Annotated in this window: 50 protein-coding genes (1 of these 50 running past the window's edge); 29 read left to right on the top strand and 21 right to left on the bottom strand. The window is 52.4% G+C overall.

Translation table 11 applies throughout. The annotated features are described in order from the left end of the window. On the top strand, window positions 1-1,328 hold the 3' portion of the coding sequence (locus EKM83_RS02145) for an MFS transporter (RefSeq protein ID WP_125574999.1). The gene continues 85 nt to the left of window position 1, outside the view; 1,328 of the gene's 1,413 nt are visible here — the last part of the coding sequence; its start codon lies beyond the left edge, outside the window; its stop codon occupies window positions 1,326-1,328. 69 nt (window positions 1,329-1,397) lie between these two features. Here EKM83_RS02145 and EKM83_RS02140 read toward each other — a convergent pair whose 3' ends face one another. The 4 genes from EKM83_RS02140 to EKM83_RS02125 form a co-directional block, all read right to left on the bottom strand. After that, entirely contained in the window at window positions 1,398-1,838 is a 441-nt protein-coding gene (locus EKM83_RS02140; RefSeq protein WP_125574998.1) for an ASCH domain-containing protein, read from the bottom strand. A gap of 176 nt (window positions 1,839-2,014) precedes the next feature. Continuing rightward, the gene (locus tag EKM83_RS02135; RefSeq protein ID WP_125574997.1) at window positions 2,015-2,833 is read right to left on the bottom strand and encodes an SDR family NAD(P)-dependent oxidoreductase; all 819 of its coding nucleotides are present in this window, start codon (window positions 2,831-2,833) and stop codon (window positions 2,015-2,017) included. 14 nt (window positions 2,834-2,847) lie between these two features. Next, complete coding sequence (locus tag EKM83_RS02130; protein WP_125574996.1) at window positions 2,848-3,699, bottom strand: quinate/shikimate dehydrogenase; 852 nt, start codon at window positions 3,697-3,699, stop codon at window positions 2,848-2,850. Between the two features lie 54 nt (window positions 3,700-3,753). Then, complete coding sequence (locus EKM83_RS02125) at window positions 3,754-4,986, bottom strand: MFS transporter (RefSeq protein WP_125574995.1); 1,233 nt, start codon at window positions 4,984-4,986, stop codon at window positions 3,754-3,756. A 165-nt stretch (window positions 4,987-5,151) separates the two neighbouring features. Between EKM83_RS02125 and EKM83_RS02120 the strand changes: the two genes are divergently transcribed. From EKM83_RS02120 to EKM83_RS02110, 3 genes are all read left to right on the top strand, one after another. Continuing rightward, window positions 5,152-6,039, top strand: a complete 888-nt coding sequence (locus tag EKM83_RS02120; RefSeq protein ID WP_125574994.1) for a LysR family transcriptional regulator — start codon at window positions 5,152-5,154, stop codon at window positions 6,037-6,039. 268 nt (window positions 6,040-6,307) lie between these two features. Then, window positions 6,308-8,026, top strand: a complete 1,719-nt coding sequence (locus EKM83_RS02115; RefSeq protein WP_125574993.1) for a phosphoenolpyruvate carboxykinase (ATP) — start codon at window positions 6,308-6,310, stop codon at window positions 8,024-8,026. 131 nt (window positions 8,027-8,157) lie between these two features. Beyond that, complete coding sequence (locus EKM83_RS02110) at window positions 8,158-8,493, top strand: hypothetical protein (RefSeq protein ID WP_125574992.1); 336 nt, start codon at window positions 8,158-8,160, stop codon at window positions 8,491-8,493. A 607-nt stretch (window positions 8,494-9,100) separates the two neighbouring features. On the opposite strand, the gene EKM83_RS02105 is transcribed toward EKM83_RS02110, so the two are convergent. The 3 genes from EKM83_RS02105 to EKM83_RS02095 are packed head-to-tail and all read right to left on the bottom strand — an operon-like array spanning window position 9,101 to window position 12,003. Then, window positions 9,101-10,066, bottom strand: a complete 966-nt coding sequence (locus EKM83_RS02105) for an electron transfer flavoprotein subunit alpha/FixB family protein (protein ID WP_125574991.1) — start codon at window positions 10,064-10,066, stop codon at window positions 9,101-9,103. 13 nt (window positions 10,067-10,079) lie between these two features. Further along, complete coding sequence (locus tag EKM83_RS02100) at window positions 10,080-10,871, bottom strand: electron transfer flavoprotein subunit beta/FixA family protein (protein ID WP_125574990.1); 792 nt, start codon at window positions 10,869-10,871, stop codon at window positions 10,080-10,082. A 10-nt stretch (window positions 10,872-10,881) separates the two neighbouring features. Continuing rightward, window positions 10,882-12,003, bottom strand: a complete 1,122-nt coding sequence (locus tag EKM83_RS02095) for an acyl-CoA dehydrogenase family protein (protein WP_125574989.1) — start codon at window positions 12,001-12,003, stop codon at window positions 10,882-10,884. 251 nt (window positions 12,004-12,254) lie between these two features. Here EKM83_RS02095 and EKM83_RS02090 point away from each other — a divergent pair, with 251 nt between their 5' ends. The 10 genes from EKM83_RS02090 (at window position 12,255) to EKM83_RS02045 (ending at window position 27,079) form a co-directional block, all read left to right on the top strand. Further along, entirely contained in the window at window positions 12,255-13,277 is a 1,023-nt protein-coding gene (locus tag EKM83_RS02090) for an aldose epimerase family protein (RefSeq protein ID WP_125574988.1), read from the top strand. A gap of 312 nt (window positions 13,278-13,589) precedes the next feature. Further along, window positions 13,590-15,323 (top strand): phospho-sugar mutase, encoded by a 1,734-nt coding sequence (locus EKM83_RS02085; protein ID WP_125574987.1) that lies wholly within the window; start codon window positions 13,590-13,592, stop codon window positions 15,321-15,323. Window positions 15,324-15,944: 621 nt separating this feature from the next. After that, a complete protein-coding gene (locus EKM83_RS02080) occupies window positions 15,945-16,187 on the top strand; it encodes a hypothetical protein (RefSeq protein WP_125574986.1) in 243 nt (80 codons plus the stop codon). Window positions 16,188-16,248: 61 nt separating this feature from the next. Next, window positions 16,249-17,688 (top strand): glycoside-pentoside-hexuronide (GPH):cation symporter, encoded by a 1,440-nt coding sequence (locus EKM83_RS02075; RefSeq protein WP_125574985.1) that lies wholly within the window; start codon window positions 16,249-16,251, stop codon window positions 17,686-17,688. Between the two features lie 172 nt (window positions 17,689-17,860). Continuing rightward, a complete protein-coding gene (locus EKM83_RS02070) occupies window positions 17,861-19,030 on the top strand; it encodes a galactokinase (RefSeq protein WP_125574984.1) in 1,170 nt (389 codons plus the stop codon). A 150-nt stretch (window positions 19,031-19,180) separates the two neighbouring features. After that, entirely contained in the window at window positions 19,181-20,182 is a 1,002-nt protein-coding gene (gene galE / locus EKM83_RS02065) for a UDP-glucose 4-epimerase GalE (RefSeq protein ID WP_125574983.1), read from the top strand. A 2-nt stretch (window positions 20,183-20,184) separates the two neighbouring features. Further along, window positions 20,185-21,648, top strand: coding sequence for a UDP-glucose--hexose-1-phosphate uridylyltransferase (locus EKM83_RS02060; protein ID WP_125574982.1), 1,464 nt, complete (start codon window positions 20,185-20,187; stop codon window positions 21,646-21,648). A 118-nt stretch (window positions 21,649-21,766) separates the two neighbouring features. Continuing rightward, complete coding sequence (locus EKM83_RS02055) at window positions 21,767-22,780, top strand: LacI family DNA-binding transcriptional regulator (protein WP_125574981.1); 1,014 nt, start codon at window positions 21,767-21,769, stop codon at window positions 22,778-22,780. Window positions 22,781-24,129: 1,349 nt separating this feature from the next. Continuing rightward, entirely contained in the window at window positions 24,130-26,379 is a 2,250-nt protein-coding gene (nrdJ, locus tag EKM83_RS02050) for a ribonucleoside-triphosphate reductase, adenosylcobalamin-dependent (RefSeq protein WP_125575127.1), read from the top strand. Window positions 26,380-26,482: 103 nt separating this feature from the next. Beyond that, window positions 26,483-27,079 carry a cob(I)yrinic acid a,c-diamide adenosyltransferase gene (locus EKM83_RS02045; RefSeq protein WP_125574980.1) on the top strand — a complete coding sequence of 199 codons (597 nt, stop codon included), beginning with the start codon at window positions 26,483-26,485 and terminating at the stop codon, window positions 27,077-27,079. Window positions 27,080-27,180: 101 nt separating this feature from the next. Here the strand turns inward: EKM83_RS02045 and EKM83_RS02040 are convergent, their stop codons facing one another. The 3 genes from EKM83_RS02040 to EKM83_RS02030 all read right to left on the bottom strand — a co-directional run bounded on the left by EKM83_RS02040 (window position 27,181) and on the right by EKM83_RS02030 (window position 31,117). Then, on the bottom strand, window positions 27,181-29,097 hold the full coding sequence (locus EKM83_RS02040) for a M13 family metallopeptidase (protein ID WP_191987396.1): 1,917 nt from the start codon (window positions 29,095-29,097) through the stop codon (window positions 27,181-27,183). 334 nt (window positions 29,098-29,431) lie between these two features. Continuing rightward, complete coding sequence (locus EKM83_RS02035; RefSeq protein ID WP_125574978.1) at window positions 29,432-29,935, bottom strand: MarR family transcriptional regulator; 504 nt, start codon at window positions 29,933-29,935, stop codon at window positions 29,432-29,434. A gap of 297 nt (window positions 29,936-30,232) precedes the next feature. Further along, window positions 30,233-31,117 (bottom strand): hypothetical protein, encoded by an 885-nt coding sequence (locus tag EKM83_RS02030; RefSeq protein WP_125574977.1) that lies wholly within the window; start codon window positions 31,115-31,117, stop codon window positions 30,233-30,235. A 251-nt stretch (window positions 31,118-31,368) separates the two neighbouring features. Between EKM83_RS02030 and EKM83_RS02025 the strand changes: the two genes are divergently transcribed. The 3 genes from EKM83_RS02025 (at window position 31,369) to EKM83_RS02015 (ending at window position 34,261) form a co-directional block, all read left to right on the top strand. Then, window positions 31,369-31,794 carry a universal stress protein gene (locus EKM83_RS02025; RefSeq protein ID WP_125574976.1) on the top strand — a complete coding sequence of 142 codons (426 nt, stop codon included), beginning with the start codon at window positions 31,369-31,371 and terminating at the stop codon, window positions 31,792-31,794. A gap of 569 nt (window positions 31,795-32,363) precedes the next feature. Beyond that, a complete protein-coding gene (locus EKM83_RS02020; RefSeq protein ID WP_125574975.1) occupies window positions 32,364-33,479 on the top strand; it encodes a YibE/F family protein in 1,116 nt (371 codons plus the stop codon). Beyond that, window positions 33,476-34,261: a YibE/F family protein gene (locus EKM83_RS02015; RefSeq protein ID WP_125574974.1), complete on the top strand. Its 786-nt coding sequence runs from the start codon at window positions 33,476-33,478 to the stop codon at window positions 34,259-34,261. Before EKM83_RS02020 ends, EKM83_RS02015 begins: the two co-directional genes overlap by 4 nt. Before the next feature lie 530 nt (window positions 34,262-34,791). On the opposite strand, the gene EKM83_RS02010 is transcribed toward EKM83_RS02015, so the two are convergent. After that, window positions 34,792-35,874, bottom strand: coding sequence for a peptidoglycan recognition protein family protein (locus tag EKM83_RS02010; RefSeq protein ID WP_125575126.1), 1,083 nt, complete (start codon window positions 35,872-35,874; stop codon window positions 34,792-34,794). Between the two features lie 409 nt (window positions 35,875-36,283). Then, the gene (locus tag EKM83_RS02005; protein WP_125574973.1) at window positions 36,284-36,781 is read right to left on the bottom strand and encodes a Fur family transcriptional regulator; all 498 of its coding nucleotides are present in this window, start codon (window positions 36,779-36,781) and stop codon (window positions 36,284-36,286) included. A 408-nt stretch (window positions 36,782-37,189) separates the two neighbouring features. Here EKM83_RS02005 and EKM83_RS02000 point away from each other — a divergent pair, with 408 nt between their 5' ends. The 3 genes from EKM83_RS02000 (at window position 37,190) to EKM83_RS01990 (ending at window position 40,382) form a co-directional block, all read left to right on the top strand. After that, a complete protein-coding gene (locus EKM83_RS02000) occupies window positions 37,190-37,876 on the top strand; it encodes a VIT1/CCC1 transporter family protein (RefSeq protein ID WP_125574972.1) in 687 nt (228 codons plus the stop codon). A gap of 14 nt (window positions 37,877-37,890) precedes the next feature. Next, the gene (locus EKM83_RS01995; protein WP_125574971.1) at window positions 37,891-38,598 is read left to right on the top strand and encodes a VIT1/CCC1 transporter family protein; all 708 of its coding nucleotides are present in this window, start codon (window positions 37,891-37,893) and stop codon (window positions 38,596-38,598) included. A 194-nt stretch (window positions 38,599-38,792) separates the two neighbouring features. Next, window positions 38,793-40,382, top strand: a complete 1,590-nt coding sequence (locus tag EKM83_RS01990) for an APC family permease (protein WP_125575125.1) — start codon at window positions 38,793-38,795, stop codon at window positions 40,380-40,382. A 316-nt stretch (window positions 40,383-40,698) separates the two neighbouring features. On the opposite strand, the gene EKM83_RS01985 is transcribed toward EKM83_RS01990, so the two are convergent. Further along, on the bottom strand, window positions 40,699-41,142 hold the full coding sequence (locus EKM83_RS01985) for a GNAT family N-acetyltransferase (protein WP_125574970.1): 444 nt from the start codon (window positions 41,140-41,142) through the stop codon (window positions 40,699-40,701). Between the two features lie 139 nt (window positions 41,143-41,281). Between EKM83_RS01985 and EKM83_RS01980 the strand changes: the two genes are divergently transcribed. Further along, window positions 41,282-42,322 carry a lactonase family protein gene (locus EKM83_RS01980; RefSeq protein WP_125574969.1) on the top strand — a complete coding sequence of 347 codons (1,041 nt, stop codon included), beginning with the start codon at window positions 41,282-41,284 and terminating at the stop codon, window positions 42,320-42,322. 134 nt (window positions 42,323-42,456) lie between these two features. Here the strand turns inward: EKM83_RS01980 and EKM83_RS01975 are convergent, their stop codons facing one another. Genes EKM83_RS01975 through EKM83_RS01965 form a run of 3 tightly spaced genes read right to left on the bottom strand, consistent with a single transcriptional unit; the run spans window position 42,457 to window position 46,423 of the window. Further along, window positions 42,457-43,374, bottom strand: coding sequence for a sce7725 family protein (locus EKM83_RS01975; RefSeq protein WP_125574968.1), 918 nt, complete (start codon window positions 43,372-43,374; stop codon window positions 42,457-42,459). Next, window positions 43,371-44,063 (bottom strand): hypothetical protein, encoded by a 693-nt coding sequence (locus tag EKM83_RS01970; protein WP_125574967.1) that lies wholly within the window; start codon window positions 44,061-44,063, stop codon window positions 43,371-43,373. The genes EKM83_RS01975 and EKM83_RS01970 overlap by 4 nt, the downstream gene beginning before the upstream one ends. Continuing rightward, on the bottom strand, window positions 44,060-46,423 hold the full coding sequence (locus EKM83_RS01965; protein WP_125574966.1) for an ATP-dependent DNA helicase: 2,364 nt from the start codon (window positions 46,421-46,423) through the stop codon (window positions 44,060-44,062). Before EKM83_RS01965 ends, EKM83_RS01970 begins: the two co-directional genes overlap by 4 nt. Window positions 46,424-46,575: 152 nt before the next feature. On the opposite strand from EKM83_RS01965, the gene EKM83_RS01960 reads away from it, so the two are divergent. Both EKM83_RS01960 and EKM83_RS01955 read left to right on the top strand, forming a co-directional pair. Next, window positions 46,576-46,845, top strand: a complete 270-nt coding sequence (locus EKM83_RS01960; protein WP_125574965.1) for a PTS sugar transporter — start codon at window positions 46,576-46,578, stop codon at window positions 46,843-46,845. 521 nt (window positions 46,846-47,366) lie between these two features. Continuing rightward, the gene (locus tag EKM83_RS01955; protein ID WP_125574964.1) at window positions 47,367-47,570 is read left to right on the top strand and encodes a hypothetical protein; all 204 of its coding nucleotides are present in this window, start codon (window positions 47,367-47,369) and stop codon (window positions 47,568-47,570) included. 61 nt (window positions 47,571-47,631) lie between these two features. On the opposite strand, the gene EKM83_RS01950 is transcribed toward EKM83_RS01955, so the two are convergent. Next, window positions 47,632-47,982 (bottom strand): hypothetical protein, encoded by a 351-nt coding sequence (locus EKM83_RS01950; RefSeq protein WP_125574963.1) that lies wholly within the window; start codon window positions 47,980-47,982, stop codon window positions 47,632-47,634. A 286-nt stretch (window positions 47,983-48,268) separates the two neighbouring features. On the opposite strand from EKM83_RS01950, the gene EKM83_RS01945 reads away from it, so the two are divergent. The 5 genes from EKM83_RS01945 to EKM83_RS01925 all read left to right on the top strand — a co-directional run bounded on the left by EKM83_RS01945 (window position 48,269) and on the right by EKM83_RS01925 (window position 52,830). Further along, window positions 48,269-49,162, top strand: a complete 894-nt coding sequence (locus EKM83_RS01945; protein ID WP_125574962.1) for a phosphate ABC transporter substrate-binding protein PstS family protein — start codon at window positions 48,269-48,271, stop codon at window positions 49,160-49,162. Window positions 49,163-49,244: 82 nt separating this feature from the next. Beyond that, a complete protein-coding gene (gene pstC, locus EKM83_RS01940; RefSeq protein ID WP_125574961.1) occupies window positions 49,245-50,198 on the top strand; it encodes a phosphate ABC transporter permease subunit PstC in 954 nt (317 codons plus the stop codon). Beyond that, the gene (gene pstA, locus EKM83_RS01935; protein ID WP_125574960.1) at window positions 50,188-51,075 is read left to right on the top strand and encodes a phosphate ABC transporter permease PstA; all 888 of its coding nucleotides are present in this window, start codon (window positions 50,188-50,190) and stop codon (window positions 51,073-51,075) included. Before pstC ends, pstA begins: the two co-directional genes overlap by 11 nt. 12 nt (window positions 51,076-51,087) lie before the next feature. After that, window positions 51,088-51,891, top strand: coding sequence for a phosphate ABC transporter ATP-binding protein PstB (pstB, locus tag EKM83_RS01930; RefSeq protein ID WP_125574959.1), 804 nt, complete (start codon window positions 51,088-51,090; stop codon window positions 51,889-51,891). Between the two features lie 108 nt (window positions 51,892-51,999). After that, window positions 52,000-52,830 (top strand): hypothetical protein, encoded by an 831-nt coding sequence (locus EKM83_RS01925; RefSeq protein WP_125574958.1) that lies wholly within the window; start codon window positions 52,000-52,002, stop codon window positions 52,828-52,830. 49 nt (window positions 52,831-52,879) lie between these two features. On the opposite strand, the gene EKM83_RS01920 is transcribed toward EKM83_RS01925, so the two are convergent. The 4 genes from EKM83_RS01920 to EKM83_RS01905 are packed head-to-tail and all read right to left on the bottom strand — an operon-like array spanning window position 52,880 to window position 56,658. Next, window positions 52,880-53,950 (bottom strand): ABC transporter substrate-binding protein, encoded by a 1,071-nt coding sequence (locus tag EKM83_RS01920; RefSeq protein WP_125574957.1) that lies wholly within the window; start codon window positions 53,948-53,950, stop codon window positions 52,880-52,882. After that, window positions 53,947-54,750 (bottom strand): ABC transporter permease, encoded by an 804-nt coding sequence (locus EKM83_RS01915; protein ID WP_125574956.1) that lies wholly within the window; start codon window positions 54,748-54,750, stop codon window positions 53,947-53,949. Before EKM83_RS01915 ends, EKM83_RS01920 begins: the two co-directional genes overlap by 4 nt. Continuing rightward, on the bottom strand, window positions 54,747-55,571 hold the full coding sequence (locus EKM83_RS01910) for an ABC transporter permease (RefSeq protein ID WP_125574955.1): 825 nt from the start codon (window positions 55,569-55,571) through the stop codon (window positions 54,747-54,749). The genes EKM83_RS01915 and EKM83_RS01910 overlap by 4 nt, the downstream gene beginning before the upstream one ends. After that, window positions 55,549-56,658, bottom strand: a complete 1,110-nt coding sequence (locus tag EKM83_RS01905) for an ABC transporter ATP-binding protein (RefSeq protein ID WP_125574954.1) — start codon at window positions 56,656-56,658, stop codon at window positions 55,549-55,551. Before EKM83_RS01905 ends, EKM83_RS01910 begins: the two co-directional genes overlap by 23 nt. Before the next feature lie 440 nt (window positions 56,659-57,098). Between EKM83_RS01905 and EKM83_RS13580 the strand changes: the two genes are divergently transcribed. Then, window positions 57,099-57,185 (top strand): type I toxin-antitoxin system Fst family toxin, encoded by an 87-nt coding sequence (locus EKM83_RS13580; RefSeq protein WP_125575124.1) that lies wholly within the window; start codon window positions 57,099-57,101, stop codon window positions 57,183-57,185. Window positions 57,186-57,671 lie beyond the last annotated feature (486 nt).

The raw sequence follows: 57,671 nt of genomic DNA, 5'->3' as shown, positions 1-57,671 counted from the left end.
TGTCCATCAGTCAATCGTCGCTATCGACCGCGTACCCGACGTTAATGAAGTACTTTAACGTGCCGGCGTCGACGGTGCAATGGCTGACCACCGGTTTCATGCTGGTGATGGTGGTCATGATGCCAGTCAGTCCCTGGTTATTAAATAATATCCGCTTTCCGGTCTTGTTCGTGAGTGTCCTGGCATTGTTCGATGTGGGGACGTTCATCATTTACCTGGCGACCAGCTTTCCGTTGATGATGCTGGGACGGGTGATGGAGGCCATGGCGGTCGGCATCATGTTTCCGTCCTACCAAACGGTCATGTTGCGGATCACGCCGGAAGCGCAGCGAGGCGGCGTCATGGGTTTCGCCGGCCTGGTCATGGGGTCGGCGTTAGCGGTCGGTCCCATCATCTCTGGGATCGTCTTGCGTTACACGACTTGGCAAGGGCTGTTCGTGGTCTTCATGGTCATCATCACCGTGGTCTTCGTGATTGCGCTAAAGACCGTCAAAGACGTGATGCCGCAACACAAGGCACACTTGGATTACTGGTCCGTCCTCAGTAGCGTCGGCTTCATCGGCATTCTCTACGTGGTCAACCAAATTGGCAAGACAGCCGTGAACTGGGGGGCCATGAGCGGCTTGCTGGTCATCAGTCTCTTGGCCGTGGCTTACTTCGTTTACCGGCAATTTCATGTGGCGACGCCGTTACTGGATCTGCGGGTCTTGAAGACGTTTAACTTCGATTTGGCTGTCCTGTTGACGGGGGCGTCATACATCGCCTTGATCGTCGTCACCATCATCTTCCCGTTGTACTATCAGGAAGTCTTAGGCATTTCGCCATTTGCTTCCGGGATGGCGCTGGTTCCCGGCGCGGTCGTCTTGAGTCTGTTGAATCCGTTGACTGGAAAATTAGCCGACAAGATTGGCTTTAAGGCCACCATGTTGACGGGGATGACCATGATCGTCTTGGGCTGGTTGTGGCTGACCTTGGTCACTAGTCAACAGTCCTTGGTAGCGATGATTCTCACAGCCGCTTTGATTGAGGGCGGCAACGCCTTCGTCATGATGCCAGCGGTCACGTTGGGGGCCAATTCATTGCCTGACCAACTGATCTCTCACGGGACGGCGGTCATCACGACCGTTCGGCAGATCTTAGGGTCGACCGGGGTCGCCGTCGCTACGTTGATTCTCGCGATGGTCACGGCTGATCACCTCAAGGTCACGGGCCACACCGCCGCTAATTTGGCTGGCTATCACGCCGTCTTCGTCACTTTCTTGGCCGTCGCCGTGGTCGGCTGGATCTTCGCGGCCATGTTGCGTGATGGGCGAAAGCAACAAGCGTAAAGTTTGAAAAAGGTACCAATCAAAAGAAGGAACGAACCTCCAAACGAGATCCGCTCCTTTTTACTTACCCTAATCCACGCGTTCAAAGACCTCGCAAAAACAGGGAATCTGTTCGTTAAACGTCCGGCCCACAGCTTGATATTCTGCGGTGAAAAAGCTACGGTGGCCTTGCCGCCAGCTGGTCAAAGTCCGGTCGCCTTCACCTTCATGATAGGCATGTTCTTGGGTGACCTGATCAAACGAGACGACCTCGGTTACCTTGGTTTGGGTGATGCACACCGGCTGGTCGTGACCATCTAAGATGACGTTGTATTCTCCCACGTAGGGTAGTGGCTCGTCAGCTTCGTACAGCTCGAGGGCCGAGGTGGTAGCTGTCTTGCGACCGATTTTGACCAGGTGAGCCAAGGCGTCAGCGTCACTGTCGCTGCCCAACGCATAGGTGTCGTGATGATTAGTCGTGACTTCTGGGTGAGCGTTTTTAAACTGTTGCCAAAAAATTTCTACGTCCATGAGAGAGCCTCCTCGTATGTATTGAGAATACTATACGCCACTGGGAGGGGGAGGTCCAATATTAAATATGTTGTGACATGATTATTAACCTTCTTTTCTTAATTTTGGGTACAAACAAAAATCCCGCTAATGCTGGCATCGCTACCAACATCAACGGGATTTCGACTGCTATTTGATTAATGGGTTTCCGCAAAGCCACGGCGGCCGCCGGGCTTAGGAATTTGGTTTTGCATCATCACACTGAAGCCACCGTCAATGGCGAGGCCGGTTGCGTTGATGTAGCTGGAGCGGTCGCTGGCCAAGAATAAGATGGCGTTCGCGATGTCATCGGTGGTCCCAATCCGCTTGCTGGCGGTCAGGGACTTGCGGCCATTTTCTACTTCTGGATCCGCGTAGAAGGCCGCTGACATCGGGGTCTTGACCAGGCACGGTTCGAGAACGTTACTGCGAATGCCGAACATTCCCCATTCAGCCGCCACCTGCTTGGAGAGCATGTTGACGCCAGCCTTACTGGTGCTGTAGGCGCCACTGTAGGTTTCGGGGATGTCGCTGGCCACCGTCGAGATGTGGACGAAGGTGCCGTGCTTTTGGGCAATCATGAGCTTACCGAATTCATGGGTAATCAGGTAGTAGCCGTTTAGGTTAACGTCCAGCACTTGTTTCCAAGTGGCGTAGTCCAGGTCTTCCAGTGGGTCGAACTTGAGAATGCCCGCGGTGTTGATGACCACGTCGACGTGACCAAAGGTATCTTTAACTTGATCGACGGCGCGCTGGACGCTGGCTTCCTTAGTCACGTCACAGGTAACGGCCAGTCCGGCAATGTGATAATCATTAATCAGGGTGGTCACCAGTTCCGCCGTTTTGTCTTGATCCATATCCAGGGCGACGACGGTGGCGTGCTGGCCTGCCAGCGCCTCACAAATTTTAGTGCCCATACCACCGACCGCGCCGGTGACGACACAAACTTTTTCTGCTAATCCTAGCCAATCTGCCATGTGTTTTTCCTCCTCTAAAGTACCATATCTTTTAACGGCATCGTTTGCCCGGTCCACAACTTGAAGGCCGCGGCCCCTTGGTTTAAGAGCATACCTTGCCCATTGATGACGTGGGCCACGTGAGCTTGGTTAGCCACGCCCATCAGCTTGGTTACGCTCGGCGCATAGACGGTGTCAAAGACCGTCATGTCGCGGTGGAACCAACTGGGGTCGTCCACCAAGGTTTGGTCGACCAATTTGCCCATCCCCAGGCCAGTCGCGTCGGTGTAGACGTCACTCTCGCTGAGCTTTTGTTTAAATTGGTCCCGGTCCTCCAGTGGATAGAAGGTCGCGTGGCAATCGGTCTGATCATTGATGATCTGCACGATTTTCTTGGCGTTGGCCACGGACGGGTCGTTGATGTTAAAGACGTTGAGCGTCGTTAAGCCGGAGAGGGCCGCTTGAATCGCAATTGGCGTCCCAGCGCCACCGACGCCAGCCAGTGTCATAGTCTGGCCGGTCAAGTGTACGCCGTCGTCTTTCAATGCCTCCACGAAGCCGATACCATCGGTGGTATAGCCGGTCAACTCGCCATCGTGATTGACCACGGTGTTGACGGCACCGACCAGTTCTGCGGTTTTGTCGAGGTGGTCCAGAAGCGGAATGATAGCTTGCTTGAACGGCATGGAGACGCTGGCGCCCAGCATTTTAAAGGCGCGCAGGGCGTTGACGGCAGCGGGGAGTTGGTCTGGTTCAACGTCAAATGCCAGAAAGCGCGCGTTGATATTGTCCAGGTCAAAGGCCGCATTGTGCATGGCAGGAGACTTAGAATGTCCTGCTGGATGGGCGATCAGGCCCACTAATTTGGTATGTCCATCAATTTCCATGAGATTACTTCCTTTTGTGATTATTTTCAACTTAACTTCTCCGCCAACTCACGCTTAATCCGTTGCGGGTTGTGTATGTTTGCCGATGCCTTGGTGAATCAGGTACAGGTCGATCAGAATCCCAATAACGGCTACGCCAATGGCAACTAAGTAAGAGCCGTAGTAGGCGTGAGTCCCAGCGCTGGCATTCATGGAGAGTGTCGCGATTTGCGGGCCAATCAGCGCCCCAATCGCGTAGCCGAAGAACATGATGCCATAGTTAGTGCCAGAGAATTTTTGCCCAAACGTCTTACCAGTCAAGGTTGGGAAGACGACCAGCACACCCCCGAAGGAGGCCCCCAGGATAATCAAGAAGATAGTGAAGACCGCAATGTTGGTGGCCAAACGCAGACCAGCCAGGCCGATGATAGTCAGGCATAAGATGACCAGTAACGTGCGAGTCTCACCTAATTTATCCACGGCCCGCCCCGTGATCATTCGACCGAAGAAGTTTGCCAGGGTGTTGACGACCACGAAGTTTGCCGCCACGATAGGGGTCAGTTGGAGCTGAATCTGCGCGATGGAGGACAACGACCCGATCAACATGATGCCGGCCGTGCAGGCAATCGCAAACAGTAAGAGTAACAGCCAGAAGTTTAATGACCCCATCATTTGCTTAGGGGACTTGCCGGTCGTGGCCGGTGCGGGTTGATCCGTGTCTTGGGTCGGTGTTTCGGGAGAAGCCATTAACCAGCCGACCAACCAAATCAAGGCTAGGTAGGCAATCCCAATCGGCATTAGGCCATTGGCGCCCATGGAATCACAGAGCCAAGCACCAGCCTTCGCTAAGACCAGCGGCCCGAGTGAAGCAGCGCCCAACAACAGGCCGGAAATCGTCCCGCGCTTTTCGGGGAACCATTTCAAGGTTGTCAGTAGTGAAGGGTTGTAGAGTAGGCCGTTGCCACTGCCGGCCAAGATTCCGATAGAGAAGTACAGGAACCAAATATTGTGGGCAAAGGCCCCGAGAAACCAGCCGAGGCCGAAGATAAAGCCGCCGACATACATCAGTCGTTTGGGGGAGGAGTGGTCAATGATGCGACCGGACAGAATTCCGAAGGCTGCCATGAAGAATTGGTAGATGGTCAGGGTCAAAGCAACCTGTGAGGCCGTGGCACTGGTGGCTTTCACCAGGGTGTCGGCGAAGACAGAAAACGCTGCGGATGCAGAACAGCAGAAGATGATGATAAAGGCCGCGGTAAAGATAAGCCGTCGGTGGCCAGAGACTGGAGTTGTGTGAGTTGCTTCCATGATAAAACACCGCCTTGAATAGAATATGGATGAATAAGTTCGAATTAGAAAACGTTTTCTACGCCCTTTATGTTAGAGTGGAAGAGGGAAAAATACCACTACCGATTGGTCAACGATTCATAGTCTATGTCTATAGATTGTGAAAGATAGAACAGAGGGGCGAACATGAACCTAAATCAATTACGTTACTTTGAATGTGTCGGGCGGTTGGAGAACTATACCCAGGCGGCCCAAGAGTTGCGGGTCAGTCAACCGAGTCTGACGACCGCGATTCATAAATTAGAAGACGAGTTAGATTTGCCGTTATTTGTCAAACAGGGGCGCCACATTGTGCTAACGTCCACAGGTGGGCAACTCCTGCAAGTGGTCCAACAAAGCTTACAGACATTGGACGACGGGGTGGCTCGGTTGCAGGCGGCCCATGCCACGCAGCCGGTGACGTTGCGAGTCGGTTGCATCCCCACGGTGATTGGGACCTATTTACCGCGGGTCTTACATCAATTCGAACAGGCCCACACCCAACAGGTCCGTTTTGAACTCCACAGTGTGACGACCGAAAAGATCCAGACGGGGTTGGCCGCTAAGCAATACGACCTGGGCATCGCTGCCACGGACAGTCGGGCGGCCGGGGTGTTGTATCAGCCGTTACTCAAGCAGGCCTTCATCGTCATCGTGGCGCCCGACCATCCGCTCGCCACTAAGCCACGGCTGGACTTGACGGACCTGGCAGCGTATCCGGTGTTGACCTATACGCCAGACCTATTGATTGGGCAAAAGGTTCAGCGCACCTTGCACCGGCAGGGCGTGGCCGACCGGCTACAGGTCGACGCGGCTTATCCCGATGAAATCTCAATCGCCGGGATGGTCCAAGCGGGATCGGCTGTCGGGTTGGTTGCGGACACGCTGTACTTAGAGGCCTTCGATGTCGTCAAGATTCCGGTCAACGTCCCCGAGGATTTGCGGGTCATTTACGCCATGTACCGTGCGGACAATCCGCAACATGAGACCTTGCGTGAGCTGTTCCGGGTCTTTCAATCAGCGGGGCAAAAGTAGACGATGACGGCGGTATGGTGGGCGGCCTTGCCGTTCACAAGAGATGAGCTGGAACGCGGCGGGCGTCAAGATGAGCCACAGAGCGGTCTTGACCGGCCAGTACATTTTAAGGCTAGCCGATTCTTACGAAGTTGCTTCCCACCGAGACGGATTTAGGCTAGAATGATGTATTAAGGTCATCGCCGGTTAGTCTTGGCAGATTTCACGACCGCTGGGTTGCCAGCTGGTCAGCACTGATAGATGTACATAATTTGAAAGGGGTTTTTGCATGCAAACACCGAAACCGATTGATTTAGCCGCGTTTTACGCGAACCCGGACCGGAGTGTGGCGGTGCTCAACTATAACGCCCGCTTCATTACCAGTATTTTTGATTTGGTCAATAGCCAGGAGCTCGCCAGCTTCGTGCGGCTGTTCTTGGATGAACAACGCGATAAGGTGCCCGCCGACGCGGATCCGGCCGCCACGTTCAACCTGGTCTCACCGGAAACGTATTTGAACACAGTCAAGGCGATTTTGACTGATCATCCGGACGCTTACAGTCAGTTTCCGGCGACCGAAATTTTGGCTAGCATCGAAGACCTGTATTCGTACTACCGGACGTATTTGCGGGTCGCCACGATGACGGTCCGGCAAAACGATGTGGTCAGCAGCGAATTTATGACGATCGACCAACATTTTAATGACTTAGTGATTCGGCTGTACCGGACCATCGAAGAGAAACTGCAAGGGCATGCCAACCACGTTTACCGGCAAATCAGCGCTGGGTCCAGTGCGTGCGTCCTGTTAGAACAGGTCAAGTGGCCAGAACCTGCCGGCTACGAAAAGCTCAAGAATATTCGCTTCATCAGCCGCTTGATGTTACGGCCGCCAATGATGGTGCACACCAAGAGTAACAAGCGTAAGGGCCTGTTCACGGCGACCAAAGTCAACCCGCTGGCCAACTTCCAGGGGACCGAGGACGATTGGTTCTGTTATCCCGCTAAGATTGGTGAAAGCCTGGCGTACATTTACTTCCACCGGGATTATTTGGCGTCCGGGATTGCACTGGCCAACTTGTTCCAGTTAGCTGACAGCAAGGAAATCGCTGGGCAAAAGCCCGACTTGGTCCTGTTATTTGGGACGCCTGGCGTGGCTAGTGATGACCAACCGGAAAACGGGCACTATTTCTACGACGCCGCCAACGGCATCTACGTCGGCCAAGTGCCGTACAACGACCAAACGACTTACTTCGGCTACATGAAGAAGATGTGCTTGACGTTGCACAACCTCCACATGATTGCGGAAAAGAAGCTGCCAATCCACGGCTCAATGGTCAAGATTACCTTCGCCAACGGGAAAACCAAGACGGTGGTCTTCTTCGGCGATTCCGGGGCCGGGAAGTCCGAATCCATTGAGGCGCTGCAAAATGTGGCCGATGAAGAAATCGTCAATATCGAAACCATCTTCGACGACATGGGTAGCTTCACGCTGGCTGACGGCAAGCTCTACGCGCAAGGCACGGAAACGGGCGCCTTCGTCCGCTTGGATGACTTGAGTAGCGAAGTGGCCTTCAACAACATGGACCGTGGGGTATACATGAACCCTGAACAAAAGAACGCGCGGGTCATCATCCCGGCCAACACCTGGTCACGCATCGTGGCACATCACGAAATTGACATGTGGGTCTACGCCAACAACTACGACGACGCCATTGGCATTCACCGGTTTACCGACCAAGAATCCGCTAAGGCGACCTTCGTGGCTGGCAAACGAAAGGCGTTGGGCACTACGGATGAAGTGGGGATGAGCACGACGTTCTTCGCCAACCCATTTGGTCCCGTCCAAGAACAAGCAGCCACTAAGCCGGTGATTGACGCCGTCTTTGACCAGCTGTTCCACGACGATGTCTACGTGGGTGAAATCTATACCCACTTGGGCAATGACAAGTCCCAAGACAAGCTGAACGAATCGGCCCGAGAACTGTTGCAAGTCTTGTTGAAAATGTAAGTTTTACGCTGAGTCCGGGCCTAGTGCCTGGGCTTTTTTGTTCACTAAACGAACCGTCACTCGCCGTTTCACAACGCTGGCAATTCAGGCAAGCGGGACTATGCTGGGGGGTATCAAAGAAGGTGATGGCGTTGCGAACGTCAAGACAGTTAAGCCCAGCGCTTCACCACGACCTGGTGGGATACGCCGAGGCCTTGCCCTTATTGGTCGGGGTGTTGTGGTTGACGGGGCGTCTGGCACTGAGTCCGGCGCTGTTTGCTTGGAATGAGGTGGCCTGGTACTGGGTCTGCTGCTACCTGACCTTTCCGTGGGCCATTAGCCAAGTCCGGCGGTGGCAACGGGAAGTGCAGTCGCCGCAGGTCCCCAGAGGCACCCGAACAGCCAGGGGTGTTGTGACGGGGGCACTGGCGTTTTTGGCCGCTCCCCTGATTGTAGTTGGTAATCTGTTGGTGCCACTGGTGGGTTGACAACTGAGGCGGCTTCAGCACGAACAGAAATCTCTTGGAAACGCAAAAAAACGGTAGACGGCTAAGCGCTGAGCTTGTTCGTCTACCGTTTTTAATTGTCATCTAAAGAAAGTAGCATTGACGTGGTACTTCCCAGAATGGCGGTGTTTTGTTCACTAAAATTAGTGGACCCAGGAGCCTGCATCAGCCAGAGGTTCCGCCTGCTATGGGGGACACCTTCAGCCAAAGAGTAGTCTTCTAGTGACTGCCTCCGGCGGGTTAGCGATTATCAGCAGCGTTTGTCAGTTGAAAAAACATTGCCAAATCAGCTGCCACCTGGGGCTAAGCCGACTTTTACTGGCAAGCACGCTAGTAGCCGAGAGTCCGCCAACTATGGGTTCAGCCGTGGGAGTTGCCTTAGCGGCGCGGTTCATGCCGCTTAGGCAACTGGCGTCTTTGAGACGCGGGTTGCCGGCTCAAAGCGAGGCCGAGACCGCTTTTCAGGCTCGGTCCGGTCCGCCCACCGCGTCCCAACCCATCGTTGGCGGACGGTAGGCGACCAGTACACACTACGATGCTACAAACGACTGATTTCTACGTCACCAGTCGCGTGGTGATTTATCTAAACTTAGTTGAATTGGGCCAGCAGAGCCGTCATGAACGCTTGGGCATCCCCGACGTAGCCATAATCTGCGACGTCAAAAATAGGGGCATTTTCATCGGCGTTGACCGCAACGATGGTCTGGGAATCTTGCATGCCGACCAAGTATTGCACGGCGCCACTGATTCCGAAGTTGACGATCAGTTCAGGATGAATGGTGTTACCACTCTGGCCGATTTGGTCGTCGTGAGTGAACCGGGGTTGGTCCGTTAATGGCCGGGAGACCCCGATGCGACCGCCAAGCTTTTCAGCTAATTTTGTGGCGCTGTCGATGGTGGCAGCACTGGCGGCACCGCGGCCTAAAGCGACAACGCGAGTGGCATCGCCGACCGTCGTGGCCGTGTTGACCACGGGGGTGGCCGCCGTGACTTGGAGCCGGTCAACGGGGTGGAAGGTCACGGGACTGTCCGTCACCGTAGCCGCCCCAGCTGCCGGCGTTGCCACGAAGGTGTTGGGCCGGACCGTCGCCATTTGCGGTAAGTGGTCTGGGCAAATGATTTCGCACATGATATTGTCCCCGTAAGAAGGCTTGGTGGCGACCAAGGTCTCGTCATCGAAACGCAGGTCCAAACAGTCGGCCGTTAAACCGGTCTGGAGCTTGGCTTGAAGCCGGGGAGCGATTGAACGACCGGTGATGGTGGCGCCGAAGAGAATCGAGTTAGGCTGGTATTGGTCGACCAACTGCTTGATGGCGTCGGCGAGTTCGGCGTCCGTGGCGGTTGGGAAGCGGTCGTCGCGGGCAATGCGAATCTCATCGGGGCCGTAAGCGCTGAGTTCATCTTCCAAATGGTCGGTGGTGGCCTCCAACAGGATAGTCACGACGTTGAAATGGTCGCCGGCTAAGCTTTTAGCCTTCGTAATCAATTGTTGGGTCGTGGATTCCACGTGATCTAAGCGGCGTTCCGCAATGACCCATAATTCTGGTTTTGACATAGCAGCTTCCTCCTTAGATTAATTGCCGGTTCTTCAGAGCCGTGATCAGTTGACTGGCCGCTTCGCTTGGCGTCCCGGTCAGTGGGGTCAGTTTGCGTTTGACGGGTTCTGGCGCGTAGACCTTAGTGACGATGGTTGGTGAGCCAGCTTGGCCCAAGCGCGAATCGTCAAGGTCAAGGTCGTCATGGTGCCAAACGGTCAGTGGTTTGGCAAAGCTCAATTGAATGTTACGCGGTGTGGGGTAGCGCGGTGTGTTGAGCTCGCTACGGACACTGACGACGGCGGGTAGTTGGGCTACCAACGTCTGTTTCGTGTCTTCCAGTAAGCGTTCGGCCGTGACCTCGTTGGCACCACTGAGCCGAAGACTGGCCGCGTAAGTAATCTGCGGTTGGTGAAGGAATTCAGCGACGATTGGGCCGACTTGACCGGTATCGGCATCGACGGCTTGCCGGCCAAATAAAATCAGGTCGGCATCGCCAATTTTCTTTAAGGCTTGGGCAATCACGTAGCCCGTAGCCAAGGTGTCGGCTCCGGCAAAGGCCCGGTCGGATAACAGGTAGCCCTCGTCGGCACCCATGGCCATGCCTTCACGCAGGGATTCGGCGTAATCGTCGGGCCCCATGGTCAGCAGGGCAACTTGCACGTCGTCGCGGCTGTCCTTTAAGGTTAGGGCCAGTTCAATGGCGTTTTTGTCAAAAGGATTCATCACGCCCGCCAGACCGCGCCGGTCCAAGTTGTGGGTGACCGGGTCGATCGTGACGTCGTTGGTTTCAGGAACTTGTTTGATACAAACCACAATTTTCATGGGGAACCTCCTATTTGTTAAATTCAGCGGTGGCAATGGCGGAACGCATCTTTTCGACGGTTCCTTCGGCAATCTCCATGGCGCGGGCGTCGCGGATCAGGTGTTCAACCGGGTATTCACGGCTGTAGCCATAACCGGCCAAAATTTGGAGGGCGTCGTCACCGGCGCTAACAGCCGCGCGGGAGCCGTGGGCCTTGGCCATTGCGGCTTCTTCACTGTACGGTTGCCCAGCGGCCTTGAGTTGTGCGGCGCGTTGGTATAACAATTTGGTCGTTTCCTTGCGTAAGGCAATGTCGGCCACTTTGCGGTGGGTGACTTGCAGGTCGGTCAATGGCGTGTTGCCGGCCTTGCGTTCCTTCGCATAGTCAGTGGCGATTTTTAATTCGTGTTCCATGATGCCAGTCAAAACGGCCCCCATGAGGATGCGCGCGTCGTCGTGGGCAGAATCCCCGATGAGTCCACCGTCGCCGACTTTCCCCAACAAATGGTCGTCATCGACAATGATATGGTCCATCACGATTTCACCGACCGGCGTTCCGCGTAAGCCAATGAAGTCTTCACGCTTCCCAAAGGAAAAACCAGGCATGTCTTGGTCGACCACGAAGACGGATAATTCTTGTGGTGCGGTCTTGACTAGGACACAGTAGACCTGAGCCAATCCACCATTGGTGATCATGATCTTATCACCGTTCAAGACCCAGTGATTTCCTTCACGAGTTGCGGTGGAACTGATGCCCATCGGGTTGGAGCCCCCGGAAGCTTCGGTCATGGAAAAGGCAAAGATGCGTTCCGTCGCGCTGGGCAGTAATTGTTGCTGCAGGGCGGGCGTCCCGTACTTTAAGATTTGATCGATCGTCTTGAAATGACCTTCCAGGGTGACTGCTGTACTAGCGTTACCCCGAGCGATGTGGTTCAAGACCGTCGCCGTAACTTCGGGGCCAAAGCCAGCACCACCGAATTCTTGGGGTAACATGATGCCGAGAAATCCGGTCTCGGTCAGCTTGGCGAGAAATCCTTCAGGGAAGTCACCAGCGGCGTCCATTGCCATATCTTGGGGACTGATTTCCCGATGCGTATAGTCGTCAACCATTTGAAGCAAAAGCTTCTCGGCGGCAGCAGTTGTAGATGGCATAAATATTTCCTCCTTATGAACACGAATTGTGTAGTTCTGCACGATTGAGGCCAGTATAGCGAATAATCAATTGATAAGTCCAGTGAAAGTTTATCATTGTTGAATATTCATCATTCCTGATGGGAATAAAATGGATTCTTGCCAGGCATGACTATTGGTAAAAGTTCTAGAAAAATTTAGTAAAAATGTTGGTGCTCGCGCCGCAGTTAGGTTACAATGAAAGCGGATTCTATTATGGAGGTGCAACATTTATGGAAATTACGAAGAGTGTCGCTGGGACGTTGAACCAGCAAGAAGTCACGAAATACTTAATGACCAACCAGCAGGGGACCCGCGTGGCCATCCTGACTTGGGGGGCGACTTTGCAAGAATTTAGCGTGGTTGAAGATGGTCAGACCCATCAATTGATCGTGAACCTGCCGGACTTAAAGGGCTACGATCACAACCCGTACTACTTATGCCAAGCCTTGGGCCGGGTCGCTGGCCGGATCGCCGGTGCGCAATTTGACCTGGACGGTAAGACCGTGCACCTCGACCAAAATGAAAAGCCTAACGCCAGTCACGGGGGCCCCCACGGTTTTACCTTTGCTAACTGGGACGCCACGACGACCCAGACGGCTGATACGGCCAGCGTGGTTCTGACCCATACATCCACGGAAGCCGACGACAAGTATCCTGGCACCATGGACACGACCATTACGTATACCTTGACGGAAGAAAACCGCTTGGACATCACCTTTGACGCCAAGAGTGACGCCGCGACGTTGTTCAACCCGACGATTCACACCTACTTCAACGTCACTGATGGCCAACACAGCCTGGATGATCAATGGTTGAAGCTGTCTGGTGACAAGCGCTTGGTCTTGAACGGCGAAAAGATTCCTACGGGCGAAATGGCTAAGACGGCCGGCACCGGCTACGACTTCAGTCAGCCGCGGACCATCAAGGATGGCTTGGACCAGTTGCATCAAACGGGACAGGTCGAATACGATGACGCCTTTGTGGTGGAACCTAGCAAGGACACGCCAATCGCCACGGTCGGTGATGAAGCTGGCCACCGCGAAGTGCAAGTCTTCTCTGACCGCAATGGGTTAGTGGTCTTCACGGCCAACCCAACGGATGCCAAGCGGGCCGATGCACGGGATTACAACGCGCTGGCCATGGAAGCCCAGACCTTGCCGGATGCGATTCACCATGCCGACTTCGGCGACGTCATCTTACCCGCCAACCAACCGGTCACGCATTTCATCAGTTACCAATACGTGCGGAAATAAACGTCATCCGCGACTGATCGCTTCAGCAGCCAGGTAGCTCCACCCTGTGGGGCAACCCCCAGAGCCAAAGAGCGGTCTCTGGAGGCGCTTAAAGCCTCACTAGTGAAACCAGGCGCCTGCGTCAGCCAGGGTTCCGCTTGCTATGGGGAACACCACCGGTGGCTAAGCGAGTTAACGATTTGGCTGGTGACGGTCGCTCCTGATTTGGGATTGACTGAGAGCATGCTATGATGGGGTGTGGCTGTCGCCGGCAACTGGTTTCACCATTTAGAATTAAATTAATGAACATTAAAAACAAGGAGAGATTGAACAATGAGTTGGCAAGATAATTATCAAGTTTGGCAACAACAACCAACGATGATTCCTTACATCAAGCATGACTTGGACGCCATCGCTAATGACGACAGCGCCAAGAAGGCGGCTTTTAGTGCGCCAATGAGCTTCGGAACTGCGGGGATGCGCGGCGTCATGGGCCCTGGAATTGGGCAAATGAACGTCTACACCGTGCGGCAAGCGACTGAAGGGGTTGCCCGGTATTTGGACACCTTGGACGACGCCACTAAGCAACAAGGGGTAGCCATTAGTTTTGACTCCCGGTACCACTCTCGCGAATTTGCCCATGAAGCAGCCCACGTCTTGGGCGCACACCACATCCCTAGCTTTGTCTTCGACGACATGCGGCCAACGCCTGAACTGTCCTTTGCTGTGCGGCACCTGCACACGGCCATGGGCATCATGATCACGGCCAGCCACAACCCGAAGCAATACAACGGTTTCAAGATCTACGGTCCCGATGGCGGGCAAATGCCACCGAAGGCCTCAGACATGATCACGGATTTCGTGCGGTCAGCTAAGGACGTCTTCGCCATTGCCGTGGCGGATGAACAAGCCTTGCGCGCGAACAAGACGCTACAGATCATTGGTGAAAACGTGGACCAACCTTATTTGCAAAATGTTGAGAGCGTCACCATCAACCATGACCTGGTCCAATCCGTGGGGAAGACCATGAAATTGATCTACACGCCACTGCACGGGACTGGGAAAGTCATCGGTGAACGCGCCTTGCGGGGAGCCGGTTTCCAGAACTTTACCATGGTGCCGGAGCAAGCGATTGCCGACCCTGAATTTCCAACGGTGCCATTCCCGAACCCAGAGTTCGCTCAGGCCTTTGACATGGCGATTGCCCTTGGGAAAAAGGAGGGTGCTGACCTGTTAGTCGCCACCGATCCCGATGCCGACCGGTTGGGCGCCGCTGTCCGACAACCCGATGGCGAGTACCAACTGTTGACGGGGAACCAGATTGCCTCGATTTTGTTGGCCTACATCTTAAAGGCTCGCAAGCAAGCTGGCCAATTGCCGGCTAACGGCCGCGTGGTCAAGTCCATCGTGTCGACCGAACTGGCAACCAAGATTGCCGCGGCCTATGGCGTGGAAATGAAGAACGTCTTGACCGGCTTCAAGTTTATTGCTGAACAGATTCACGAATACGAAACGTCCGGCGACCACACCTTCCTGTTTGGCTTTGAGGAAAGCTACGGCTATCTGATCAAGCCATTTGTCCGCGACAAGGATGCCATTCAATCCACGGTGTTGTTGGCCGAAGTCGCTGCCGATTACAAGCAACGTGGGATGACCCTTTATGACGGGATCGAAGAACTCTACGCGACCTACGGCTACTTTGCCGAAAAGACCACGTTTGAGGAATTCCCAGGCGTCGATGGGGCCGACCAGATGGCCCACTTGATGAGCGAATTCCGGGAAAATGCGCCGAAGTCCTTTGCCGACAGCAAGATTGAAACGGTCGAAGACTTCTCGACCAGCACTAAGACTGAAGCCGATGGCACGACCAGCACCATTGATCTGCCGCAGTCCAACGTCTTGAAGTACTGGTTAAGCGACGGCACCTGGATTTGCATTCGCCCATCCGGGACCGAACCCAAGGTCAAGTTCTACATCGGGACCAGTGACCAAACGGATGCTGCAGCTCAAAAGCGCTTAGCCGGCTACGAAACGGCTTTGAAGCAGTACGTGGATTCCGTTAAATAACTAAATCGAATGAGTTGAGGGCAGTCAGTGGGACCATTCCTACTGGCTGCTTTTTGTTTACAACTAGAGTCTGAAAATAGCATTAACCCGGTAGTTCCCGGAACAACAGTGTTCTGTTCACTAAAACTAGTGAAACCAGGGGCCTGCGTCAGCCAGAGATTCCGCCTGCTATGGGGAACACCTTCAGCCTGAGAAGCGGTCTTCCGGTCCGCCCACCGCGTTCCAACCCATAGTTGGCGGACGGTAGGCGGTCAGTCTTCACTAGGATGCTGTAAACGACTAATTTTTACGCCATCAGTCGCGTGGTGACAATGTTTCTAGCTGATTTTCACAAGTGTTTTCAAAATTAGCAGAACACACGACAACCGCAAAACCCGGGAACCTTCGTGATTTAACGCGACCTTTACTAAATTTTTTATTAGAAAAAAGACAACCGGTTGCAATCACTTACAGTTGCATGATTTCGCGATATTTAGAACTCTTTTCACAATGAAAAAGGTTGCATTTATCCGGACGAGTCCTTAGAATAATGATTGTAAAGCGCTTACATTTTAGTTAAAGTTAAGTGCGATTTTACCGAATTTGTTATTATTCTATTTTAGAAATCAGAGGTGTTTCAAAATGGCTAAGAATGACAAGATTACGTTAGACCCCGCGAAGTTCGCTGCGGCTGTTTTGGGTGGTAACGCGCAATATCCCGATGAGGAAAACAAGTTGTACATTAAGCGGCAACTGACCCTCTATTTGGAAGCCACGTTATTAGCGCAAGACTTCAACAAGCTGGAAGAATCCCAGTTTGATATGGCTAAGGCCCAACAACGGGAAGACGTTCTCTCCAAGATCATTGAACGCCGGTACCACTAGTCTTTACTGGTGACCGTTAATTGTTAGCTTAGTTTCCCGTTGAAAGGTGTGGAAGAACACAATGATTAAGCAATATCTCTCATATGCTTTAGGGGCATTCGGACACGATGCCTTCTACGCAACACTTAATACTTATTTTGCTATTTTTGTTACCAGTGCCTTGTTCGTGGGTAAAGGTTCAGCGGCTGAAGCCGGAATCGTTACCACGATGGTTGTGGTTATTCGGTTGATTGAAATCGCGTTTGACCCGATGATTGGTGGGATGGTCGATAACACCGACACCAAGATGGGGAAGTTCAAACCGTGGTTGCTGGCTGGGGCCATTGTGAGTTCCGTCGGTTTGATTCTGATGTTCTCTAGCCTGTTTGGCTTAGCGGACTCCAACACCTCGATTTACTTCCTGGTCTTCGGAATCGTCTTCGTCATCATGGATATCTTCTATTCATTCAAAGATATTTCGTTCTGGTCCATGTTACCAGCCTTGAGTGTTGATACTAAGGTTCGTAACAAGTTCGGGACGGTTGGTCGTTTCGGTTCTACCTTAGGTTCTCAAGGGGTCATCATTGTGGTTACCCCATTGGTTATCTACTTCTCACAACAATTCTCTGGGACTCATGGTAGTACCCAGACCCGTGCCGGTTGGTTAGGCTTTGCGACGGTTATCGGGCTGGTTTCTCTGTTAGGGGCTTTGGCCACCTTCTTTGGGACCAAGGAACAAAAGAGTCTGATTCGGGAAAACACCGAACGGACGCGGTTCCGCGATGTCTTCAAGGTCATTGGTGAAAATGACCAATTGATGTGGTTAGGCTTGTCTTACTTACTGTTTGCCTTGAGTTATGTTGTTACGAACTCACTGTTGATCTACTACTTCCGTTACGTCATTGGTAACGCGGCTGCTTACAGTGTCATTGGGGTGGTTACCGCCATTCTGGGGATTGTTTCCGTCCCACTGTTCCCAATCATCGTTTCCAAGATTACGCGGCGTGGCGTTTACGTCGGTGGGATTTGCATGATGTTAGTTGGTTACATCCTGTTCAACTTTGCTGGTGACAGCACTATCATGATGTACATTGCCGATGCCATCTTCTTCTTCCCATACCCAATGATTTTCTTGGCTGCCTTGATGACCATCACCGACAGTGTGGAATACGGGCAATGGAAGAACGGCACGCGGAACGAATCCGTTACGCTGTCAGTTCGGCCATTGATCGATAAGTTAGCCGGGGCCTTCTCCACTGGGATCGTTGTTATCGCCGCCGTTCACGCGGGGATGACGGGTAACGCTAAGCCTAGTGATATTACCGCCCACGGAATGTTTATCTTCCACTCCTTCATTTTCTACATGCCAATGATTCTGTTGGTTGTGGCTGCTTTGATTTACCAATTCAAGGTTACCTTGTCTGAAAAGCGTCACGCGGAAATCGTTAAGAAGTTGGAAAGCAAGTTGGAAACAGAAAAGGTTGAAGAAGAAGCTGAAGAAAAGGCTGATTCTACCAACTAGTTAAAATTGAGCCTCAGGATAAATGCCTGGGGCTTTTGTGTAGGGTGGGGTGCTTAGATGCCAGGCAGAACCAGTAAGAAAGCGCTTCACAAAATCGTTGACAATGCCGCGTAAAGCGACTATGATAATTACAGTAAAGTTTTACTAAAAATTTATTAAGGAGTTAATCGCCATGGATTTCGCCAGCTTAGCAACTGAATACCAAGAAAAATTTGATGTCGCACCACAACGGGTGTTCTTCTCCCCCGGTCGGATCAACTTGATCGGTGAATATACCGACTTCAACGGTGGTCACGTCTTCCCAGCTGCCATCAGCATGGGAACTTACGCCGCTTACTCAGCGCGTGATGACAAACAATTCCGCGTTTACTCGGCTAACGTGCCGGACGCCGGGATGTTGACGTTCTCACTGGACCATTTGGAATTTGACAAGGCTGACAACTGGGCCAACTATCTCAAGGGGATGTTGTTCGAGCTGGCTAAACAAAACTTAACCATCGACCATGGCTTTGACCTCTTCGTTCATGGGAACCTGCCAGATGCTTCCGGCTTATCCTCATCCGCTTCTATGGAAATGTTGATGGGCGAAATTCTTCACGCCGCTTATGGCATGAAGTTGGATGAAGTTGAAATGGTTAAGGTCGGCCAACAAGTTGAAAATGATTACTTCGGTTTGAACACCGGAATCATGGACCAATTTGCGATTGGCATGGGTAAGAAAGACCAGGCCATCTTGCTGGACACCAACACCATGGATTACGAATACGCACCGCTAGAATTAGGCGACAACGTGGTCGTTATCATGAACACCAAGAAGCGTCGGGAACTGACCGACTCCAAGTACAACGAACGGCGGGCCCAATGTGAAGAAGCCTTACGTCGCTTGCAAACGAAATTGGACATCAAGACCTTGGGTGACTTGAACGAAGACCAATTCGACCAAAACGCTTACCTGATCAATGACGAAACCTTGATCAAGCGTGCGCGTCACGCCGTCTTCGAAAACCAACGGACGTTGAAGGCCTTCAAGGCACTGCAAAACAATGACCTGGAAAGCTTTGGCCACTTGGTCAACGCTTCCCACATTTCCTTGAACTACGACTTCGCCGTTACGGGTAAGGAACTGGATACCTTGGTTGAGACCGCTTGGCAACAACCTGGCGTCTTAGGTGCCCGGATGACTGGTGCCGGCTTCGGTGGCTGTGCGATTGCCATCGTTAAGAAGGAAAACGTTAAGGACTTTGAAGAAAAGGTCGGCAAGGTCTACGAAGAGACCATCGGCCACAAGGCAGAATTCTACGTCGCTGAAATTGCGGACGGCCCGAAGGAATTAACGAAATAAGCGTGGTACGCAGGGCGGTTAGGTAGCACGCATTAACGTCGCTAAACTAATCACCAGGGCTTAACACAAATAATCAACAAGTTTAAACTTACATTGCGGCACCGTGCGTAAGCGGTCCGCAATGTTACATAATTGAGGAGGAATTGATCAATGACAGTTTTAGTCTTAGGTGGTGCCGGTTATATCGGTTCTCACGCCGTAGATCGTTTGGTACAAAAGGGTTACGATGTTGCCGTTGTCGACAACTTGGTCACGGGACATCGGGCCGCAGTGAACAAGCAGGCGCGTTTCTACGAAGGTGACGTCCGGGATCAAAAGTTCTTGAACGACGTCTTTGATAAGGAAGATATTGAAGGGGTTATTCACTTCGCAGCCTTCTCCGTGGTCCCAGAATCCATGGAAAAGCCATTGAAGTACTTTGACAACAACACGGCCGGCATGGTTTCATTGCTGGAAGTCATGAACAAGCACAATGTTAAGCGCATTGTCTTCTCATCGACGGCCGCTACTTATGGCGAACCTAAACAGATTCCAATTAAGGAAACGGATCCCCAAATTCCAACCAACCCATATGGTGAAAGCAAGTTAATGATGGAAAAGATCATGCACTGGTCCGACCAAGCTTACGGCATCAAGTTTGTGGCCTTACGCTACTTCAACGTTGCCGGTGCGAAGGAAGACGGGAGCATTGGTGAAGACCACCATCCTGAAACCCACTTGGTCCCAATCATCTTGCAAGTCGCTGCTGGCGAACGCAAGGAATTGTCGATCTTCGGTGACGATTACCCAACTAAAGACGGTACCAACGTCCGTGACTACGTACACGTCGTTGACTTAGCCGATGCCCACATTTTAGCCTTGGAATACCTGAAGGCCGGTCATGACAGCAATGCCTTCAACCTCGGGTCTTCAACTGGGTTCTCTAACAAGGAAATGCTGGAAGCCGCACGGAAGGTCACGGGCAAGGAAATCCCTGCCAAAATGGCCCCTCGGCGTGCCGGCGACCCTAGCACGTTGATTGCCGCTAGTGACAAGGCCCGTGAAGTCTTGAACTGGCAACCACAATTTGACAACGTGGAAGACATTATTCGTACGGCCTGGAACTGGAAGCAAACGCATCCACAAGGTTACAATGATCGGGAGACGAAGTAAAAATGGCTAAAGACACAATTCAAACTTTCATTGATCATGTTGTTGCCTCCCCAGCCCCTTACACGGAGTTGGACCGGCAGTACGTCACGAACCGCATCTTTGCCTTGATTGGCGATGGCGTGGCTCGGGCGGCGGCGTCCGATGAACCCATCGATCTGGTCAACGCCATGATCGAAACGGCGGTTGCCAACGGCAAGATTGAAGACTCCCCAAGTCCCAAGGAAATCTTGGAAGCCGACTTGATGAACTTCATGACGCCACTGCCATCCGCAGTGAACCGCGGTTTTTGGGATCGGTATCAATCCAGTCCCAGCAAGGCGACGGATTGGTTCTATCAATTAAGCCAAGCTAACAACTACATTAAGACGCGTAACATTGCCAAAAACGTGGTCTTTCCAGCCAAGACACCAGCTGGTGAATTAGAAATCACCATCAACCTGTCCAAGCCAGAAAAGGACCCCAAGGCAATTGCCGCTGCTTTGAAGAGTAAGAGTACCAGCTACCCGTTGGATCAGTTATGTATGACCAACGAAGGGTATGAAGGTCGCTTGGGGTATCCTGCCCGGAGCAATCATCGGATCATCCGGATGACGCTGGGTGGCGAGACCTGGGGCTTCCAATACTCGCCATACGCTTACTTCTCTGAACATGCCATCTTCTTGGCTAAGGAACACCGGCCAATGATCATCAACCAGCATACGTTTACCAACCTGTTGGAAATCGTGCGGACGTTGCCAACGTACTTCGTCGGCAGTAACGCTGATTTGCCAATCGTGGGTGGCTCGATGTTGACGCATGACCACTACCAAGGTGGCAAGCACACCTTCCCAATGATGAAGGCACCGATCGACCGGAAGATTGACCTCGGTGTTGCCGGCGTCACTGCGGGAGTCGTGGCTTGGCCAATGACTGATATCCGGCTGACCGGGAGTCAACCGGAACCCCTGATTAATGCCGCTACTAAGGTATTGAACAGCTGGATCGGTTATTCAGATGAATCCGTTGATGTGCGAGCCTACACGGGTGATACGCGTCACCACACGATTACGCCAATCGCTTATCGTGACGGCGACGATTACGTCTTGGACCTAGTCCTGAGAGACAACCAGACGTCGAAGCAGTACCCCGATGGCATTTTCCATCCGCATCAGGATGTGCAACACATCAAGAAGGAAAATATTGGCTTGATTGAAGTCATGGGTCGCGCGATTTTGCCAGCACGGCTGAAGGCGGAAATGGCCGAGGTCACCAAGTACCTGCTGGACCAACCTAACGAGATTGCGGACATGCATAAGGCTTGGGCCGATGAAATCAAGCAAAACCACCAGTTGACGCCAGAGAACGTCACTGAGGTCTTGCATCAAGAAATTGGTAACGTCTTTGCCCGAGTTCTGGCTGATGCCGGCGTCTTCAAACGTGACGCAACGGGCCAAGCGGCCTTGGACAAGTTCATTGCCCAAATCTAACGTGAATTAAATTGAGATTCTTGTCCATGGGGTTGTCGTGGCTGGGTGTGGCAGTAGCCGTGCCGAGCGGCATCAACCCCATGTGACGTCTATGCTAAAATATAAGAAGAAGGGGGTGATGGCAATCGCAGCCACGCTAAAGGATATTGCCAATTCTGTGGGGGTTTCACTGGCCACGGTGTCCCGGGTCTTGAACTATGACCGGACGCTATCGGTGAGTGAATCGACTCGTAAACAGATTTTCGAGGTCGCAGAAGAACTGAATTACACTAAGATGAAGCACCGCACGGTCACACCTAGCAAGCAGTTGAAGATTGCCATCGTCCAGTGGTATTCGAAAACCAAAGAGCTGGATGATTTGTACTACATGTCGATTCGGTTGGGCTTGGAGAAGCGCTGTGAGGAGCGGCGTATCTTGGCGACTCGGACTTTTCAAAATGACCTGTCCGCCATCGATCCGGACGTCGATGCCATTGTGGCTATTGGTAAATTCAGCAATCAGCAGGTCAGCGCCCTGGCCCAATTGACGCCGAACCTGGTCTTTGTGGACCAAGATCAGCTGTGCCACGGTTACGACAGTGTGGTCACAGACTTCCGGTTCGCCGTGGAACAAGTGATTGATTTCTACGCCAAGCAGGGTCATGACCAGATTGGCCTGTTGTACGGTTCTGAATGGACCACGGATGGAAAATTAGAAGTGACGGATCCCCGCTACAAGGCCTTTAAGCGGGAAATGACGGCGCGTCAAGCCTTTGATTCTGAGCTGACTTTTACCGGTGATTACACGAATCACTCGGGGTACCAGGAGATGCAAACGGCGATTGCCCAGCTAGGCGATCGGTTGCCCAAGGCTTTCTTCGTGACCAACGACCCGATGGCCGCCGGAGCCCTCAAGGCCTTACATGAAAATAACATTGATGTGCCACAACGGGTGAGTCTCTTTAGCTTTAACGATACGACGATTGCCAAGTATGTGTTCCCTGAGTTGAGTAGTGTGCACGTGAACACGGAATTGCTCGGCGCAACGGCGGTGGACTTGGTCGAAAACCGCTTGCAGACCGGTCGGACAACGCCACAGTTGGTTACTGTGGGGACTGAGCTGATGTTGCGTGAGAGTACGCGCGAGTCGTAGTCAGCGTCGCTAGTTAATGGAAGAAGTCACGTGCAAGAGTCTGGGCTGGATGGTCCAGGCTTTTTTGCGTTGCTCCCCATTTCTGAGGGGTACAGCTACTTTCTCATATCCAGCCCAGAAGGATAACGGTGTTAATTATATAACTAAAGGTTGAAAACTGAATTAATATCTTGACTCCCAGAGTGATAGCGTTTTGTTCACTAAAACTAGTGAAACCAGGGCCTGCGTCAGCCAGGGTTCCGCCTGCTATGGGGAACACCTCCAGCCTGAGGAGCGGTCTTCCGGTTCGCTTTGAAGCCTGGCAAAGCTCGCCAGTCTCCCAAGTCGTCCCACGCTGTAGGCTGAGAAAGGACCTCAGCCAACACCGTCGCCACAGCTGGCTCCACCCTGGCTGCCTCCGGCGAAGAGTGACGATCATCAGCAATACTGTGTTAGTCAAAGACTAGTTGTCAAATCAGCCGCTACCTGGGGCTAGGCCAACTGTTACTATCAAGCACTCCTGTAGCCGGGAGTCCGCCAACTATGGGTTCAGCCGTGGGAGTTGCCTTAGCGGCGCGGTTCATGCCGCTTAGGCAACTGGCGTCTTTGAGACGTGGGCCATCGGCTCAAAGCGAGGCCGAGACCGCTTCTCAGGCTCGGTCCGGTCCGCCCACCGCGTTCCAACCCATAGTTGGCGGACGGTAGGCGACCAGTTCTCGCTAGGATGCTTTAAACGACTAGTTTTAACGTGAGAAGTCGCGTGGTGACAATGTTTTTAGCTGATTTTCATCTTTCAGTCTTCAGTTATATAAATAAAATTATATTCAACAGAGGTCAGCTCAAACAGCCTCAGAGGCACTGTCAGCCATCTTTTCGGATTTACTAGCAAGGACCCGTATTCGGGGCAACAGCGTGACTCACGCCGCCCCAGCCGCCCTGATGTGGTGATTTGGCTGACAGTCAACAGCCCGTACCCACTAGATTTAGTCTTCATTAGTTGATGACCCCTAGATATGGGGGTGACTGGCTTTTTTTCGGGCAGTTAGGTCGCTGACCAACCGGACGAAAAATTTTTTAATTTCGCCCGCGGCTGGTTTACCAACTTGATTGGCCAGGCCTGCTGGTAGTTTACTACCGCCGAGTGTCGGTCGTTTGTCTACGCCAGTTGCGGCGTTCTTGTAGGAAGCAGGTTCATTGTCCAATTACAATTAATTGGGCGGACGAAAAAAGTTGCATTTTACCTCAGATTTGTTATTAGCGGCTAGTTTGAAAATGTCTAGGGACAATTCAATTTAACCATATATTGTATTTTCCCAGCGAATGCGCTACTATATCTGGTATAGACTTCAAGAACAGGAGAGATTGATATGATGAACGTAGAAACCGCTGCGCCAGTACGCCTGACGCCCGAATTTATCGCCAAAACTGAAAATGAGGTAACACCACATTGGGGTGAACTCGGCTGGGTGACCTATAAGCGGACCTACGCCCGGTGGCTCCCTGATCAACAACGTAATGAGGAATGGCCAGAGACCGTTCAACGCGTGGTCGAGGGGAATATCAATCTTGACCCCCGGCTCCAAGCCAAGGACGTTGACCCCCAAGTCATCGCTGATTTGACGCAAGAGGCTCAGCGCTTATTTCGGCTGATCTACGGCCTGGCCGCCACGCCTTCTGGCCGGAACCTGTGGATCTCGGGGACCGACTACCAACACCGCAATGGCGATGCCTTGAACAATTGCTGGTTCATCGCGGTACGGCCGCAACCTTATGGGGATAGCCACATTGTTCCCAGCTACCTCAAGCCCCAACAGGCCGCGGCGTCCATGCCATTTTCCTTTATGTTCGACCAATTAATGAAGGGTGGCGGTGTCGGCTTCTCCGTGACGCCAGATAACGTCAGCCAAATGCCCAAGGTCGACAACGCCGTGGACTTGACGGTGGTCATCGATTCTGAAAGCGACTCCTACGATGCGTCCGTTAAATTAGGTGCCGTGGACCGCTCCGAATGGATGCACAGCCACTCACTGGCCGACGCCCGTTACTACCGCTTGCCAGACACCCGCGAAGGCTGGGTCTTGGCCAATGCCAACATGATCGATGCCCACTTTGACAGCACCAATCCTGATGGCAAGACCAAGGTCGTCTTGGATATCAGTGACATCCGGCCTAAGGATGCGCCGATTCATGGGTTTGGCGGAACCGCGTCTGGTCCGATGCCATTAGTTGAAATGCTCTTTGACATCAACACTATCTTGAATGACGCAATCGGCCGCAAATTGACCGCCGTTGACTGCACGGACATGGGCAACATGATCGGGAAGACTGTCGTGGCCGGCAACGTGCGTCGTTCCGCTGAATTGGCGCTGGGTGGTGCCGAAGACGATGACTTTATTACGATGAAACAAGACAAAGACAAGCTCTACCATCACCGGTGGGCGTCTAACAACAGTGTGGCCGTGGACAGCGCGTTCACTGACTATCAACCCATCGCTGATTCCATCCAACACAACGGAGAACCCGGCATCGTCAACCTGGGCCTGTCCCGCGACTATGGCCGCTTGATCGATGGCCGTCAAGAAGGCATTGACGAGGCCGTTGAAGGCACCAACCCGTGTGGGGAAATTTCCTTGAGTAACGGGGAACCTTGCAACCTCTTTGAAATCTTCCCGAGTGTGGCCGAAGAACAGGGCTGGCAACTCGAAGACGCCTTTGGTCTGGGCGCTCGGTACACCAAGCGGGTCACCTTTAGCCACTACGATTGGGAAGTATCACGTAACGCCATTCAAAAGAACCGCCGCATTGGGGTGTCCATGTCCGGGATTCAAGACTGGATCTTAAAGACCTTCAAGCAACGCGTGGTCACGGGCTTTGAAGCCAAGCGTGATGCCCAAACGGGTAAGACGTTCATGGCACCAATCTACAACCCAGCAGCCGTTAAGCGGTTCAGTGCGCTTTATGATGCCGTCGTCCAAGCGGACAAGGATTACTCCGACACATTGGGGTGCCAACCATCAATCAAGCACACGACCGTTAAGCCGTCCGGGACGGTGGCCAAGCTGGCGGGCGTTTCCGAGGGGATGCACTTCCACTATGCCCGTTACCTGATTCAACGGATTCGTTTCCAGGACAGTGACCCCTTACTGCCAGCCTTAAAGGCTAGTGGCTACAAGGTCGAACCCGACGTCTACAGTCAAAACACGATGTGCGTGGAATTCCCAGTGAAGGCCGCTCACGCCGACAACGCTGCTTTTGCGTCCGCTGGTGAAGTGTCGATTGCCGAACAATTTGCGACCCAGGCCTTCCTGCAGACGTACTGGTCCGACAACGCGGTCAGCTGTACCGTGACCTTCCAACCGGAAGAGGGGGACCAAATCGGCGACCTGTTGCTCCAATACCGCAACACCATCAAGTCTACGTCCCTGTTGCCATACAGCGGCGCCGACTTCAAGCAAGCCCCGAAGGAACCCATCACCGCTGATACTTACGCAGCTAAGCGGTCAGAAATCACGGCTGACGTTGCCGAAACGTTTGCGGCCATGACGGGGAACCACGACCAAAAGGACATCGAACTGGTCGACCAATCCGACTGTGCCGGTGGCGCTTGCCCAATTCGGTAAAAATTAATTTGAAATTTTTGGAAGCATTGATTGTACCTGGTCAATGCTTCTTGTATTATCAGAGATGTAAGCGAAAACATTTAACAAAGGTGGTCCCCAAACTATGAAAATTTATACACGCGTCGGCGATCAAGGCATGACCAAGCAAGTGAGCGGTAAGATGGTCTCCAAGACCGACGCGCAAATCGTCACGCTCGGCGATATCGACGAATTCCAGTCCTATTTAGGCGTGGTCGTCGCTAGCTTGAGCGCGCACCCCGACTTGGTCGATGAGCTGAGTGAGGTGCAGCGGAAGCTCTACATGTTGGAAGCCGATATCAGTGTCAAACGTCACCAGGAAATCACTCTGGCCGACACCACGCATTTGGAAGAACGGGTGGACTATTTCATGGCCAACACCCCGGAATTGACTGAGTTCATCTTGCCGGGCGGCTCCACGGCGGGCGCGCAACTTCAGTACGCCCGGACAGTGGCTCGGCGTGCGGAACGCTCAGCGGTGGCCTTGAACTTAGAACAGCCGCTGGAACCGGCTATCTTAAAGTACCTGAACCGCTTATCCGATTACCTATTCGCGATGGCGCGGTACGTCAACCATTTGGACGGCTATCAAGAAGTACCTAGCAACAAGGAAAAGGCCGAGCAAAAGGCGGCCCGCGCGGCGAAGCGTGCGGCGAGAGCGGCGAAGCGGGGTAAGGCATAAGGTTGGTTTTGGCGCCCGTTTCGGCCATTTAAAGTTGACGCAAAAGGGTAGCTGTGAGATTTTCTCACAGCTACCCTTTCTTTTTCAGCAATCACAACAGATTACCAGATTTTAACCCGTTTGTCAGGAGCCAGGTACATCTTGTCCGTTGGCTTGACGTCAAAGGTCTTAAAGAAGTCGTCGAGGTTCTTGACTTGCACGTTAGCCCGCAGCTTGGCAGGGGCGTGAACGTCGATCGACAGTAACAGTTGCATGTATTCCGTGGTAGCCTTCATCCGCCAAACGTTAGCCCAGTTGATGAAGAAGGACTTCAGGTCGATTTCGGAAGCTGATTTAGCGGCCTCTAAGGCACAGCTCAATCCACCGGCGTCGGCGATGTTTTCGGAAACGGTCAGCTTGCCATTGACCTTTTGCCCGGCAAAGTCGATGCCGTCGAACTCGTCGATCATGGCCTGGGCGAGGTCCTTGAAATGAGCCAAATCAGAGTCGGTCCACCAGTTATTGATGTTCCCGAACTCATCGAATTGCGACCCGTTGTTGTCAAAGGCGTGGGAGATTTCGTGGGCAATGACGGCCCCGATGCCCCCGTAGTTAGCGCTACTGGATTGGTCCAAACTGTAAAATGGCTTTTGCAGGATGGCAGCCGGGAAGACGATTTCGTTGTTGTCTGGGGAGTAGTAGGCGTTGACCGTGTTGGCGCTCATGTCCCAGCGCTTCCGGTCGACTGGTTGGCCCCAGTGGCCGAAGTGGTGCTTGATGGCAATTTCAGAAATCTGTTGGAGATTTTCAAATAATGAGGCGTGTTCATCAATCTTGAATTGCTGGTAGAGTGGGTCGATTTCGTCAGGGTAGCCCACCTTGATGGTCAGCTTCTGTAGCTTAACGATGGCCTTTTCCCGAGTGGCCGCACTCAGCCAGTCATTGGTCTTTAACCGCCGTTGGTAAACGGCGGTCATTTTCAGGACCATGTCACGGACGTCGGCCTTGGCCTTTTCACCAAAGTATTTGCGACCGTAGTAGTCACCGACGACTTGGCCAAAGGTTCCTGTTGCCAGGTAATAAGCGGCTTTCTTTTGCGAACGCGCTTCCTTTTGACCGGACAGCGCGCGCCGGTAGGTTCCCCCAACTTGGCGGAATTCTTCGGTCAAGGCACCAGTTCCGTCAAAGACGGTGTCGACCAACATCCAGCTCTTTAAGTTTTCAAAATTAGCGGGAGTCAGTAAGTCATCCAGCGCGTCGAAGTAGGTTGGTTGTGGCAAGATGACTTGTGCTGGCGTGTCGTTGATCAAGCCTTTGATGGCGCCGGTCAGGTCTAATTGACTGGTCTTGGCATCGACGTCGGCCAGTGGGAAGGGGTTGTACATTTTCACGTAGTCGGCGGATTCTTCGGCAGACTTCACGTGCGGGGCGATTTGGGCATCGAAGGCCTTGGCTTGGGCCACGATGGTCTTGGCGCGGTCCTCGCTGTAGCCGCAAAGTTGTAAGAGTTTCTCGGCCGTTGACGTGAAGATTGGCAACAGTTGCTTGGCAGCCGGGTTATCCTTGGCATAGTAGGTCTTGTCCGGCAAAATCAAGCTTGGTGCGTCCAAATACAGGGCGTAGTGGTCGGTGTCCTTCATATCTGGTTCCACTCCCAGGGTCACGGGGGTTGGCAGCCCAGTCAAATACCATTCGGTCAGGTGCTTGCTCAGGTCGGCCAGGTCGGTCAAGCTTTCAATCTTGTCCAGGTAAGGCTTCAAGGGGGCCACGCCGTCAGACTCACGTTTGTCAAAGTTCAAGGCGAGCGTGTAGAGCTTCTTGAACTCAGTCATTTCATCATTGGCCGGCGTGAGTTTGCCTGCCAGCAGGTCGTCGAAGTCGTGCATCAAAGTGTGTTCGATGTTGTCGACCAGATCCATGAAGCCCCCGGTCGAGGAGTGGTCACCCGGGATGGTGGCTTGTTCAGCCCATTTGCCGTTAACGGCCTCATAGAGATCATCAGTCAGACGGTCGGTGTCCACCGGGAACCCGCTCGCCATGGTAGGCAGGGTTTGGTTGGACGAATAATTATCAAGTCGCATACAGAATCCTCCTTAAAAACTATTTGTTAACAACAGGTTAACCCTTTCACGGACAAAAGAAAACTGTTTTATCACGAAATTTTAATAAAGGGTGACTGTCGCCATGATCGTTAGGTTAGTCAATGACGGCGATGGGCGGGGGAGTGCACTTTTCGTTGACTGGTCGAAGCCTATGGTGATAGGGAAATGTGAGAGCTGGCTGGGCTGGATTTAGTGTCGTTTAACCCAGGGCAACACAAAGGGACCGGGTATTGCCCCGATCCCAATAGTGGTGTCGTTGCGGCCAAGCAAGTTAATCATTCCCCGCGGTCTTCTTCTTGGCTCGCAGTACCGGACGCCGAAACTGTGGCCGGGTCCGATTCCAAATCGCGATATTGTGTTGGTACTGCGTAAAGAATTCATTGATGTCAGCGCCGCTTAACTTGGAAGGGATTTCCTCCCAGGTCGTGGCGCTTTGCAGAAAGGCTTGTCGGATATCGTGTTCCACGTTGGCCCCCTTGGTGGTTAACCGCAAGTACTTGACACGACGGTCGTCCATCTTTGCCTCTTGTTCCACGAATCCATCAAGCAATAGCGCCCGCAATTTACGGGCAGCAGCGGAACGGGTCGTCCGCGTTGAATCAGCCAGTTCGCTCAACGTAATGTTACGTTGTTCGTGAATTTGTTTTAACAACAAATATTGTTCGAAACTAACCGAATACTGACTGGTAATTTGTTCGGCCGCATTAATCAGTACGCGAAAGATTTCGCGGTACTGCCGAAGAAACGTCTCAAATACTCTTTCTTCGTTTTGCATAAAAACTCCCCCTAGAAAAACGAATGTAGCCGGAGTTCGTAAAGTTGGGCAGGTCAATGACAGCTCATCTTCACTACCTCAGCATACCGTTATTATGCGGCCTGACGAGTGGAGATAAAAATAATTGCGCTTGGAGACAGTGGATAAGATAAGTCAGTTTGTATTCAGATGAAAAAAGGTAAGTGAATAGTTGGCACTGAAAGTTGTTAAACCGGCAACGATAGTGTCAAGCGCCGATAGTTGTGGCCAAACAAAAAACGAGACCGGCCAGCGCCGCGTCTCGTTTGAACGTGAATCCTATTTAGTGATGTAAATGTATAAATGGTCAGTAGAAAAGCCGGTGTTGAAGCGAATGCCGTTAGACCGAATCGTCTTGGTCTTGGTCGAGGAGCTGTTCTTCTTGGCGTCCTTCAAGACCTTTTCAAACTTGTTGATGACGACCTTGGGCTTGGCTTTTAGCGTGGTCCCGAGTAAGGCAAAGGTCGTACCGAAGGCTTTTTGACCAGCCTTGGTCTTCATTTGCTTGGTTGGCACAATCAAGGTTAAGCCCATCAGCTGACCGTGTTGCACGTTGCCCCGCACCGTGACGTCTGAGGTATCGACCAAGTTTTTCAAGCCATCCTTGGTCGTGGTCGGGAATAGCTCGTTCTTGGCTTGCCGCTTGGCCGTGACCATTTTGGCTTGGAGTTGCTTAGCGGCGGCCTGTTGTTGCTGAGCAGCAGTGGCGGCAGCGGCCGGGTCCGTCTTGGCTAAAGCCGTCAGCTTTTTCTTCGTGGCTGCTTGCGTCTTTTGTGCCTGTTGCAATTGTTTTTGAACCTTAGTTGGCAAATGGCTGGCAATCACCATCTGGTTGTACTTGGCGGCGAAGGTCTGGTAAGTCGCTAAGGCGGTGACCTTCTTGACCGTGACCGTCTTGGTGGCGTTGCCAGCGGTTAATTTGACCGTTTGGTTCTTGGTCGAAGCCGGTACCTGGAAGAAGTACGTGCCACCATTGGCCTTGACGTGGTGTTTAGCGCCACCATTGATTTGGTAGTCGACCGTTTTGGCCTTGGCACTGCCCTTAATCACCGCGGTCATTGCCGTTGGGTGGTAGCTGGTCTTGTTCGTCGTCAGAGCGTTATTCGAGCAGCCGGCAAGGGTCAAAGCTAGCAGACCCAGGGCGCCCAACAGAATTTTTTTCATATTATTATCCATCCCTCAGTGATTAATTTACTTGATACATCTTACCACAATCCAAGTCATTTTGTAGGGACAAAATCTAAGCCCTATATTCGTTACGGGGACTATGAGAATTGGCTAACATTTCGCCGGGAAGCCTAAAAATCTCGTGATAAATCAGGCAAAAGGCTTTTCGGCACTGACTAGAATTGTTATGATGAAGTTGTGGAAAACGATACCACATGGATGGTTTACTATAGGAAGGACGGGATATTATGTATGAACGGATCTTAGTACCAATGGATGGTAGTAAAAACGCGCACGCAGCACTGCTTGAGGCCATTAAGTTAGCCAAGGAGCTGGGGTCTAAATTGTTCATCGTTTCCGTCGCCAGTGATCAGACCTATGCCCACTACGGCGCGGAATTCGGTAGCGAAATCGTGACGCACTTCAAGGATGCCGCTAGCAAATTCTTGGAGAGTGCGGTCAAAGAGGTCGAAGCGCAAGGCGTTCCCGTGGAAACCAAATTCCAAGTGGGGTTACCCAAGCCAACGATTGCCAAGACGTTGCCCGCTGAACTGCACACGTCACTGACGGTGATTGGCCGCTCCGGGGTGCATGGCTTAGGCCGCGCCATCATGGGGTCTACCACCAGTTACGTCGTTCACAACTCTGAGACCAGTGTCTTGGTCGTAGACTGAGAATAGGTCAGCGCCTTAACGCCCGAGTCACTGGTGTCGTAGGGGTGCCTGAGTAGCCAATTGTGCTACTCAGCGACCCGCCGGTAGTTAACCAGGGTATCTTAATTAAATAGCTATTATCCGGGACTGTGGCACCACGTCGCAGTCCCTTTTTGGTACACTGAATTGAGGGCAAAATAAAACGCACCGACAAATGTCAGTGCGTTTTATGGTATTGGCGTTCAGCTTACTTCTTGTTCTTTAACCAACGTTGTAAGTCTGAAATTTCGTCGCGGCGCTTCCGGTCCTTTTTACGGTTAACCTTCCGGCGGCCTTGTACGCCATTTGGATGTGCTTTTCTCATTGTAAAAACCCTCGCTTAATTAAAATAACAATCGACTGTAAGTGTACTGGTTTTTAACCCAAAATGCAAGGCTTTCACGGGACTTTAGCAATTTTTTAGGGGTAGAAGGGTTGACAGCCCGCGGGTTCATGTGATTTTGTTAAAATTTTGAGCAAGGGGAAATCAACCTGTCAGAAAGTGGTATATTGAATTCGTTGTCGTAAATTTAGAAGAAAGGGACGGGGACATGCAATTTTTAAAGACAAACCGGGGACGGGCGCTGGCCTGGTTAGTAACGCTACTGATTGGGGGCCTGCTGGTCTTCGGGACGCAGCATGACGCGGCGCTGTATCGCGACCCCATCATGCACGTGACCCAAGTCACCACCGGGCCCAGCAGTAAGGAAACGGATGATTTCCACAATGCAGATACCCAGACCAAACAGACGCTGCACGGCAAGATTTTAAACGGGCAGTATCGGGGGCAATCCCTGACTGTGACCAATACTTACTCACGCTCGGGCGCCATGGATCAGCGCTACCGAGTGGGCAGCCAACTCTTCGTGGTGGTCCACAATCATCAAGGCAATCACCTGACCGCGACGGCCAAGGACCTAAAGCGCGATACGCCACTGATTTTCATGATTTGGCTGGTCGTGGGGCTCTTACTACTGATCATGCAGTTCAGCGGCTTCATGGCCTTTCTGAGCGTGGCGGCCAACGGTGTGCTCTTTTTGCTGGCGATTTTGCTAAATGGCTCAACGCAAGGCGCCCAGGTTCTCTGGATTTTTGGTAGCCTGGCCGTGGTCTTTGCGGCGCTAACGCTGTGGCTGGTGCTGGGCGCCAATCGGCAAATGCTGATTACCTTGGCGACGACGCTAGGGGGCACGACTATTGCCATTTTAGTGGCGCTCATCGTCTTTCATTTCACCCATGAAAAGGGGATGTTCTACGAATCCATGCAGTACGTCACCCAATTGCCCCGGCCGCTTTTCTTAGCCGAGACCTTACTGGGGTCACTGGGGGCCGTCATGGACGAGTCGACCGATATCATTTCCTCACTCTTCGCGCTAAAACGGGAGCGACCGGAACTCTCCGCGATGCAGGTGTTCAAGTCCGGCCGCCAGATTGGTAGCACCATCATGGGGCCGCTGATCAACGTGCTGTTCTTCATCTTCGTCGCCGACACCTTTCCGATGGCCATGCTGTACCTGAAGAATGGTAACAGTTGGGGCTACACCTTCTCGATGAACATGTCGATGGGGGTCGTCCAAAGCTTGATCAGTGGGATTGGCATCGTGCTAGCGGTGCCGCTCGCTAGTTTCTTGGCGAGTCGGTTTATGGAAAAGAAGGTGCGCGCATGAGTACGATTAATGTGTTGGGACTGGTCTTATTAGTCTTGATGATTCTGGTGGGTGGCAAGGCCGGCGCGCAGTCGTTTCTGGCCTTGCTCCTGAACTTCGGCCTGCTATTCTTAGCCATCGTTTTGGTGGCTTTTCAATTTCCCCCGCTGATTGTGACGCTGGTCGTGGGACTGTTAGTCCTGGCGTTGACCATCTTCATGAGCAGTGGCGATGACCTCTCCAGTACGGTGGCCTTCATTGCCTCCGCAGTGGTGTTGGTGGTCTTGGTTCTCCTGATCGTGCCGGTCGAGCACTGGGCGCTGGTCCAAGGCTTCGGTCCGGAAGACAGCGAGGACTTGGAAGGCTTGTCGGTGCTGGTCGGGGTCAACTTCGTCCAGGTGACTACCGCTACGGCCATTTTAAGCACGCTAGGGGCGATTGCCGAGGCAGCCATGGCAATTGCTGCGGGACTGAGTGAAATCCTTGAGCAACACCCTCAGGTCACTTTAAAGAGCTTGCTGGGGGATGGCATCGCCGTGGGGAAACAAATTATCGGGACGACCTTCAATACCTTGTTCTTCGGTTTCTTTGGCGGCTTTCTCGCGCTGTTCATCTGGTTCACTGGGGTCCATTACTCAGTGGGTGAAATCTTAAATGACAAAATATTTGTATCAGAAATCCTCATGATTCTCTTCGCCATGGTCAGCGTGATTCTGACCGTGCCCATCACGACCTGGGTCATGACGCGTGCCGTCGCCGGCCAACGCAAGCGCACGGCTAAACAGTCTTCGGCTGACAAATAGCAGTGCTTGTCCGCTTGTCGTTCGTCAACTATGGGGCAGGGCCTGCGGCAGCCAGGATTCCGCCTGCTCTGGGGAACACCGCCAGCCTGAGAAGCGGTCTTCCGGTTCGCTTGAAAGACTGGCAAAAGTCACCAGTCTCTCAAGTCGTCTCACGCTGTAGGCTGAGACAAAACCTCAGCCAACACCGTCGCCACAGCTGGCTTCACCCTGGCTGCCTCCGGCAAAGAGTGACAATCGTCAGCAATACTGTGTTAGTCAAAGACTAGTTGCCAAAACAGTCGCTACTTGGGGCTAAGCCGCTTGTTACTGGTACGCACTTTTGTAGCCGGGAGTCCGCCCACCGCGTTCCAACCCATAGTTGGCGGACGGTAGGCGGCCAGTACACACTACGAAGCTGTAAACGACTAATCTTTACGCCATGAGTCGCGCGGTGGCAATGTTTCTAGCTGATTTTCATCTTTCAACCGTGTACAGCAAAAAAAACGACCATCCCAGCGAAACCGGGACGGTCGTTTTACTTAATCATTGAATTAGTTGCTGCTAGCACTGCTAGTTTCAGTGGTGCTGCCACTGGCACTGGAGGCCGCTGCGGTAGCGACACTGCTTGAGCTAGCGGAACTGGAACTTTCGTTAGTCGTGGTTGGCACGTTCTTTACACCAGACAGGTTCTTGGAGTAGACCCAGTAACGCGTCTTGCTGGTGGTGTTCTTAGAAGGCTTGATGCGGTACCATGTTTGGCCCGTGCTCTTCTTACCGACCATGTCGATGTCGTACGTTTTCCCAACCTTAGGGGAAATCTTAGACCAACTTTGGCGCTTGGCGTTCTTGTTGGCACCCTTCAAGTGGTTGTACAGGTAGTACTTCTTGTACTTCTTGCTCAACGTTGCTTGCTTGTTTACGGAAGTGTACTTGGCTGAAACCAACTTAGTGTGCTTGACGGTCATCGCGTTGTAGTACTTCTTGACCATCTTGTAGAACATGGACATCGTGTACTTTTGGCCGAAGTACTTGCTACCGGCACTGGCGTAGTAGCCGACCGGATCGGTATGCGTGGAGCCACCCAGGTGTTTAGCGACGGAACCGTGAGACCAAACCGTCCCCTTGCCATCGTAAGCCGCATCGTTAGGCTTCAGGTTGTATTCCTTCAGCAGGTAAGCGGTGTACCAAGAAGCGTTGGCAATTTCGTGGGCAAAGGCAGACTTACTGTGAACTTCGACTTGTTCAAATTGAACGAAGCGCGCGTTCCCCGGGAAGCCGACCCCCCAAGCCAGGTAGTCGGTGTTGGCAATGTTAATGATCCGTGAGCCATCAACGAAACTGTGTACGAAAGCATTGTTGTAGTTACGCTTCATGTAGGCAATTTCGTTGTAAATCGTGGAAGAAGGGTTAGCCGTTTCGTGAACGACGACACCTTCTGGCTTGGCCTTACCATGACGGTATTTGTTCTTAGGAAAGCCACTCCAGATTGACTTGGTCACCTTGGCTGGCTTGATGTTTTGGCTATCAATATAGCTATTGACCTTAGAAGTAGCAGCAGAAGCCGTCGTCATTGATAAACCTAAGATTCCAGCAGTACCTAACGTGGCCAGTGCAGTTAAAACTAATTTGTGCATTTTCACCCTGATCATCCCTCATATCTTTCTAGTCATTTTTACGACAACCGGAAAACCGGTTGCTCAGTCGTCTTCGATTAATATCCGATATCAACTATATACATTATCAGCGGCTACGACAAGCGCCACACTAGGCTTTAAGGCCAATATTACGATGGTAATAACGATAGCCGCGGCCTTTGTTCGGGGTGTTTTCAAATAGATTAAAACTTAACGACACCTGTAATGTGGCTGTAACATTGTCATGGCGGGGCTGAGCGGCTCTTTCATGAAAATACTTGTGAAAGGAACCGGGTACTGGTTTGGTAACGGTTCAGTAAAATTTCTCCGGTGGCTACCGCACGAAAAAAGGGGTCAAGACAAGTGCCCTGGCCACCTAGTTGCTTGCTTATTTGATTGGCAGACGGACTTAAAGGTGGTTGGCCTCCTGAGCCCATTTTTGGCGGTCCGGGTCAATGTGCAGCTTTTGCTGGCACTCCGGACACAGGCCGTAGACTTCAACGTGATTACTGGTTACCAGGTAGCCAGTTTGTGCGCTGGCCTGTTGATTCAGTTCGTTTTCAATCTTAGAAAATTCGGGCGTGAAGACGTCCGTGATTTTTCCACAGTTTTCACAGATAACGTGGTAATGGGGCCGACCGTAAAAGTCGTAGCGAATTCCGCCGTTGTCGTTGGGAAGTTCAATCACGATGCCCAGGTCGACGAACAGGTTCAAGGTGTTGTAGACCGTGGCCATGCTCAGATTGGGCGCCTCAACGGCTAGAGCGTTGAAAATCGTATCCACGGACGGGTGGTTGTGGTGCGTCACCAGGTAGGTCAGAATGGTCTGCCGCTGGGGTGTTACCCGAACGTGGTGGTCCTTTAAGGTTTGTAAAGCGTGAGTAAGAAGCTGCTGCTGACCAGCCAAGATTAATCCCTCCTTGGGTCGAAAGTGTTATTGTCAGTAAGATTGAATGGTTCACAACTGGGGGTGACCCCTCAGCTACGGGCGTTACCACTAGAAAAAGGCAACTTGACTATTATAACCATCTCGAACGCAAACGCAAAGCGCTTTTTGAGAATCACTCTAGTCTGACTCTATTAAACCACATCCAGCCGAGACTTCCAGTAAAACGACTTATTTAGAATGAATCGCAATTAATTTAAAAATATGGGGATTTAGAGTTTACATTTCACGGGTGGATGATTACAATGGGTCTAGTGACAGATAATAATGATTCTAAAGTAGCTAGAATTATTAGTTAACCCAAACTTTTATTTCGAACAGTGTTAGAATAAAACAGGATGTCATAAAACTTATCTGGGGGCGGATAGTATGGAGAGAACGAAGAAGCCAGCCACCTTGGCCCAACGTATCAATGTGTTGCGGGCCAGTGTGATGGGGGCCAACGATGGGATTTTATCAGTAGCCGGGATTGTTATTGGGGTTGCTGGTGCGGCGACGAGTAGCTATGCCATTTTTATTTCTGGGATTGCCGGGATGATTGCCGGAACGGTGTCGATGGCCATGGGGGAATACGTGTCGGTCAATACGCAAAAGGATGCGCAACGTAAGGCAATTCAGACACAGACCAATGCACTGGACAGCGACTATGAAACGGAATATGGCTTTGTCCGCGACAAATACTTGGCTAGTGGTATTAAGCCGGAACTGGCTGAGCAAGCGACGCACGAAATGATGACCAAAGATCCGTTGAAGACCACGGTGCGCGAGCGCTTCGGCTTCAACGTGGGGGAGTATACCAATCCGTTTTCTGCGGCGATTGCGTCGATGATTTCATTTCCGACCGGGTCCATCTTGCCGCTGGTCTCCATCAGTCTCTTACCGAAGAGCTGGCGCATTCTTGGCACGTTCTTGGCCGTGGTGATCGCCTTGTCGATCACCGGTTACGTGGCGGCGATTTTAGGTAACGCTAACCGGCGCAACGGAACGGCGCGCAACGTGATTGCAGGAATTTTAACCATGCTGGTCACTTACGGCATCGGTCGACTATTTGCCTAGGGGAGGGCTTATAAATGGTAGCAAATCAAGAATTACGTACGAAAAAAGTTAAGCAACACCAAACGATGGATGAGAAGCTCAATACGCTGCGAGCCGGGGTCCTCGGTTCCAATGACGGGATTCTGACCGTCGTCGGGGTCCTCTTCAGTGTCGCGGCGGCGACGACCAATCAGTTTACGATCTTCATCGCCGGCTTGTCCGACCTGTTGGCTTGTGCCTTTTCCATGGCTTCGGGGGAATACGCCTCCGTCAGCACGCAAAAGGATACGGAAAAAGCCGCGGTGGCTAAGGAAGCCAAATTATTGAAGAGCAATTATGCCGACCAGCAAGCGGCTGTCCAACGGTTCTATGAGGATCGTGGAGTGACCGCAGCGACGTCACTAGCCATCGCCAAGGATTTAATGGCCAAGGACGCCTTGGGTACAGTGGTCAATGTGAAGGACGATATCCAACTCGGCCACTACATGAACCCCTGGGACGCGGCGTTTTCATCTTTGTTTGCGGCATCGCTAGGGGGCATCTTCCCACTGGCTGCCATGACCCTATTTCCAGCCGCAACGCAGTGGCCCGCAACCATCGTGGCGGTCCTGCTGTCGGTCACATTGACTGGGTTTTTGAGTGCTAAATTAGGCCACGGTCTGGTCAAGACGGCCATTGTCCGCAACCTGATTGTCGGCATTATTACCATGTTTATTCACTACTACGTCGGCCAATTCTTCTAAGCAGATTATTCCCACTTTCTTATTGCATTGCCAGATAGCAAGTGTACAATGTATCGAACACGTCAAATGGGTGAACCACTGTGTGTGCGTTGCTGGCCATTGCCACAGCGCTGTTATTCGGAAACACCGACAACCGGGGGCCTCGAGACCCGGTCTCATTTGGCGGATTATTTTTTGAAAGTGAGGAATTTGGCTTGAAGCGCAAGATGAGTTTATTCTCTCTAGTCATGCTAACGCTGAGTGCCATCATTGGCTCGGGATGGTTGTTTGGGGCCGGAATGGCTGCCCAAATCGCTGGCCCAGCCGCAGTTTTATCATGGATTTTAGGGGCCGTTGTCATTGGCCTGATTGCTTTGAATTACATTGAATTGGGGACGATGTTTCCCACGAGTGGCGGGATGAGTCAGTATGCGGCCTTCTCCCACGGACCATTACTAGGGTTCGTGGCCGGGTGGGCCAACTGGCTGTCGTTGCTCACGATTATCCCGATTGAGGCCGTTGCCGCCGTGCAGTACATGGCGTCGTGGCCTTGGGCCTGGGCAAACTGGACGCGTGGTTTTATTCGTCAGGGCAACATTACCAATGAAGGTTTGGTCGTGGTGTTCCTGTTTATCCTGGCCTTCACACTGCTTAATTTTTGGTCGGTAAAATTACTGACACGCTTTACCAGTTTTATTTCGGTCTTTAAGCTCTTGATTCCCACGCTGACAATCATCGTCTTGATCTGGACCGGCTTTGACGTGCACAACTTCAGTCAGGCCGCTGGTTTCATGCCAGGTGGGACCGCCTCGATTTTCTCTGCCACTACGGCGGCTGGGATTATCTTTTCTTACAACGCTTTTCAGACAACCATCAACATGGGTAACGAGATCGACCACCCCGAGCGTAACATTCTCTGGGGCATCGTGATTGCCTTTGGGATTAGTACGGTCATCTACACGTTGCTGCAGGTGGCCTTCATTGGGGCCGTTCCGCAGGGCAAATTGCTACAGGGCTGGCAAGGCATCAACTTCCAGTCGCCATTTGCGGACCTGGCCATCCTCTTGAATTTAGGCTGGCTGTCAACGTTGCTGTACTTGGATGCCTTCGTGTCCCCATTTGGGACCGGGGTCTCCTTCGTTGCCACCACCAGTCGGGCCTTAGCCGCCATGACGGGGACCAAACACATGCCAACGCGGCTAGGTGAAGTTAACCGGAAGTACCAAACGCCACGGCGAGCCATGATCGTCAACATGATCTTGGGGGTCGTCCTGGTAGCGGGTTTCCGGAATTGGAGCGCGTTGTCTAACGTGATTTCCACGTCAACGCTGATTGCGTATCTGACCGGACCGGTGACAGTTACGGCTCTTCGGCGGCAAGCGCCGCAGTTCGTCCGGCCGTTTCGCCTGCACGGCTTGCGTGGTTGGGCGCCACTGGCCTATGTCTTGGCGAGTCTCGCTATCTACTGGGCCAAGTGGCCGACGACGATTGAAGTCTTCGGTGTGATTGCCTTAGGACTGGTCTTTTACGTGTACTACGAAGTGCGTCGGCCCGCGGGATGGCAAGCTTTGCGCGCCAGTCTGAAGGGGAGTCGTTGGTTGCTGGTCGAAATGGTTTGGCTAACGGTCATGTCCTTGGCCGGTAGCCACGAATTCGGTGGTACGGGCTGGCTACCATATCCGCTGGACTTCGTGTTCGTTGCGGTCGGCAGTCTGGCCTGCTACTACCTGGGCGTGCGCGATGCTTATTACAGTGAGTCCTTTGGGATCGCAGAAGAATTAAATGAACGGGTGAGCGAGGACTAGGTCCGGCGTTCGCCAAGGTCGTCTATGAGACGGCTTTTTTTCTTGGCGTGAATTTAGTTAGGTAAGCAAACAGTTAGCTAGACGAAAAAGGATGCTTGTGATTGACAAGCATCCGGGGGTTAGTCATTTTGTTTTGAGCGACTAAAAATTGAAAGTAACATTGACGCGGTAATTCCCGAAACAACAGCATTCTGTCCATTGAAATTAGGGAAACCAGGGGCCTGCGTCAGCCAGAGATTCCGCCTGCTCGGGGGAACACCTCCAGCCTGAGAAAAAACCTCAGCCAACACTACCGACACAGCTGTCGATAATGTGCCTAAGCCCGCCACTGCCAGGAATCGGCGTGCTGCTGGAAACCAGCGGCGGCCAGGACGGCGCTGTCTAATTTATCAGCGTTGGTGAGCGTCAATTCGGTGAGCTGAAGTTCTTCGTGACCAAAATGAACGAGGCGGTCAACGATTTCTTGCTGCTCACTGGCGGGGAGGCGTTTGCCGTGAAAGCCAATTTGACCAGTATGACCAGTCAGGTCCAGTTCGCGAAAGCCGCCCCAGGCGACCAGCTTGTGGACCCGGCGACGTTCAATTCCCCAGGTCAACGCGGTTCGATTCATGGTGTCGTGCATGGTGGTGTTGACCCAGTCGGCGGTGGCGCCAAGGTCGCTGCCAGTCAGGTCAGCAACATTTTTCAAGTTGAACTGTGTCAGCCAATCGAAGCGAAAGAGGGGGGTCAGTAGGGGATGATACCCTTCAAAACTAGACATGGGTAGTAGGTCCTTTCAAAAGTGATTTGTCTCCATTGTACCGGTCTTTACGGATTTCTACCAGTGACTTCCTCGGTGTTTCTCTGCTAGCTGTGCTATACTTAAAAGTGATAGTAACTAGTTGAAAGGGGCAGCACACATGACGGAAGATTTTTACATTGGAACTTATACCAAGCGCATTAGTCGCGGGATCTACCGGATCAGCGTGGACACCGCAGCACCTAAGCTCATGGATTGTGAATGGTTAGCTTCAGCTGGAAGCCCAACCTACATTGCCAAGGCCGCAGCCAAGCGTTTATACGTCATCAACAAGAAGGAAACGGATGGCGAGACTCACGGTGGGTTGATCATCTATGACGTGTCAGAAGAAAAGCCACGGGCCATCCAACAGGTCTTGGACCCAGGTTCGTCACCAGCCTACGTGGCGGTAGACGAAGACCGGCAATTGGTCTACACGGCCAACTACCACACGGCCGCAGTGACGGTTTACGCCATTGCCGAAGACGGGACGCTGACCCAAACGGATAAGGTCGTGGATTCTGATCCAGTCGGACCGGCACCTGAACAAGCTGACGGTCCCCACCCACATTTCGCTGACTTGACGCCGGACCACCGGTTAGTCGTCTGCGACTTAGGTTCAGACCGCGTCTACGTTTATGACGTGTCTGATGCTGGTAAACTGTCCCCAGTCAGCCAATTGGAAATGCCCGCCGGTTATGGCCCACGGCACATTGTCTTTGATGACCAAAAGGGTGTGGCTTACCTGGTCGGTGAATTGAGTAGCAACGTAGCCACCTTGAGCTACGATCCAGCTGCTGGCAAGTTTGCCGTTAAGGAAATCACCTCGACGATTCCGGCCGACTGGACGGCTCACAACGGTGCCGCTGCTATTCGCTTGAGTAGTGATGGCCGCTTCGTTTACGTGTCCAACCGGGGCAACAATTCGCTGGCCGTCTTTGCCAGTGATGATGCGGGCAAATTGACGTTGGTCCAACGTATCTCGACGGAAGGTGACTTCCCACGGGACTTCAACTGGACTGCCGATCAAAGCCTGGTCGTGGTCGTCAACCAAAACTCAGACAACGCCTCATTGTTCAAACGCGACGCAGATAGCGGCAAGTTAACGCTGGTTCAAAAGGACTTCATGGTCCCAGAAGGTGTCAGCGTCTTACCCGCTTAACAAATATGAGACCAAAATGAAATACCGCAGTCGGTAAACTTGCTGACTGCGGTATTTTTTGTCTGGGATAGACTGCACTGGCCGCTTGGCGTTACCCGAAAGTCCAGGGTTGGCAAGCGTTTGGTGGTAGTTGATCAGACTGGGTAATGCTTTTTAAAGTAAGCGGCCATGGTCTGCAAATGGTGCTCCAGACTCAGCCGTTTGACCACACCCAGTCCAGGAAAATGGTGCTGGTCATGGTATGCTGCTAAGGCCTGGGCCGCCGGTGTTTGGACGGCAGCGGCTTGCTCGGGCAACCACTGCGCTAATTTGGCGACGGCCTGGAAGAACTTTTCCTTGGGGTGGCGAAAATCGTCGCGGTCATCGGAAACGAAGCGGTGAATCCGTAGCTGGTCGCCGGCAAAGTAGGTCAGGTGCAGGGTGACGGCACGGGCCGGATAGCCGTGCTCGCTGTAATGGGCGCCGCCAATGGTGTAGTCGCTGACGCCCTGATAGCCGTCGAGGGGCGCCAATTCCCAGTCATCGCTGAAAAAGCCGTCAACGATATCGGCGTAGCTCCGGTCGTGCTCAGGGACCCAGGCGTGATCAAAGAGACTCACGCTAGGCCGGTCTACCAGTTGGCGAATCCGAGCCTCAGGTGGCACCAGTAAATAGGTCGGGGTGTCGAGCCAACCGGCTTGCTGGACGGCCACCAGTTCGTCGTACTGCCGCGCGACCAGCAACGTCCGGTGCGCCGGCGTAGGAACCAAACTGTCAGCAATCGTGGTTGGCGTCAGCACGTGGCCAACGATGAGTTGCGGATTAGTCGCGTAGGGCCGCCAGTCGTAAAGCTTTTGCTGGGTCAAGGCGTAGTCACTGACGGTGGGATTGGCGATGACCACAAGCGGTTGGCCGTGCTCGACGAACGCCGCAACGGTTTGTGGGAGCGCCCGAATGTCGCGAACCGGTTCAATGATGGGAATAATGTTGGCAGGCAAAACCTGTTGCTGGGCAATGTTTTTTAAGGCTAATAGGTCATACTGGCGTCCGCGAAAATAGGGAAAATACATCATGATTGCGACTCCTTCAGCTGTTGCTGGAGCTGGTGACGCTCGAGGTTCAGGGCGTCGATTTCGCTCTGCAGGGCCGTGACTGCCGTGGACTGGGTATCGTCGATGAACTGGTCATAAAAATTGGCGTCTGGGTCGTAGATATCATAGTGTTGATGGCGCTTCTTCAATTCCTGGTAGAGTCGCTCGGTGCTGTATTGTTTCAAGCCGGTGGCCATCTGCTTGGCCTTGCCGACTTCCCGGGCTTGCGAGGCGATGAAGCGCGTCGTCAATTCTGATTCGGGAACCTGCAAGTCCTGACGCCGCGGTGGGCGAGCTACGGTCAAATAACCAGGCGTACTAGGTGCTTCGGTAGCGGTGGCCAGCAGGGCGGGGTCAAACGGCCGGTAAATCAGCACGCCGATTTTAGCCGGAATTTCATCCGCAACTTCCTGATAAAGCTTGAGGGGCAAGACGAAGTAGTTGTAGTGGCCGATGAAGCTTAATTTGGCCTTGGAGTGAAAATCACTCTTGGTGACCTTCAACTCGTAGCAACGCCATTCGATGGACTTGTCCGGCAACTCCTGGTAGCTGAGCGTGTCGACGATGCCCTGGTCGTCTGGCATGGTCACTTCCTCGACGGCAAAGGCCCCGGCCTCGCGACAGTAAGCGTAAAGCGTGGCCTCGAGGGCTAACGTTAATTTGGTTTTCATTGGGGAACCTCCTGATGCCAGAAATTTTGCACGGCCGTGGTCAATTGTTCCGGTCGGTAGAGTCGGCGGAAATGTTGCCAGTGTCGGGGATACAGGTCGGTGTAGCGCGGACTGGCGAACCGCTGATCCATCAGTAAAATGATGCCGACGTCCTTAGAGCCACGAATCAACCGCCCGGCCGCCTGAAAGACGTTGTTTAAGCCGGGAATCTGGTAGGCAAAGGCAAACCCCCGGTGGGATTGCTCATCAAAGTAGTCGCGCAGCAGGTCCGTTTCCGGATTGATGCCGGGCAAGCCAACACTCACGATGCCCACGCCAATCAAGCGGTCGGCTTTGAGGTCGATGCCCTCGGAAAAGATGCCGCCGAGAATGGCGAAGCCCACCAATGTTTCGCTAGGATCAGCGGCAAAGCTGGCAAGAAAGGCGGTGCGGTCGGCCTCGGCCATTTTGGCTTCTTGGCAGACGGTTTTAATGTGGGGGTAGGCCAGGTGAAAGGCCTGGCTGACAGTCAAGAGGTAGCTGTAGGAGGGCAAGAAAATCAGGTAGTTGCCGGTCTTGCCGTCGACCAACGTCTTGATGGCCAGCAGAATTTTGGCCAGATTGGCGTCACGTTGTTTGTAGGTCGTTTGAATATAGTTGGTCACCAAGATGGCCTGGTGTTCGGGCTCAAAGGGCGAATCTAGCTGGTAAGCCAGACTGTCCTGGTCGCCGCCGAGCACCGTTTGGTAGTAGGACATGGGCGACAAAGTCGCGGAGAAGAGCACGGCGCCATGGCCCAACGCCAAGCTATCGGCGAGAAAGGCGCTGGGGTCCAAGCATAATTCCTTGAGCGTGATGTTGCCGTCCGCGACTTCAAGGCGCATGCGGTAGGTGTCGTCAAAGTATTCGCCGATGCGCTGGTAGCTGATGGCCGTGAAGTAGTAATCCAAAATGGCTTGGGTAAAGGGCGTCTGCGGCTGGTCGACCAACCATTCGTGAATGGCTTCGACCAAGCGGCCAAGGTCGTGGTCGAAATTTTCTGGTGGCAACAAAAAGGTCTTGTCCGTCTCACCGTCCGCGAGCATCGGTTGGGCCACGTCGCTAAACGTTGCGCGCAAGTCCTGCAGGCGTCGACGGAGCTTAGGAGTGGCGGCAGCCAGGTCGCGGCTTTCGTCGATCAAATGGTCCAGCGGCCGGCTGGTAATGGCGGCCGAATACATATCTCGCGAGCGGCTGACCAAGTTGTGGGCCTCGTCAATCAGGAAAAAGTTGTCGGGGTCCTCCGTCGCAAAGAACCGTTGGAGGTGGACTTGCGGGTCGAACAGATAGTTGTAGTCGCCAATGATGACGTCACAAAATAAGCTGGCATCCAACTGAAATTCAAACGGATCCAGGGTGTGTTTGCGCGCATACGCCTCGATGACGGGGCGGGTCAGCTGGTCGTTGTGTTGAATCAAGTCTAATAATGCCGGCTTCAACCGGTCGTAATAGCCCAGCATGTAGGGATTTTCCTCGGGCGTCAGGTCGGCTTCTTCGGGAAACATAATCTTGTCTTTGGCCGTCAAGGTGATGCTCTTGAGTCGCAAGCCCTGACTTGCCATCAGGCTGACGGCTTCTTCGGCCACCCGCCGCGTGCTTTGTTTAGCCGTTAAATAAAAAATGCGTTGGATCACACCCTCACCAATCGCTTTGATGCTGGGGAAAAGGGTCGAAATCGTTTTACCCGTTCCGGTGGGGGCTTCGGCAAAGAGGCGTTTGCTGGTCAGAATCGTCTTGTACACGGCAACGGCCAGTTCTCGTTGTCCCGGCCGGTACGCGCCGAAAGGAAAGCTGAGTTGTTGGATGGTGGGGTCCCGGCGGTCGCGTAAGTCCGAGCGGAATTTCAGCCAAGTCACGTACTCCGCAATCACCTGGTCAAAGAAGGTGGTGGCTTCGTCACGCGTGATGACCTGGTCTGTTTGGGTGGTCGTCTCCGTGTTGGTCTGAAAATAGGTCAGTGTCAACGTGACTTGGTCGAGGTCAGTTTCCTTGGTCATGAGGAGGTAGGCGTAGATCTTGACTTGCGCCCAGTAGAGCGTCAGCGTGTTGTCACTGAGCTGGTCGAAGATGGTCTCAGACGTCTTGATTTCTTCAATGCTGGCGGTTTTTTCTGTTAAAGTCACGCCATCGGCTCGGCCGTGGATCAAATAGTCATTGCCGTTTAAGTTCAGTTCCTTATCTAAGTAGTATTCCTTTTGGTAGTGCTCGCCGCGCTGTTTTTGTAGGCGACGGTGGATCTGCGCGCCGAGTAGCGCGGTGTTCTGGCTGCCTGAGGTGGCGCTGAGGTCGCCAGTGCGGAGGGTGAACTCCACCAGCTCCCGTACTCCTAATTTAATTGTCATCCGGCCATCGCCTCCATTTCTGGCAATATCATACCACACTTTCCGCCGAGTTTGAACGCGTGTTCGCGGAAGTTGTTTATCTTGTGAAAATTTTCTAAAAGGATTGGCAAACTGTATGTAATCGCTTACAATAGGATGCAGAGGTGATTAAGATGAAGACAATCGGATTCCCATTATACCAAGAAACGCCCACGATCCAAGACGAAGGAGTAGCGCTGCAACGTATTTGCCAGCGCTATACCGGGACAGCAATGATTCGGGTCAATCAAAACGTTGAGCTGAATCCGCAGCTGGCCCAGGAAGTGGCGCAACTTTCCCAGTATGGGGGCGATTTTGTTCAGGTCGTCGCGGACGGCCCGGACGAGGCTAAGTTGGCAGCCGCCATTCATCAGCAGCTGGCCAAGGATAAGTATTGTTATTAAAGAAGATTTAGCGCAGGTTGGTCGGACTGGTAGTCGGTGCGATTACATTGCGGATAACTAGATTTTTAATTGCGGGGTCGCTATAGGCGGCCTCGCTTTTTAGGCTTAAACTAAAGATTGAAAGATGAAAATCAGCTAGAAACATTGTCATCACGCAACTTCCCACGTTAAAATTAATTTTTTACAGCTTCGTAGTTCGAACTGGCCGCCTACCGTCCGCCAACTATGGGTCGGAACGCGGTGGGTGGACCGGACCGAGCCTGGGAACCGGTCTCGGCCTCGCTTTGAGCCGAAAGCCCGAGTCTCAAAGACGCCGGTTGTCTAAGAGGCATGAACCGCGCCGCTAAGGCAACTCCTACGGCTGAACCCATGTTTGGCGAACTCCCGGCTACTAGAGTGTGTGCTAGTAACCCTCAGGCTGAAAGTCATTTTTCGCCGTCAAGCATTCGGCAGATGACCAGCGCTTGACGGCAGCGAGGAGATTCGCTAAGCTCAAAGCAGACAGTTGAGGGGGAATTAGGATGGACGAAGCACAAGTTGAACGGCTCTGCCAGATTGCGCCGAAGTACGGGCTGACGCTGGAGCACCAGGGTTTGATAATTACCAAAATTAACGATCAACCCACGACGTTCGATACGGCAAGCTATATGCCCGATCAATTTGTTGACCTCTTATCTAAAATTATCGCAACGAATATGAAGGCTGATCTATGGCGATGGCAATAAACCGAAAAAATTAGCGCCGCGACTCTTTACGAGTTGGCGACGCTAATTTTATAGACATTTTTTATTCTTCTTCCCAACGGTCAAATTCGTTGGGGTGGCTACTAAGATAGCTCATGGCTTCACGGGCTAAGGTGTTGCTAGCAGCGGTAAAGTCGTGGGGCGCGTTGGCTTCGTCAGCATCAGCTTCGTCATGTAAAAATCCTTCGGCGAGGTCCAAATACTTGGTCCGCCGGCCAGCACCATCGTCCTTGAACAATTGATCCAGTCCGGTCAGATCCGATTTGGCCGCGGCTGCGACCTTTTCAGCTAAATTGGGTTGTTTCCCTAATTTAATGGCGGCATAATCCATCAAAAAGTCATTCATATCAACGATGATGGCGTGCCGTGCGACTCTTTCTTTTTTATTTGCCACTTCTGGTCACCTCTTACCCTTAATTCTAGCCATTATCGGAATATTACGCAATTAATCAAACGTTATTAATAAATTAATCGTGTTTGGCCCTTAACTATCGCCCGAATTTCCAGAATTTTAGGATTTTGGCAAAATTTACCGAAAATTTACATGAATGCGACGGAAAATATATATTCACCACGTAGAATCAAGGTTGTAAGTTAAGGGGGAGCACCACGAAAGTTTTATGGATCTTAGCTTACGTTGTGGTGGTTCTACTATCTTAAAAAGACATGGAGTGACAGAGATGAATAAGGGATCAAAGTTAGCAATGGGGATTGCGGCAATTAGTTTATTATTAGTTGGTTGTGGCAAGGCAACGAGTTCAACTAGCAGCAAGAGCAGTAGTAGTGAAGCCTTATCTGGTAAGGTGACGGCAGTGGGTTCCACGGCCTTACAACCTTTAGCAGCTAAGGCCGGTGCCAACTTCCAAGCAAAGAACAGCAAAGTTAACCTGACTGTTCAAGGTGGCGGGTCCGGGACTGGGTTAAGCCAAGTCCAAGCCGGTGCCGTCTCAATCGGGAACTCTGATATCTTCGCCGAAGAAAAAGCGGGCATCAAAGCTGACAAGTTGACTGACCACAAGGTAGCTGTTGTGGGGATGGCACCCGTTGTTAACAAGGATGCCGGTATCAAGAACCTGAAGATGGCTCAAGTTAAGCAAATCTTCACGGGTAAGATTACCAACTGGAAAGAAGTTGGTGGGAAAGACCAAAAGATCGTCATCATTAACCGGGCTCAAGGCAGTGGGACGCGAGCAACGTTTGAAAATGCTGTCTTGAAGGGTGCTTCCGCTGTGAAGTCTCAAGAACAAGATTCTAACGGTGCGGTTCAAAAGATCGTGGCAACGACACCTGGTGCCATCAGTTACCTGGCCTTCTCTTACTTCACGAACAAGTTACAAGCCGTGTCCATTGACAACGTAACGCCAACGGACAACAACGTTGAAAACAACAAGTGGAAGATCTGGTCTTACGAACACATGTACACCAAGGGCACGCCTGACAAGGCAACCACGGCCTTCCTGAAGTACATGGATTCCAAGGCTGTGCAAAACAGTTTGGTTAAAGACATGGGTTACATCAGTATCCATGATATGAAAGTTACCAAGGACGCCAAGGGAACTGTTACCCAAAACTAAGCGTTCTTAATTGATGGTCGTAGTCACAGGGGTGGAGGTGCGAACGGAGCACCTTCACTTTTTTTAAAGGGGGAGTCAATTCATGGAGCAAACAAATTTTCAACTTAAACAACAAAAGACACAGTCTAATGACTGGTCTGCCCGGTTGCATCACGCGACCCGGGCCACGCGCGAAGACTGGCTAGGTAAGGGCATCAGTTACCTGTGCATCGGCGTCATCATCTTAGTGGTGGCATCCATGCTGTGGTTCATCACGTCTAAAGGCATCGCCACCTTCACGCAAAATCACGTGAGCCTCGGTAAGTTCTTGACCGGGACTGATTGGGCACCTGACCAAGGCAAAATTGGGGCGTTACCCATGATCGTTGGGTCATTTGCGGTTACCTTTGCTGCCGCAATCGTCGCGACGCCATTTGCCGTTGGAACGGCCATCTTTATGACGGAAATCTCTCCGAACAAGGGACGGAAATTGCTACAACCCGTCATCGAATTGCTGGTGGGGATTCCTTCCGTTGTTTACGGGTTCATTGGCTTAGCAGTTGTCGTGCCATTCATGCGAAGTGTCGTGGGTGGGTCTGGTTTCGGCATCATCTCCGCGACGTTCGTCCTGTTCGTCATGGTCTTGCCAACGATCACGTCCATGACCGTCGATAGTTTACGCGCCGTACCGCGGCATTTCAAAGAAGCCTCATTGGCCTTAGGGGCAACGCGGTGGCAAACCGTTTCTCGCGTTATCTTACGTTCAGCAACACCAGGAATCCTGACCGCCGTTATCTTTGGGATGGCCCGGGCTTTCGGGGAAGCCTTAGCCGTTCAAATGGTGATTGGGAATGCCGCCATCATGCCGAAGAACTTGATCTCACCAGCCTCCACGTTGACCAGTCAGTTGACGACGGGGATTGGGGACACCATTGATGGCACGCTGCCCAACAACGCACTGTGGTCACTGGCTTTGATCTTATTACTGATGTCATTATTCTTTAACGCACTCGTGCGGGTCATCGCGAAGAGGGGGCAACTCAAACATGAACGCTAAACGGACGGATTTTTTGGCGACGGTCATCATTAACTTAATTGTCGCTGCCGTGGTGGGAATTCTGGTATTTCTGCTGGCTTACATTCTGATTTCGGGCTTGCCACACGTGAGCTGGACTTTTCTGACCGGGACGACTGATGCCTTTAGTGGTGCTGGTGGAATCGGTGTGCAGTTGTTCAACTCGTTTTATCTGTTAGTCTTGACCATGTTGATCTCCATCCCTATTTCGTTGGGGGCCGGGATTTATTTGGCAGAATACGCCAAGGACAACTGGCGGACCAGCTTGATTCGTTCAGCCATCGAAGTGCTGAGTTCACTGCCATCCGTGGTCGTGGGCCTGTTCGGGTTCTTACTGTTCGTGGTGAAGTTTAAGATTGGCTTCTCCGTTATTTCCGGCGCCATTGCGCTGACCTTCTTCAACCTGCCGCTGTTAACGCGGAATATTGAAGAGTCGCTCAGTGCCGTTTCCCGCAGTCAACGGGAAGCGGGTCTGTCACTGGGCTTGTCCAAATGGAAGACGGAAATCGGCATCATCTTGCCGGTGGCATTGCCAGGTATCGTGACCGGGATCGTCTTGAGTGCCGGTCGGGTCTTCGGGGAAGCCGCTGCCTTGATCTACACGGCTGGGCAAAGTGCGCCTGTGACCAACTTCGCAGATTGGAACCCAATGGACGCGGCTAGTCCACTGAACCCATTCCGACCAGCGGAAACGTTGGCGGTCCACATTTGGAAAGTGAACACGGAAGGCTTGGCCACCAATGCGGCGCAACTGTCCGCGGCGGCATCAGCCGTGTTGATCATTGCCGTGCTGTTATTCAACTTGGGCGCGCGGTTACTGGGGAACTTCCTCTACCGGCGTGTCACGGCCAGCAAGTAAGGAGGAGCTGCCATGTTAAAACAATATTCATTTGACGAAACTGCGGTGCAGACCTTCGATGACAGTACGTCGTTGGCCATGAAGACTGAGAATCTTCAAGTCTTTTACGGTGCCAACCATGCCATGCATGATGCCAATTTGGCCTTTCCCAAGAACCAGATCACCGCTTTGATCGGGGCGTCTGGGTCCGGGAAATCTACGTACTTGCGGTCACTGAACCGGATGAATGACGGCATCGCAACGGTGACGGGAAAGATTTGGTATCACCAAGTCGACATCAACGAGCCGACGGTGAACATCTATGAGATTCGCCGGCATATCGGGATGGTTTTCCAACGCCCGAATCCGTTTGCCAAGTCGATTCGAGAAAACATCGTCTATGCATTGCGGGCCAATGGCCTGAAGGACAAAGCAGAATTGGAAGAACGCGTGGAAAAGAGTTTACGTGGGGCGGCACTGTGGGACGAGGTCAAAGATTCTTTGGATAAGAGTGCCTTGTCACTATCTGGGGGCCAACAACAACGGCTGTGCATTGCGCGGTCGATTGCTATGGAACCCGATGTGCTGTTACTTGACGAACCTTGTAGCGCACTGGATCCCATCTCCACGGTCAAAGTGGAAGAGACCCTGTTGGAGCTCCAGAAGAAGTACACGATTATCATCGTGACCCACAACATGCAACAAGCTGCGCGGGTCAGCAGTCAATGTGCCTTTTTCCACTTAGGGCACGTCATGGAATACACGTCGACGGGGAATATGTTCAGTAATCCCCAGATTCCGGTCACGCAAGATTATATTGCCGGAAGTTTTGGTTAATGGAGTTCGTGGGTCAGTGCGAGACACTGGCTCACGAGCTTTTTTTGATGCCGCCAAGACCGTGCTTGTCGTATAATGAACCTATCAAGGTTTTGGGAGGAATCGACGATGAACAGGAAAATGTTTGCGGCGGGGCTGGTTTTCATCGGCGCCCTGGTCGGCGGAACAGTACCGGCAGCGGCCAGTACGCAGTATCTCGGGGTCACGACGCATAAATTTTTACAGACCAAACGTAAGATTGTGACGAAAAACACCGCGAAGAACGCGACTATCACTATCCCCAAGGGGACCGTTGTGCAGATTCAAGCCATCAGCGCCAGCAATGGTAAGACGGCGGTGGGCTTGAATATTAATCAGTTGCGCTATCATATTCGCAAGACGGACCACCAAAAGGGCCTCATGACTCGGTCGATTGCGGCGACCACGAAGAATTTTAAACACGTCTCGGTTCCCAAGTACTTAGCGTTTTACGCCACGCAAAAGACGTATCCTGACGGCGCTCTGCGCAACTACAAGGGGGATGGCAATCTGTTCAAGGGCACCAAGTACCCCAAGAATGACACCAAGGCCAAATTAGCCCGGGTGCACATCACGCCGGATGGTTACCTGGAGTACTATCAGCGTAGCGCCTTTATCAATAAGCAAATTGATGGCAAACCCACGACTTCGGTCAAAATCACCAAGGCCGTGCGTCCCGGTAAAAGCGGGCAGACAACGTTGTATACCAAGAGTGCCGTGCCCAAGGCCATTGGGACCAAGGTCAATAAAAGCGGCAAATACCGGTATAAAGTGACGATTAAGCGGCTGAACAAGTATTATGCGACAACGTTCTATCAAGCTAAGACGAAAAACGTGTTGAACTCGATTGAAATTGCGGCTGGCTACCAGGTCGGCAAGCAGCAGTACTTCATGAGCGAGTCCACGGTCTACCCGGCTTAGGGCGGATGCAAAAAAACGAGTTTGGGACAAATCTGCCCAAACTCGTTTTTTAATGGTGCATCTTAAATTCCAAGTAACGGTCATTGTACAGCTCGACCTTGGCCGGCGACAAGTCGCGGTAGACCTGCAGGTGGTCAATCGTGGCTTGTGTCGGGTAGAATTGTCGGTCGTCACGCACTGACTTAGGCAACAGGGCCTTAGCCTTCGCGTTAGGCGTGGCGTAGCCAATGTAGGCGGCGTTTTGAGCCGCATTGGCGGGTTTACTCATGAAATTCAGGAAGGCGTAAATGGCGTTGTAGTGCTGGGCCGTCTTGGGGATGACCAAGTTGTCAAACCACAAGTTACTGCCTTCACTGGGCACGACGTAGTGGAGGTGGTGGTTGTTGGCCAGCATTTCCGCCGCTTCACCGGACCAGTCCACCGCGATGGCGGCCTCATCTTGGGCCATGTACATCTTGATTTCATCGGCCACGATGGCTTTCACGTTGGGTGCTAAGCGATTGAGTTTCTTTTCGGCGGCCAGCAACTTTTGTGGGTCGGTGGTATTCATCGACTGGTGTTGCGTGACTAGGGCCATGCCCATGATATCGCGGGCCGAGTCAATCAGCATGATTTGGTCCCGAAATTTTGGTGACCAGAGATCTTGCCAATGCTGGACCTGACTGGCCTTGACGAATTTATCATTGTAAATGATACCCAACGTCCCCCAGAAATACGGCATGGAATACCGATTGCCGCGGTCAAAGGACTGGTTTAAGAATTGTGGGTCGAAGTTGTGCCACCCGGTCAACCGGCTTTTATCAAGCGGCTGGAGCAGGTGAGCGCGTTTCATTTTCGCGACCATGTACTCGCTGGGAACCGCCAGGTCGTAGTGCGTCCCACCCTGATTGATCTTGGTGTACATGGCCTCGTTGCTGTCAAAGGTTTCGACGTTCACGTGGTAGCCGGTTTCCTTTTGAAACTTCGTCAGGAGGTTGGGGTCGATGTAGTCGCCCCAGTTATACAGGTTCAAGACCTTGTCGCCGGTACTGCCGCTGGAGCGCTCCAGTTGTGAACTGCTGTAGGCGAGCAGGCCACAGATGGCGAGTAAGCCGATGATCAAACTCACTAAACGTTTCATGAGGCCACCTCCCGCTTACGATGCTTGCGCTTGCGGCTGGCTTGCTGAATCCAGTAATAGCCGCCCACCAGCAAGAGTGAGAATAAAAACATGACGCCGGACAGCGCGTTGATTTCCAGGTTGATGCCTTGCCGGGCCCGTGAGTAGATTTCCACGGACAGGGTGGAGAAGCCGTTGCCGGTCACGAAGAAGGTCACGGCAAAATCATCCAGCGAATACGTCAACGCCATGAAGAAACCAGCGAAGATACCGGGCGAAATGAAGGGGATGATGACCTGCGACAACAGTTGGCGCGTCGTTGCGCCCAGGTCTTGCGCGGCGTCTAGCATGGAAGATGACATTTCCCGCAACCGGGGGAGGACCATCAAAACGACGATGGGAATCTCAAAGGCAATATGGCTCATCAAGACGGAGCCAAAACCCAGGGGAATCTTGAGCATCGTGAAAAAGATCAGGAAGCTGGCCCCGATGATGACGTCGGGCGACACCATCAAGACGTTGTTCAGCGTCAATAGTGATTCGCGGGTGACCCGCTTAGTGGTGCGGTTGATGCTCAGGGCCCCCAGCGTGCCAATCAAAGTGGCAATCAATGAGGATAGCAGCGCGACTAACAGCGTGTTAGCAACGATAGCCAGCATCCGCGAGTCGCTGAACAGCGTTTGGTAATGCCGCCAGGTGAAGCCGTGATAATTGGTCATGGTCTCGCCTTGACTGAAGGAGTAGACGATCAGAAAAATAATCGGCGCGTACAGAATAATGAAGACCAGAATCAGGTAGACTTTCGCCAATTTTTGTTTCATCGTGGCGTCCCTCCCTTCGGTCGTTGATCGCCGGTCAGGGTCATGACGATAATCATGGCGATGATTAGGACCACGCCAATCGTGGAGCCCATGCCCCAGTTCATGGTGGTCAGGAAATGCTCTTCAATCGCGGTCCCTAAGGTGATGACCTTGTTACCACCAATCAGGCGCGTCAACATGAAGAGGGATAGCGAAGGGATGAAGACGGCTTGGACACCGGCCTTAACGCCAGGTAAGGTCAATGGAAAAATGACCCGTCGGAAGGTTTGCCAGTTGCTGGCTCCGAGGTCGCGGCTGGCATTGACGAAGGCTGGGTTCAGGTCGTCGAGGGCGTTAAATATCGGCAAAATCATAAATGGAATCTGGATGTAGGTGGCTACGAAAATGAAACTGGCGTTGGTGAAAAGAATTTGTTGCGGCCCGATACCGATGAACGTGAGAAATTGATTGGCCAATCCCGCCTGGCTGAAGATGCCAATGAACGCGTAGGCCTTCAACAGGATGTTGATCCAAGTCGGCAAAATCACTAGCAATAGCCAGAACTGACGGTGTTTCAGCTGATGGAGAAAATAAGCCGTGGGGTAGCTGATCAGTCCGGTGAATAGCGTGATCAAGAAGGCGTACCACACGGAGTTGAGCGTCATCTTGAGATAGGTCGCGGATTGAAAATAAGTGCTGTAGTTACTGATTGTGAAATGGTGGCCCAGGTCAAAGAAGGATTGGTAAATGATCAAGGCGACCGGCGCGATGACGAACAGGGCCAGCCACAGGCCATAGGGGATGAAGTACAACCATGTTTTACGTCTCGTCACGGGTCTCATCCTCCGTTTCGTAGGTCTCTAGGCGTGCGTCGAATTCGGCCTCCTTCTCACCGAAGCGCATGACGTGCAGGTCTTGTGGGCGGAAGGTAAGGCCCACGGCTGTGCCATCTTCGGCGGGATTGACCGAGTGAATCAGCCAGTCGTTGCCCAGGCTATCGGTCGCGGCGATTTCATAGTAGTCGCCGCGAAATAGCTGGGTGTCGATGGTCACCGTCAACTTGGCGTGGGCCGGGTCGGTCAGCGTCAGGTCCTCGGGGCGAATCACGATTTCTACCGGCTCGTTGACGGGAATGCCGGCGTCGGCACATTCAAATTGGTGACCGCCAAACGCGACCTGGAAGTCAGCAATCATTTTACCGGGCAAGATGTTGCTTTCACCGATAAAGTCGGCGACGAAATGGTTGATGGGTTCGTCGTAAATGTCGACTGGTGAGCCGCTCTGCAGGACCTCGCCTTGGTTCATGACAAAGATTTCGTCACTCATGGCCAAAGCTTCTTCCTGATCATGGGTCACAAACAGAAAAGTAATGCCCAGTCGTTGCTGCAGGTCACGCAATTCGTATTGCATTTGGCGCCGCAATTTGGCATCTAGTGCTGACAGGGGTTCGTCTAACAAGAGAACTTGCGGTTCCATGACGATGGCCCGGGCAATGGCGATTCGTTGTTGCTGACCACCGGACAGGGCGCTGATTTCACGGTCGCCGTAGTCGGCGAGTTGGACCAGATTTAGCGCTTGGGCGACGCGCTTTTTAATCTCAGATTTCGGTGTTTTTTTCAGAGTTAAGCCAAAGGCCACGTTTTCCGCCACGGTCATGTGGGGGAACAGGGCGTAGTCTTGGAAGACAGTGTTGACGTTGCGTTTGTTGGCGGGCACGGCATTGATCCGTTTGCCGGCAAATAGTACGTCACCTTCAGTCACGTCAGTAAAGCCAGCGATGGTGCGGAGAATCGTGGTCTTACCGCAGCCTGACGGGCCGAGAAGGGTATAAAACTTCCCGGGCTCCAGCGTCAGGTTAATGTTTTTCAAAATCGTATGGTCATCGTAACGCTTGATGACGTGACGCAGTTCAATAATAGGTTGGGGCATCAGGCAACCTCCTCTAGAGTTAAGTTTGGTTGCGGCCGGAACCGGGCAACCTTTTTGATTATAGCGGGTTTAGTGGGAAAATGAAACGAAAAAAGATGGTGACTGGGGCAGATAATTAAGGTAGACAATTAACGATGAAACTCTCCGCCGAGGTCAAGCCAAAAAGGCCGAGACCAGTGGCCCCGACCGTGGGATGATGCCTATAGCCTACCAAGCGCTGGCGCGAAAGACCATCGTCAGGCTGGGGGATGTGTCTAAAATTAGGATGATTCGCTAAATCGCCGCTCTAAGACAAAGGTGGGCGTTCATGGTTACGATACTTGTCAGGATAGCGAAAAATTTGCCATAAAAATCTCACAAAACGTTGCAATTGTAACAGCTATACCCGATAATTAAGAGGTTGCCTACCCACACTAGCAACAGTGGGGAGGTGAATCCTTATGTTACAAACCTTTTTTGCGCCACTGGTTGTTGGGCTCCTAGTTGCCATCTTTACGGACTGGCTGGAACGTAGGCGGCATAGGTAGTTTTAGGCGACTTCTGACCCACCCGTTTGTTGAATTGAACGTATAAAAAAACCTCCGACTAGCGCAATAGTCGGAGGCTTTGGTGAATCCAATGTTACAAACTTTTTTTGTACTCTTAGTATATCACAAGTGCGATATATGACAACTGTCATATACCAATTATCATATATGCCTAAAATAGGGGATGTTAGGCATAATCGTTCAGTTTTAAAAAAACTGCTAGCCGTAAAGCTAACAGTTTCGTGTTGCCCCTGCCAAGGTGTGTTTTCGATGATGGTCAACCATAACGGCGGCTATCTGCGATGAAGGCAGCTGAATGTGAAGCGATTAAAAAATGGGTTCTATGATATTTGGTGTTGATAGAGAAATCTGTCGACATCATTTTTTGTATAATAAAAGGGACACACTGCCCCACAGCAAAATAGTCGACTAAAACCAATTGAAAGTGAGAATGACAATATGTCCCAAGAACAGTTTACAAGAAAT

The organism is Levilactobacillus angrenensis (assembly GCF_003946085.1).
Classification (GTDB): Bacteria; Bacillota; Bacilli; order Lactobacillales; family Lactobacillaceae; genus Levilactobacillus; species Levilactobacillus angrenensis.
The sequence above is the reverse complement of the archived record's forward strand: the minus strand, read 5'-3'. Positions and strand labels throughout refer to the sequence as shown.

Bases quoted from the DNA above. Each gene is read 5' to 3' on its own strand.
- EKM83_RS02140 (WP_125574998.1), bottom strand. From the start codon at position 1,838: ATGGACGTAGAAATTTTTTGGCAACAGTTTAAAAACGCTCACCCAGAA.
- EKM83_RS02135 (WP_125574997.1), bottom strand. From the start codon at position 2,833: ATGGCAGATTGGCTAGGATTAGCAGAAAAAGTTTGTGTCGTCACCGGC.
- EKM83_RS02130 (WP_125574996.1), bottom strand. From the start codon at position 3,699: ATGGAAATTGATGGACATACCAAATTAGTGGGCCTGATCGCCCATCCA.
- EKM83_RS02125 (WP_125574995.1), bottom strand. From the start codon at position 4,986: ATGGAAGCAACTCACACAACTCCAGTCTCTGGCCACCGACGGCTTATC.
- EKM83_RS02120 (WP_125574994.1), top strand. From the start codon at position 5,152: ATGAACCTAAATCAATTACGTTACTTTGAATGTGTCGGGCGGTTGGAG.
- EKM83_RS02115 (WP_125574993.1), top strand. From the start codon at position 6,308: ATGCAAACACCGAAACCGATTGATTTAGCCGCGTTTTACGCGAACCCG.
- EKM83_RS02105 (WP_125574991.1), bottom strand. From the start codon at position 10,066: ATGTCAAAACCAGAATTATGGGTCATTGCGGAACGCCGCTTAGATCAC.
- EKM83_RS02100 (WP_125574990.1), bottom strand. From the start codon at position 10,871: ATGAAAATTGTGGTTTGTATCAAACAAGTTCCTGAAACCAACGACGTC.
- EKM83_RS02095 (WP_125574989.1), bottom strand. From the start codon at position 12,003: ATGCCATCTACAACTGCTGCCGCCGAGAAGCTTTTGCTTCAAATGGTT.
- EKM83_RS02090 (WP_125574988.1), top strand. From the start codon at position 12,255: ATGGAAATTACGAAGAGTGTCGCTGGGACGTTGAACCAGCAAGAAGTC.
- EKM83_RS02085 (WP_125574987.1), top strand. From the start codon at position 13,590: ATGAGTTGGCAAGATAATTATCAAGTTTGGCAACAACAACCAACGATG.
- EKM83_RS02080 (WP_125574986.1), top strand. From the start codon at position 15,945: ATGGCTAAGAATGACAAGATTACGTTAGACCCCGCGAAGTTCGCTGCG.
- EKM83_RS02075 (WP_125574985.1), top strand. From the start codon at position 16,249: ATGATTAAGCAATATCTCTCATATGCTTTAGGGGCATTCGGACACGAT.
- EKM83_RS02070 (WP_125574984.1), top strand. From the start codon at position 17,861: ATGGATTTCGCCAGCTTAGCAACTGAATACCAAGAAAAATTTGATGTC.
- galE (WP_125574983.1), top strand. From the start codon at position 19,181: ATGACAGTTTTAGTCTTAGGTGGTGCCGGTTATATCGGTTCTCACGCC.
- EKM83_RS02060 (WP_125574982.1), top strand. From the start codon at position 20,185: ATGGCTAAAGACACAATTCAAACTTTCATTGATCATGTTGTTGCCTCC.
- EKM83_RS02055 (WP_125574981.1), top strand. From the start codon at position 21,767: ATGGCAATCGCAGCCACGCTAAAGGATATTGCCAATTCTGTGGGGGTT.
- nrdJ (WP_125575127.1), top strand. From the start codon at position 24,130: ATGAACGTAGAAACCGCTGCGCCAGTACGCCTGACGCCCGAATTTATC.
- EKM83_RS02045 (WP_125574980.1), top strand. From the start codon at position 26,483: ATGAAAATTTATACACGCGTCGGCGATCAAGGCATGACCAAGCAAGTG.
- EKM83_RS02040 (WP_191987396.1), bottom strand. From the start codon at position 29,097: ATGGCGAGCGGGTTCCCGGTGGACACCGACCGTCTGACTGATGATCTC.
- EKM83_RS02035 (WP_125574978.1), bottom strand. From the start codon at position 29,935: ATGCAAAACGAAGAAAGAGTATTTGAGACGTTTCTTCGGCAGTACCGC.
- EKM83_RS02030 (WP_125574977.1), bottom strand. From the start codon at position 31,117: ATGAAAAAAATTCTGTTGGGCGCCCTGGGTCTGCTAGCTTTGACCCTT.
- EKM83_RS02025 (WP_125574976.1), top strand. From the start codon at position 31,369: ATGTATGAACGGATCTTAGTACCAATGGATGGTAGTAAAAACGCGCAC.
- EKM83_RS02020 (WP_125574975.1), top strand. From the start codon at position 32,364: ATGCAATTTTTAAAGACAAACCGGGGACGGGCGCTGGCCTGGTTAGTA.
- EKM83_RS02015 (WP_125574974.1), top strand. From the start codon at position 33,476: ATGAGTACGATTAATGTGTTGGGACTGGTCTTATTAGTCTTGATGATT.
- EKM83_RS02010 (WP_125575126.1), bottom strand. From the start codon at position 35,874: ATGCACAAATTAGTTTTAACTGCACTGGCCACGTTAGGTACTGCTGGA.
- EKM83_RS02000 (WP_125574972.1), top strand. From the start codon at position 37,190: ATGGAGAGAACGAAGAAGCCAGCCACCTTGGCCCAACGTATCAATGTG.
- EKM83_RS01995 (WP_125574971.1), top strand. From the start codon at position 37,891: ATGGTAGCAAATCAAGAATTACGTACGAAAAAAGTTAAGCAACACCAA.
- EKM83_RS01985 (WP_125574970.1), bottom strand. From the start codon at position 41,142: ATGTCTAGTTTTGAAGGGTATCATCCCCTACTGACCCCCCTCTTTCGC.
- EKM83_RS01980 (WP_125574969.1), top strand. From the start codon at position 41,282: ATGACGGAAGATTTTTACATTGGAACTTATACCAAGCGCATTAGTCGC.
- EKM83_RS01975 (WP_125574968.1), bottom strand. From the start codon at position 43,374: ATGATGTATTTTCCCTATTTTCGCGGACGCCAGTATGACCTATTAGCC.
- EKM83_RS01970 (WP_125574967.1), bottom strand. From the start codon at position 44,063: ATGAAAACCAAATTAACGTTAGCCCTCGAGGCCACGCTTTACGCTTAC.
- EKM83_RS01965 (WP_125574966.1), bottom strand. From the start codon at position 46,423: ATGACAATTAAATTAGGAGTACGGGAGCTGGTGGAGTTCACCCTCCGC.
- EKM83_RS01960 (WP_125574965.1), top strand. From the start codon at position 46,576: ATGAAGACAATCGGATTCCCATTATACCAAGAAACGCCCACGATCCAA.
- EKM83_RS01955 (WP_125574964.1), top strand. From the start codon at position 47,367: ATGGACGAAGCACAAGTTGAACGGCTCTGCCAGATTGCGCCGAAGTAC.
- EKM83_RS01945 (WP_125574962.1), top strand. From the start codon at position 48,269: ATGAATAAGGGATCAAAGTTAGCAATGGGGATTGCGGCAATTAGTTTA.
- pstC (WP_125574961.1), top strand. From the start codon at position 49,245: ATGGAGCAAACAAATTTTCAACTTAAACAACAAAAGACACAGTCTAAT.
- pstA (WP_125574960.1), top strand. From the start codon at position 50,188: ATGAACGCTAAACGGACGGATTTTTTGGCGACGGTCATCATTAACTTA.
- pstB (WP_125574959.1), top strand. From the start codon at position 51,088: ATGTTAAAACAATATTCATTTGACGAAACTGCGGTGCAGACCTTCGAT.
- EKM83_RS01925 (WP_125574958.1), top strand. From the start codon at position 52,000: ATGAACAGGAAAATGTTTGCGGCGGGGCTGGTTTTCATCGGCGCCCTG.
- EKM83_RS01920 (WP_125574957.1), bottom strand. From the start codon at position 53,950: ATGAAACGTTTAGTGAGTTTGATCATCGGCTTACTCGCCATCTGTGGC.
- EKM83_RS01915 (WP_125574956.1), bottom strand. From the start codon at position 54,750: ATGAAACAAAAATTGGCGAAAGTCTACCTGATTCTGGTCTTCATTATT.
- EKM83_RS01910 (WP_125574955.1), bottom strand. From the start codon at position 55,571: ATGAGACCCGTGACGAGACGTAAAACATGGTTGTACTTCATCCCCTAT.
- EKM83_RS01905 (WP_125574954.1), bottom strand. From the start codon at position 56,658: ATGCCCCAACCTATTATTGAACTGCGTCACGTCATCAAGCGTTACGAT.
- EKM83_RS13580 (WP_125575124.1), top strand. From the start codon at position 57,099: ATGTTACAAACCTTTTTTGCGCCACTGGTTGTTGGGCTCCTAGTTGCC.